This window comes from Variovorax nivicola, assembly GCF_051216475.1.
Classification (GTDB): Bacteria; Pseudomonadota; Gammaproteobacteria; order Burkholderiales; family Burkholderiaceae_C; genus Variovorax.
In genome coordinates this window covers 559,522-614,346 of the sequence record NZ_JBPJZK010000001.1, presented here as the reverse complement: position 1 = coordinate 614,346, position 54,825 = coordinate 559,522, and the positions used below count along the sequence as shown (strand labels likewise).

The 54,825-nt window shown below is 65.7% G+C and carries 54 protein-coding genes (2 of these 54 cut by a window edge); 16 read left to right on the top strand and 38 right to left on the bottom strand.

What is annotated here, in order from left to right; genetic code table 11:
- Positions 1-387, top strand: partial view of a LysR substrate-binding domain-containing protein gene (locus ACSFBF_RS02895; protein ID WP_435465898.1) — the 3' end only. Its footprint begins 501 nt before the window's first position; 387 of the gene's 888 nt are visible here — the last part of the coding sequence; its start codon lies beyond the left edge, outside the window; it ends in the stop codon at positions 385-387.
- A 4-nt stretch (positions 388-391) separates the two neighbouring features.
- On the opposite strand, the gene ACSFBF_RS02890 is transcribed toward ACSFBF_RS02895, so the two are convergent.
- A complete protein-coding gene (locus ACSFBF_RS02890) occupies positions 392-1,249 on the bottom strand; it encodes an NmrA family NAD(P)-binding protein (RefSeq protein WP_435464827.1) in 858 nt (285 codons plus the stop codon).
- 123 nt (positions 1,250-1,372) lie between these two features.
- Between ACSFBF_RS02890 and ACSFBF_RS02885 the strand changes: the two genes are divergently transcribed.
- Together ACSFBF_RS02885 and ACSFBF_RS02880 are read left to right on the top strand one after the other, a co-directional pair.
- A complete protein-coding gene (locus ACSFBF_RS02885) occupies positions 1,373-2,311 on the top strand; it encodes a LysR family transcriptional regulator (RefSeq protein ID WP_435464826.1) in 939 nt (312 codons plus the stop codon).
- Positions 2,312-2,368: 57 nt separating this feature from the next.
- Positions 2,369-3,595 carry an MFS transporter gene (locus tag ACSFBF_RS02880; RefSeq protein ID WP_435464825.1) on the top strand — a complete coding sequence of 409 codons (1,227 nt, stop codon included), beginning with the start codon at positions 2,369-2,371 and terminating at the stop codon, positions 3,593-3,595.
- A gap of 19 nt (positions 3,596-3,614) precedes the next feature.
- Here the strand turns inward: ACSFBF_RS02880 and ACSFBF_RS02875 are convergent, their stop codons facing one another.
- From ACSFBF_RS02875 to ACSFBF_RS02855, 5 genes are all read right to left on the bottom strand, one after another.
- Entirely contained in the window at positions 3,615-5,837 is a 2,223-nt protein-coding gene (locus tag ACSFBF_RS02875; protein WP_435464824.1) for a DNA/RNA non-specific endonuclease, read from the bottom strand.
- An 86-nt stretch (positions 5,838-5,923) separates the two neighbouring features.
- Positions 5,924-6,460, bottom strand: a complete 537-nt coding sequence (locus ACSFBF_RS02870; protein WP_435464823.1) for a methylated-DNA--[protein]-cysteine S-methyltransferase — start codon at positions 6,458-6,460, stop codon at positions 5,924-5,926.
- Positions 6,457-7,683: a YbfB/YjiJ family MFS transporter gene (locus ACSFBF_RS02865; protein ID WP_435464822.1), complete on the bottom strand. Its 1,227-nt coding sequence runs from the start codon at positions 7,681-7,683 to the stop codon at positions 6,457-6,459. Before ACSFBF_RS02865 ends, ACSFBF_RS02870 begins: the two co-directional genes overlap by 4 nt.
- 59 nt (positions 7,684-7,742) lie before the next feature.
- Positions 7,743-10,820, bottom strand: coding sequence for an FAD-binding and (Fe-S)-binding domain-containing protein (locus ACSFBF_RS02860; protein ID WP_435464821.1), 3,078 nt, complete (start codon positions 10,818-10,820; stop codon positions 7,743-7,745).
- 34 nt (positions 10,821-10,854) lie between these two features.
- A complete protein-coding gene (locus ACSFBF_RS02855) occupies positions 10,855-11,547 on the bottom strand; it encodes a GntR family transcriptional regulator (RefSeq protein ID WP_435464820.1) in 693 nt (230 codons plus the stop codon).
- A 121-nt stretch (positions 11,548-11,668) separates the two neighbouring features.
- Here ACSFBF_RS02855 and ACSFBF_RS02850 point away from each other — a divergent pair, with 121 nt between their 5' ends.
- The 3 genes from ACSFBF_RS02850 to ACSFBF_RS02840 all read left to right on the top strand — a co-directional run bounded on the left by ACSFBF_RS02850 (position 11,669) and on the right by ACSFBF_RS02840 (position 15,017).
- A complete protein-coding gene (locus ACSFBF_RS02850) occupies positions 11,669-12,910 on the top strand; it encodes a pyridoxal-phosphate-dependent aminotransferase family protein (RefSeq protein ID WP_435464819.1) in 1,242 nt (413 codons plus the stop codon).
- A 59-nt stretch (positions 12,911-12,969) separates the two neighbouring features.
- On the top strand, positions 12,970-13,947 hold the full coding sequence (locus ACSFBF_RS02845; RefSeq protein WP_093056860.1) for a Bug family tripartite tricarboxylate transporter substrate binding protein: 978 nt from the start codon (positions 12,970-12,972) through the stop codon (positions 13,945-13,947).
- Between the two features lie 299 nt (positions 13,948-14,246).
- Entirely contained in the window at positions 14,247-15,017 is a 771-nt protein-coding gene (locus tag ACSFBF_RS02840; protein WP_435464818.1) for a fumarylacetoacetate hydrolase family protein, read from the top strand.
- Here the strand turns inward: ACSFBF_RS02840 and ACSFBF_RS02835 are convergent.
- Positions 14,966-15,928: a LysR family transcriptional regulator gene (locus ACSFBF_RS02835; protein WP_435464817.1), complete on the bottom strand. Its 963-nt coding sequence runs from the start codon at positions 15,926-15,928 to the stop codon at positions 14,966-14,968. The two genes, ACSFBF_RS02840 and ACSFBF_RS02835, sit on opposite strands and share 52 nt — an antisense overlap.
- A 94-nt stretch (positions 15,929-16,022) precedes the next feature.
- Here ACSFBF_RS02835 and ACSFBF_RS02830 point away from each other — a divergent pair, with 94 nt between their 5' ends.
- Positions 16,023-17,213 carry an MFS transporter gene (locus ACSFBF_RS02830; protein ID WP_435464816.1) on the top strand — a complete coding sequence of 397 codons (1,191 nt, stop codon included), beginning with the start codon at positions 16,023-16,025 and terminating at the stop codon, positions 17,211-17,213.
- A gap of 37 nt (positions 17,214-17,250) precedes the next feature.
- Positions 17,251-17,772 (top strand): GNAT family N-acetyltransferase, encoded by a 522-nt coding sequence (locus ACSFBF_RS02825; RefSeq protein ID WP_435464815.1) that lies wholly within the window; start codon positions 17,251-17,253, stop codon positions 17,770-17,772.
- A 16-nt stretch (positions 17,773-17,788) separates the two neighbouring features.
- Here ACSFBF_RS02825 and ACSFBF_RS02820 read toward each other — a convergent pair whose 3' ends face one another.
- Both ACSFBF_RS02820 and ACSFBF_RS02815 read right to left on the bottom strand, forming a co-directional pair.
- On the bottom strand, positions 17,789-20,563 hold the full coding sequence (locus ACSFBF_RS02820) for a sensor domain-containing diguanylate cyclase (protein ID WP_435464814.1): 2,775 nt from the start codon (positions 20,561-20,563) through the stop codon (positions 17,789-17,791).
- 187 nt (positions 20,564-20,750) lie between these two features.
- On the bottom strand, positions 20,751-21,077 hold the full coding sequence (locus ACSFBF_RS02815) for a metalloregulator ArsR/SmtB family transcription factor (RefSeq protein ID WP_435464813.1): 327 nt from the start codon (positions 21,075-21,077) through the stop codon (positions 20,751-20,753).
- Positions 21,078-21,173: 96 nt separating this feature from the next.
- Between ACSFBF_RS02815 and ACSFBF_RS02810 the strand changes: the two genes are divergently transcribed.
- Positions 21,174-21,557, top strand: a complete 384-nt coding sequence (locus ACSFBF_RS02810) for a thiol-disulfide oxidoreductase DCC family protein (RefSeq protein ID WP_435464812.1) — start codon at positions 21,174-21,176, stop codon at positions 21,555-21,557.
- A 17-nt stretch (positions 21,558-21,574) separates the two neighbouring features.
- Positions 21,575-22,282 (top strand): bifunctional 2-polyprenyl-6-hydroxyphenol methylase/3-demethylubiquinol 3-O-methyltransferase UbiG, encoded by a 708-nt coding sequence (gene ubiG, locus ACSFBF_RS02805; protein ID WP_435464811.1) that lies wholly within the window; start codon positions 21,575-21,577, stop codon positions 22,280-22,282.
- 4 nt (positions 22,283-22,286) lie between these two features.
- On the opposite strand, the gene ACSFBF_RS02800 is transcribed toward ubiG, so the two are convergent.
- The gene (locus ACSFBF_RS02800) at positions 22,287-22,694 is read right to left on the bottom strand and encodes a PaaI family thioesterase (protein WP_435464810.1); all 408 of its coding nucleotides are present in this window, start codon (positions 22,692-22,694) and stop codon (positions 22,287-22,289) included.
- A 29-nt stretch (positions 22,695-22,723) separates the two neighbouring features.
- Positions 22,724-23,419 (bottom strand): FMN-dependent NADH-azoreductase, encoded by a 696-nt coding sequence (locus ACSFBF_RS02795; protein ID WP_435464809.1) that lies wholly within the window; start codon positions 23,417-23,419, stop codon positions 22,724-22,726.
- 114 nt (positions 23,420-23,533) lie between these two features.
- Here ACSFBF_RS02795 and ACSFBF_RS02790 point away from each other — a divergent pair, with 114 nt between their 5' ends.
- Entirely contained in the window at positions 23,534-24,460 is a 927-nt protein-coding gene (locus tag ACSFBF_RS02790) for a LysR substrate-binding domain-containing protein (protein ID WP_435464808.1), read from the top strand.
- Between the two features lie 128 nt (positions 24,461-24,588).
- Here ACSFBF_RS02790 and ACSFBF_RS02785 read toward each other — a convergent pair whose 3' ends face one another.
- Together ACSFBF_RS02785 and ACSFBF_RS02780 are read right to left on the bottom strand one after the other, a co-directional pair.
- Positions 24,589-24,792, bottom strand: a complete 204-nt coding sequence (locus ACSFBF_RS02785) for a hypothetical protein (RefSeq protein ID WP_435464807.1) — start codon at positions 24,790-24,792, stop codon at positions 24,589-24,591.
- Between the two features lie 28 nt (positions 24,793-24,820).
- A complete protein-coding gene (locus tag ACSFBF_RS02780) occupies positions 24,821-25,069 on the bottom strand; it encodes an alpha/beta fold hydrolase (protein WP_435464806.1) in 249 nt (82 codons plus the stop codon).
- 62 nt (positions 25,070-25,131) lie between these two features.
- Here ACSFBF_RS02780 and ACSFBF_RS02775 point away from each other — a divergent pair, with 62 nt between their 5' ends.
- Positions 25,132-25,872, top strand: a complete 741-nt coding sequence (locus tag ACSFBF_RS02775) for a hypothetical protein (RefSeq protein WP_435464805.1) — start codon at positions 25,132-25,134, stop codon at positions 25,870-25,872.
- Between the two features lie 7 nt (positions 25,873-25,879).
- Here the strand turns inward: ACSFBF_RS02775 and ACSFBF_RS02770 are convergent, their stop codons facing one another.
- From ACSFBF_RS02770 to ACSFBF_RS02755, 4 genes are all read right to left on the bottom strand, one after another.
- Positions 25,880-26,164, bottom strand: a complete 285-nt coding sequence (locus tag ACSFBF_RS02770; protein ID WP_435464804.1) for a hypothetical protein — start codon at positions 26,162-26,164, stop codon at positions 25,880-25,882.
- Positions 26,165-26,410 carry a hypothetical protein gene (locus tag ACSFBF_RS02765; protein ID WP_435464803.1) on the bottom strand — a complete coding sequence of 82 codons (246 nt, stop codon included), beginning with the start codon at positions 26,408-26,410 and terminating at the stop codon, positions 26,165-26,167. It lies immediately after the preceding gene.
- 251 nt (positions 26,411-26,661) lie between these two features.
- On the bottom strand, positions 26,662-26,829 hold the full coding sequence (locus ACSFBF_RS02760) for a hypothetical protein (protein WP_435464802.1): 168 nt from the start codon (positions 26,827-26,829) through the stop codon (positions 26,662-26,664).
- Positions 26,830-26,962: 133 nt separating this feature from the next.
- A complete protein-coding gene (locus ACSFBF_RS02755) occupies positions 26,963-27,859 on the bottom strand; it encodes a LysR substrate-binding domain-containing protein (protein WP_435464801.1) in 897 nt (298 codons plus the stop codon).
- A 135-nt stretch (positions 27,860-27,994) separates the two neighbouring features.
- On the opposite strand from ACSFBF_RS02755, the gene ACSFBF_RS02750 reads away from it, so the two are divergent.
- Positions 27,995-28,663 carry an FMN-dependent NADH-azoreductase gene (locus ACSFBF_RS02750; protein WP_435464800.1) on the top strand — a complete coding sequence of 223 codons (669 nt, stop codon included), beginning with the start codon at positions 27,995-27,997 and terminating at the stop codon, positions 28,661-28,663.
- 18 nt (positions 28,664-28,681) lie between these two features.
- Here the strand turns inward: ACSFBF_RS02750 and ACSFBF_RS02745 are convergent, their stop codons facing one another.
- Complete coding sequence (locus tag ACSFBF_RS02745; RefSeq protein WP_435464799.1) at positions 28,682-29,587, bottom strand: SDR family oxidoreductase; 906 nt, start codon at positions 29,585-29,587, stop codon at positions 28,682-28,684.
- Between the two features lie 234 nt (positions 29,588-29,821).
- On the opposite strand from ACSFBF_RS02745, the gene ACSFBF_RS02740 reads away from it, so the two are divergent.
- The gene (locus tag ACSFBF_RS02740) at positions 29,822-30,289 is read left to right on the top strand and encodes a hypothetical protein (protein ID WP_435464798.1); all 468 of its coding nucleotides are present in this window, start codon (positions 29,822-29,824) and stop codon (positions 30,287-30,289) included.
- A gap of 30 nt (positions 30,290-30,319) precedes the next feature.
- Here ACSFBF_RS02740 and ACSFBF_RS02735 read toward each other — a convergent pair whose 3' ends face one another.
- The 20 genes from ACSFBF_RS02735 to ACSFBF_RS02640 all read right to left on the bottom strand — a co-directional run bounded on the left by ACSFBF_RS02735 (position 30,320) and on the right by ACSFBF_RS02640 (position 53,366).
- A complete protein-coding gene (locus ACSFBF_RS02735; protein ID WP_435464797.1) occupies positions 30,320-31,258 on the bottom strand; it encodes a glutathione S-transferase family protein in 939 nt (312 codons plus the stop codon).
- A 37-nt stretch (positions 31,259-31,295) separates the two neighbouring features.
- A complete protein-coding gene (locus tag ACSFBF_RS02730; protein WP_435464796.1) occupies positions 31,296-32,936 on the bottom strand; it encodes an isovaleryl-CoA dehydrogenase in 1,641 nt (546 codons plus the stop codon).
- A gap of 39 nt (positions 32,937-32,975) precedes the next feature.
- Positions 32,976-33,992 carry an NADP-dependent oxidoreductase gene (locus tag ACSFBF_RS02725; RefSeq protein ID WP_435464795.1) on the bottom strand — a complete coding sequence of 339 codons (1,017 nt, stop codon included), beginning with the start codon at positions 33,990-33,992 and terminating at the stop codon, positions 32,976-32,978.
- Between the two features lie 27 nt (positions 33,993-34,019).
- The gene (locus tag ACSFBF_RS02720) at positions 34,020-34,487 is read right to left on the bottom strand and encodes a PaaI family thioesterase (protein WP_435464794.1); all 468 of its coding nucleotides are present in this window, start codon (positions 34,485-34,487) and stop codon (positions 34,020-34,022) included.
- A gap of 1 nt (position 34,488) precedes the next feature.
- A complete protein-coding gene (locus tag ACSFBF_RS02715) occupies positions 34,489-35,286 on the bottom strand; it encodes an SDR family oxidoreductase (RefSeq protein ID WP_093056885.1) in 798 nt (265 codons plus the stop codon).
- 28 nt (positions 35,287-35,314) lie between these two features.
- On the bottom strand, positions 35,315-35,617 hold the full coding sequence (locus ACSFBF_RS02710) for a Dabb family protein (protein WP_435464793.1): 303 nt from the start codon (positions 35,615-35,617) through the stop codon (positions 35,315-35,317).
- Between the two features lie 11 nt (positions 35,618-35,628).
- Positions 35,629-35,886, bottom strand: coding sequence for a hypothetical protein (locus ACSFBF_RS02705; RefSeq protein ID WP_435464792.1), 258 nt, complete (start codon positions 35,884-35,886; stop codon positions 35,629-35,631).
- Entirely contained in the window at positions 35,886-37,739 is a 1,854-nt protein-coding gene (locus ACSFBF_RS02700) for an acyl-CoA dehydrogenase (protein ID WP_435464791.1), read from the bottom strand. The genes ACSFBF_RS02705 and ACSFBF_RS02700 overlap by 1 nt, the downstream gene beginning before the upstream one ends.
- Positions 37,740-37,756: 17 nt before the next feature.
- A complete protein-coding gene (locus tag ACSFBF_RS02695; protein WP_435464790.1) occupies positions 37,757-38,212 on the bottom strand; it encodes a PaaI family thioesterase in 456 nt (151 codons plus the stop codon).
- 2 nt (positions 38,213-38,214) lie between these two features.
- Positions 38,215-39,390 (bottom strand): acetyl-CoA C-acyltransferase, encoded by a 1,176-nt coding sequence (locus ACSFBF_RS02690; protein ID WP_435464789.1) that lies wholly within the window; start codon positions 39,388-39,390, stop codon positions 38,215-38,217.
- A gap of 43 nt (positions 39,391-39,433) precedes the next feature.
- On the bottom strand, positions 39,434-40,909 hold the full coding sequence (locus tag ACSFBF_RS02685) for a M20 family peptidase (RefSeq protein ID WP_435464788.1): 1,476 nt from the start codon (positions 40,907-40,909) through the stop codon (positions 39,434-39,436).
- 28 nt (positions 40,910-40,937) lie between these two features.
- The gene (locus tag ACSFBF_RS02680) at positions 40,938-43,043 is read right to left on the bottom strand and encodes a 3-hydroxyacyl-CoA dehydrogenase NAD-binding domain-containing protein (RefSeq protein ID WP_435464787.1); all 2,106 of its coding nucleotides are present in this window, start codon (positions 43,041-43,043) and stop codon (positions 40,938-40,940) included.
- Between the two features lie 147 nt (positions 43,044-43,190).
- A complete protein-coding gene (locus ACSFBF_RS02675; RefSeq protein WP_435464786.1) occupies positions 43,191-43,886 on the bottom strand; it encodes an ABC transporter ATP-binding protein in 696 nt (231 codons plus the stop codon).
- A 1-nt stretch (position 43,887) separates the two neighbouring features.
- Positions 43,888-44,658: an ABC transporter ATP-binding protein gene (locus ACSFBF_RS02670; protein ID WP_093074023.1), complete on the bottom strand. Its 771-nt coding sequence runs from the start codon at positions 44,656-44,658 to the stop codon at positions 43,888-43,890.
- On the bottom strand, positions 44,655-45,992 hold the full coding sequence (locus ACSFBF_RS02665; RefSeq protein ID WP_435464785.1) for a branched-chain amino acid ABC transporter permease: 1,338 nt from the start codon (positions 45,990-45,992) through the stop codon (positions 44,655-44,657). The genes ACSFBF_RS02670 and ACSFBF_RS02665 overlap by 4 nt, the downstream gene beginning before the upstream one ends.
- Before the next feature lie 4 nt (positions 45,993-45,996).
- Entirely contained in the window at positions 45,997-46,950 is a 954-nt protein-coding gene (locus ACSFBF_RS02660; protein WP_093056896.1) for a branched-chain amino acid ABC transporter permease, read from the bottom strand.
- Between the two features lie 79 nt (positions 46,951-47,029).
- Positions 47,030-48,271: a branched-chain amino acid ABC transporter substrate-binding protein gene (locus ACSFBF_RS02655; protein ID WP_435464784.1), complete on the bottom strand. Its 1,242-nt coding sequence runs from the start codon at positions 48,269-48,271 to the stop codon at positions 47,030-47,032.
- A gap of 199 nt (positions 48,272-48,470) precedes the next feature.
- Positions 48,471-49,700 carry a branched-chain amino acid ABC transporter substrate-binding protein gene (locus ACSFBF_RS02650; protein WP_435464783.1) on the bottom strand — a complete coding sequence of 410 codons (1,230 nt, stop codon included), beginning with the start codon at positions 49,698-49,700 and terminating at the stop codon, positions 48,471-48,473.
- Between the two features lie 147 nt (positions 49,701-49,847).
- A complete protein-coding gene (locus ACSFBF_RS02645; RefSeq protein ID WP_435464782.1) occupies positions 49,848-51,491 on the bottom strand; it encodes a 3-(methylthio)propionyl-CoA ligase in 1,644 nt (547 codons plus the stop codon).
- 114 nt (positions 51,492-51,605) lie between these two features.
- Entirely contained in the window at positions 51,606-53,366 is a 1,761-nt protein-coding gene (locus ACSFBF_RS02640; protein WP_435465896.1) for a carboxylesterase/lipase family protein, read from the bottom strand.
- Between the two features lie 222 nt (positions 53,367-53,588).
- On the opposite strand from ACSFBF_RS02640, the gene ACSFBF_RS02635 reads away from it, so the two are divergent.
- Both ACSFBF_RS02635 and ACSFBF_RS02630 read left to right on the top strand, forming a co-directional pair.
- A complete protein-coding gene (locus ACSFBF_RS02635) occupies positions 53,589-54,668 on the top strand; it encodes an AraC family transcriptional regulator (protein ID WP_435465894.1) in 1,080 nt (359 codons plus the stop codon).
- Positions 54,669-54,743: 75 nt separating this feature from the next.
- A protein-coding gene (locus ACSFBF_RS02630; RefSeq protein WP_435464781.1) for a protein adenylyltransferase SelO crosses the window boundary here: on the top strand, positions 54,744-54,825 show its beginning. The gene runs 1,400 nt beyond the window's last position; 82 of the gene's 1,482 nt are visible here — the first part of the coding sequence; it begins with the start codon at positions 54,744-54,746; the stop codon falls past the right edge of the window.

Below are 54,825 nucleotides of genomic sequence, written 5' to 3'. Positions count from 1 at the left end.
GTGGTCGGTGCGCCCGCGCTGTTCAAGACGCATCCGCTACCCGACCTGCGCGCACTCGCCTCGCACGTGCTGCTGTCGGCCAAGACGCGCAAGGACGACTGGGACGCATGGAAGAAGCAGGTCGGCGCGCCGCGCACCCGGCCGGCGGGTCGGCTGCAGTTCGACCACCTGCACTTCGTGCTCCAGGCCGCGGTCGACGGACTGGGCATTGCGCTGGCGCCGACCTCGCTGGTGTCGCACGACCTGGCTTCGGGCCGCCTGCAATCGCCGCTGCCCGCGTTGCGCATGACGCTGGAGCGCTACTACTACGGCCTGGCGCCCGACGCCGCACCGGAGGCGGCGTACGTGGCCGAGTGGTTCGAGGAAATGCATGCTGGGGGCACCTAGCCAGTCAGCCGACGAGCGAGCGGATCACCTCCGCCACGCCCACCTTGCCCTTGCGCACGCTCGCATCGCTGCCCTCGAAGCGGATCCATCCTTCGTTGAAGCCGTCGAGCATCTGGATGCGCGGCACCGGGTCGCGCATGCCCTGCGCGCGGAAGATGGCGCCCCAGGTCTCGCGCGGCACTACCTCCGCGCGCACCGGGCGGCCCAGCACCTGCGAAAGGGCTGCGGCAATTGCGTGCTGCGTCAGCCGCTCGGGGCCTTCGAGTTCGACGATGCGCGGCACCTCGCCTTCCTGCAGCAAGAGCTCAGCGGCAACGCTGCCCACATCGGCCGTGGCCACCATCGGCACGGCCCGCTCCAGCGGCTGCAGGTAGCTCGACAGCACACCCTGCTCGCGGGCCTGAGTAATGTCCCAGCGCAGGTTTTCCAGGAACCATGCGGGCCGCAGGAACGTGACCGGAAACGGAAGCGTGCGCAGCGCTTCTTCCATCAACGTGCGCTGGCTCAGCAGGTTGGGCTGCGCGGCCTGCGCGCCGACGGTCGACAGGCACACCACGCGCGGCGGCCGGGCGGTGTCGAGCGCCTGGCGCACCGCGGCGTTCTCGGCCCTGGCCTCGGGAAAGCCCGGCTCGGGATCGAAGTTCGGCGGCGGCAGCACGAAGACGCCAGCCGTGCCCGCGAAGGCACGTGCGAGTGCCGCGGCATCGTCCATCGCCGCGACTGCGACCTCGCAGCCGAGCCCGGCCCAGACACGGCCCTTGGCTTCGTCGCGGACGATTGCGCGAACGGGCTTGCCCTGGGCCAGCAAGGCGCGCGCGACAGCGCCGCCGACCTGACCCGTGATTCCGGTGATTGCGTACATGAGACTTTCTTTCTTCACTTGATTGCGATGGGGCGAATCGTAGAAACGCTTCATCTTTGAGTAAAGCGATCTCAAGGCATATCATTCATGACACCTGATCACGAATAAAAAACCGACTCTCACATGACCCTCGACGGACGCCTTCTCTCCAACGTCAGCGTGTTGGCCGCCGTGGTCGAAGGTGGCAGCTTCGCCAGCGCCGCCAACGCGCTCGGCCTCACGCCCTCCGGCGTGAGCCGCGCCATCGCCCGGCTCGAGGGCCGCATCGGCGTGCGGCTGTTCGACCGCACGACCCGTTCGCTGAACCTCACCGACGAGGGCCGGCTGCTCTACGCCAACATCAATCCGCTGGTGCTCGGCATCGAGGACGCAGTGACCATCGCCTCGGGCGCATCCGGCGCGGTGCGCGGGCGCCTGCGCGTGAACACCGACGCATTCACCTCGCGCCTGCTGCTGGCGCGGCACCTGCCGCGCTTTCTTGCGCTGTACCCCGAGCTCACGTTGGAGCTGATCGCGCGCGACCAGCTCGGCGACCTGGTGGCCGAGGGCTTCGACATTGCCGTGCGCTTTGGCGAGCCGCCGTCGTCGTCGCTGGTGGCCCGCAAGCTGATGGACTCGCGCGTGGTCACCGTGGCCACGCCGGCCTACCTGGCGCGGCATGGCCACCCCGCGAAGCCGGCGGATCTCGCCGGCCATGCCTGCCTGCAGGTGCGCAACCCGGCCACGGGGCAGCCCTATTCGTGGGAGTTCCAGCGCGGACGCAAGCTCGTGAAGGTGCCAGCCACGGGACGGCTGCTGCTCACCGACCCGGGCACCGTGCTGGAGACGGTGCTCGCCGGCATCTGCGTGGCGCAGATCAAGGCCGTGGGCATCCAGCCGCAACTCGACGGCGGCGAGCTGGTCGATCTGTTTCCCGACTGGCCCGACGAGCGGCTTCCGCTCTATGCGCTCTATCCGTCGCGCCACCTGCCGGCCGCGAAGGTGCGCGCGTTCATCGATTTCGTGATGGAGGTCGTCTCGCCCGCGCCTTCGCCTGCATCGAAGCCGAAGCCGCGGCGCTGATGCTCGCGCGTCCGGAAACGGCCAGCGACATAGGCCCTCCGATCGCACGATGAGGACATGACCCATACAACACCGCTTCCTCGCTCCTTCCTGAACCTCGCGTGGTCCAACCTCGCCGCGCAGTCCGCCGAACAGCTGAGCCTTGCGGCCGTGCCGCTGGTCGCCGTGCTGGCGCTCGGTGCCGGCCCCGGCGAAATCGGCTTTCTCGCGGCGGTGCAGACGCTGCCCTTCCTGCTGGTCTCGATGCCCATGGGTTTGCTCGCGGACCGCATGTCGCGGCGGCGGTTGATGGTGTGGGCCGAGGGGCTGCGAGCGGTGTCGCTGCTGATGCTGCTGGCGATGGTGTTCGCGTCGAAGCTCAGCATCGGCTGGCTGGCCGTGCTCGGTTTTCTGGGTGCTGTTGGCACCGTGGGCTTCAGCGTTGCGGCGCCCGCACTGGTGCCGGCGCTCGTGCCGCGCGAGGCACTGGCAATGGCCAACGGGCGGCTCGAACTGGCGCGCAGTGCAGCGTTCACCGCCGGCCCTGCGCTTGCGGGCGCACTGGTGGCGTGGGCTGGCGCACCGGCCGCGTTCGTGCTGGCGGCCGTGCTGTCGGTGGCGGCCGTGGGCCTGCTGCTGCGATTGACCGAAGCGCCGCGCGCACCCGCCTCCGGACGGCATCCACTGCTCGAAGTGCGCGACGGCGCGCGCTTCGTCTGGCAACACGACATGCTGCGGCCGATGCTGATGACCGGTGCCGTCTTCAACATCTCGTGGTTCGTGCTGCAGGCCGGGTATGTGCCCTATGCGGTGCGGGTGCTCGGCCTGGGCGCGCAGGCGGTGGGCTTCACGCTGGCGATGTACGGTGCGGGCATGGTCGTCGGCGCACTGCTCACGCCGCGCGTTGTGGCACGTCTGCCGTTCGGCCGTGCGATCCAGGTCGGTCCCGCGGTCGCGGTTGTTGCAGCAGCGACGATGGCAGCCACGCTCCTGGTGCCGACCGCCGCGCTGGCCGCGCTCTCGTTCTTCCTGTTCGGCGCAGGGCCGATGGTCTGGGTCATTACCTCAACCACGCTGCGCCAGAGCGTGACGGCTTCGACGATGCTGGGCCGCGTGTCAGCCGTGTTCCTTACGATCAACGCAGGAGCACGGCCCATCGGCGCAGCGCTCGGCGGCCTGGTCGGTGCGGCCTGGGGCGAGCCGGCGTGCCTGCTGCTGGCGCTGGCCGGGTTCGCTCTGCAGGCCGCGATCATCTTCGCGTCGCGCATCGCGGGGCTGCACCGGTTGCCGGTGCCGGCCATCTGAGCCGCGGCTGAAGCTCCGTCTACTCCTGCAGGTCGGGAAGAACCATCGACTCCAGCGAGTCGAGCGGGAGCCAGCCATCCGGTGCGTCAACCAGGGCGGACTCCTGCGCACGAACTCTGGTGGGCTTTCTTACAGGCTTCTTGGCGAGCGGATCGACCGTGGAAAGGGAAAACACTCTCCTGGCCGGACCACCCGTGAAGCTGAGTCCGGTGAGCCGCTCGACTTCATTGATCTGGACCTGGAAGGTCTTGTACGCGTCGAACGGAATCTCGCGTGCAGCCTCGATGCCAAATTCCTCGATCACGCCGGACTGATCGAGGATGTAGGCCGTGGCAAACAGCTTGCCGCTTGCCGTGATCGCCGCGACGACTTTCCAGAAGCGAACCGGGTACTGGATCTTCGGATACTTGTCCCAGACCGGGTCGCTTTCTTCGAGGATGGGGCCCGTGATGACCTGCGCCCTGAACTTGTCGAGCTTGATCGCGTCCTCGAAGATGTGGCGTTCGATGCCCTGCCAAAGCTCCTTGTTCTGATTGAATTTGGAATGCTGGGGCGTGCAGTTGCTCCAATGGCAGGTATCCGCCGCAGTGGTGAGCGCGGCCAGGCGGGTGGCTCCGTATTCCATGTCTTCGCGGCGCGTCAGATGGCCCCGGTCGAACTGGTTGTTCTCGTAGTAGAAGTTGGTCAGCTGTGCGCTTGCGGGAATCCGTGGGTCCTGCCTCCACACGTCCGCCGGCCGGGCCAGTTCGAACCGGCCGCTGAAGTCGACGTTGGCAGCCGAGTAGAGAGCCAGCCGCCTTGCCTTGTGCATCACCAGGCTGTAGCCGTGATAGTTCAGCACGTTCTCGCCCGGGGCCCCGTCCACCAGCTCTACGGTCTCCTTCGCAAGAGCCTTGCCGAGCAGCGGCAGATGGACTGACATATCGGGCTTGCCCGGTGCGAGGAACCCGGTGTCGAAGCCTTTGCGATCGTCGTACTTCGCGTTGAAGGGCACGTCGATGGCGGGGGCAGTTTTCTTCGCCTTGGCGCGTGCAGCTTCTTCGAAAACGCTTTGCGACTCTCGGGCAGCGGGACCGGATCGAAGGACGGAGACGCTTCCATCCGATTCGATGCCGAGCGTGACCGTGAGGGTCCTTCTTCCACCAGATTGCATGTCGTTCATGGTCGTCTTCCGGGTTGGGGTTTGAGGGGGCGCAGCGGGAGGCGGCAGGCCTCCGGGAGCATGGGTCGCCGTCGACTGCAGCAGGTCAACGGAAGGAAGCATCAGCCGCGAGTTCTCCGGCGTGGCGCCGAAGACTGGCTGGAGCAACGGATGCGCGGAAAGGGCTGCCTGGAGCGTTTCGACGATGCGAGAAACGCGGATGCCTTCGTTGGCAATCCACTTGATGTCTTGCTCGCCGTCTTTTGCGGGGTCGTAGTCTCGGCCGGAGATGGTTTGCGTTCGCCCATCTCTTTCATCCGGTACGCCACTGTGGTGGAGCGCGACGACGTACCAGTCGTTGCTGAAGACCGGAGACCCGGAAGATCCTCCGAGGGTATCAGTCGAATACCAGAGCACGTCGTCCGTGCGCTTCAGAAGCTTGTTCTCGCGCACGCACACCTGTTTGCGGTCGCCGTTGGGGTGCTGGATGATGGTGAGCCACTCACCGTCCGATGCCTTGCCGGTGGCGCCTACGAGTGGCAGGAATCCGTAGTGTTCGAGCTGGCCATCTCCCACTGTCGAGCTGGAGGTGACTGCCACGACGGTGAAGTCGAGGTCTTTCGAAGTGAAGAAGAGTTCCTGCGCCTGAAGGCTGTAGGTGGTGGGGTTGAGTACGGCGCCGTCGATGTCGAGTTCGAATTCGAACTGGGCTTCCGAGCGGCGACAGGACTCGATGGACGGCAGAACATGGTTGTTCGTGATGAGCACGTTCGGCGCTATCAGGAACCCGGTGCCATAGGCGACAAGCCGCCCTGCCGTGTCCCTGATCAGGATGCGGCTGACCGCCTTTGCGGCCCGCGCGCCACGAGCCAGGTAGTTGACGTCCTGTATCTCGCTGCCGGAGATGATTCGCTCGTACGCGACGGCAGACTTCTCATCGTCGCCAAGGCTCTCACGCAAGAAGCTCCTGCGGTCATCGAGCTGCTTTGGCGTGCTCAGTTCGCGCGGAGTCTTGTCTCTCGCATAGTCGGCAAGAGAGCGCAGGTCAATGCCTTCGCTTCGCTCTCGCGCCTTCTCGATTTGCTCAAGCCAGAGTTGCACGCCACGCCTCCCTCGTCCCGTGAGGGTTGCAACTGTGCGTGTTTGCTGGCGCTTCTACATCCCCCATTCGAGGGATGCCGTACGTACTAGAACAGCGACGCCATCCCGTTCGGCCGCGCGTCCTCTATGTCGAGCATGCGCAGCTTTGTCAGCGCACCACCGCCTGCGGAGAAACCGCCAGGCTTGTTGCCCGCGGCCAGCACGCGGTGGCACGGCACCACGGGCGCGAACGGGTTGTGGCCCATGGCCTGGCCCACGGCACGCGACAGGCCCTTGTCGCCCAGTTCTTCGGCGATCTCGCCGTAGGTGCGCGTCTGCCCTGGCGGAATGCGCCGCGCAATCGCGTAGATGCGCTGGTGAAACTCCGACACGCCGCGCATGTCGAGTTCGATGTGGCTCAGGTCGTCGTGCACGCCCTGCAGCAGGCCCTGGATGGCAGTGATGGCGCGTTGCGCCGCCTCGCTCGGCGGGCTTTCATTCAGGTCCGGAAAGCGTTGCTTCATGCGCGAGCGCGTGGCTGCCTCGCCATTGTCGGCAGGCAGTTGCACGCCGACCAATCCGCACGGTCCCCATGCCAGGGCGCACATGCCAATGGAAGTTTCGAACAACGCAAAGCCCGTCATGACGATGTCTCCTGTAGCGAATGCTGGCGCGACGCCAGCACAGCACCGAGCCAAAGGGCCATCGCCGAAGCCACCAGCCCCCGCGCCAGCCCACCCGGGCCGTCGGAAATCCAGCCGGTGACAGTGGGCCCGACGATCTGCCCGAACGCAAAAACGATGGTGAACATGCTGATGCCCTGCGCCCAGCGCGACGACGGCAGGTTGTGGCGCACCAGCGCGGTGGTCGAAGCCACCACCGACAGGAACACCGCGCCGAACAACACACCAGAAGCCAATGCAACCGGCGCCGACACGCTAAGCACCGGCAGCAGCGTCGCCACGCCGAGCAGCCCGTTCAGCAGCGCCTGTGGTTGCCCGCCGCGGTAGCGGTCGAGCAGCCCGGCCCACAGCCGCGACGATGCCACGCAGGCAATGCCCAGCAAGGAATAGAACAGCGTGACAAAAGAAGCGCTCGCGCCCTGCTCGCGCAGCAGCGCGATCACGAAAGTCATGTAGCCGATGTAGCCCATGCCGAACAAAGCATAGCCGGCGAGCGCCCAGCCGAAGCGATGCAATGCGACTGGCGGCGCAGTGTCCGCCGAAGCGGCCGCTGCCGTTGGCGCCGGCCTGTCAGGCATCGCGCGGCCGGCCCAGGCCAGCAGGCAGGTGGCCGCTACGCTCGCCAACGCCAGCGCCCACCACGCCCAGGCCCATCCGTGCGGCACGCCCGATGCCGCCCGCAGCACCTGCGGCACGAGCAGCGCGGACAGCAGGATGCCGAAGCCGGTGCCACCGTAGTAGATGCCAAGCAGCAGCCCACCGCGCGAAGACCCTGCCTCGCCGAGTCGCGCCGCAAGCAACCCGCCCGCCACGAACACCCATGCGCTCGCCACCCCGGCCAGCAGGCGCTGAAGCAGCAAGGCCGGCGCATCGGTCACGAAGCCGCTGCCCGCCATGAACACACTGGCCAGCACCGCGCCGACCACCAGCAGCCGCGTCGTGCCGAAGCGCCGCATCAGCATCGGCGTGATCAACGCACCAGCCAGGTAGCCGACCGCGTTCGCTGTGTTCATGCCGCCAGCCAGCGCATAGCTCCAGCCAAGGTCTGCACGCATGGGCGGCAGCAGCAATGCGTATGCGAAGCGGGTGATGCCGAGCGAAACCGCCGCGCCCATCGACAGCGCGAATGCAAGGCGCAGCGTGGGCTGCGTGGGGATGGCAGAAGAAGTGAGCGTCGTCGACATCTGGGCGGGCGGCTGGCCTATTCTGCGGCAGGTGGCGCCGCCCTGCCCTCGCGCGCCGGTCAACCCGCGTCAGGCACCGGGTCGGTGTGCAGCAAATGCCGCTCCAGCAGCACCGCCACGTGCACCGCTTCGCGCTGCGCGCCGTCCTCGATCTGGTGGCGGCAGCTGGTGCCGTCGGCCACCACGATGGCGCCGGGCTTCGCGCGAATGGCCGGCAGCAGGCTGGCCTCGGCCATCTGCATCGACACCTCGAAATGGCTGGCCTCGTAGCCGAAGCTGCCGGCCATGCCGCAGCAAGAGCTTTCGATGAGCTCGGGCTGTGCGCCGGGAATGAGCTTCAGCACCTCCATCACCGGGCTCACAGCGCCGAAGGCCTTCTGGTGGCAATGGCCGTGCAGCAGGATCGGCACCTCTGCGGGCTTCAGCGCCAGCTCGAAGCGGCCCAGCTTGATCTCGCGCGCGATGAACTCTTCGAACAGCAGCGCGTGCTTCGCCACCATCTCGGCCTTTTCGCCGAAACCCATCACCAGCGCTTCGTCGCGCAGCGTGAGCAGGCACGATGGCTCCAGCCCGACGATGGGCACACCGGCCCGCGCCAGCGGCACCAGCGCATCGATCAGCGCTTCTGCCTTTTCCTTGGCCTGCGCGACCATGCCGCTCGCCAGGAAGGTACGACCGCAGCAATGGTGCCCGCCGCTCTTCTCGACCGTGTGCAGCACATAGCCCGCCGCCTGCAGCACGCGCGCTGCCGCAAAGGCGTTCTCGCTCTCGAAGGTGCCGTTGAAGGTATCAACGAACAGCACCGCCGCCTTGCCGCCGCGCCGCGCGATAGACAGCGCCACGTCGCGTTCGACGAACAGGCCGGGCTCGTTGGCCTTGCCGCGCCAGAAGGTGTCGCTGCGCCATTCGGGCAGCGAGCGTTTGGCCGAGAAGCCCAGCAGCTTCTCGCCGAGCCATGCGGCGCCGGGCACGCTGTTGCGCAGGTTCAGCAGCCATGGCATGCGGCTGGCCTTGTGCGCGTAGTCGGGCAGGTTGGCCACGAGCCTGTCTTTCAGCGTGTGGCCGTGGCGCTTCTTGTAATGGTCGAGAAACTCGACCTTCATCTTCGCCATGTCCACGCCCGTGGGGCAGTCGCGCTTGCAGCCCTTGCAGCCGACGCACAGGTCCATGGTGTCGTGCATGGCCTCGCTGGTGAAGGCATCGGGGCCGAGCTGCCCTGACAGCGCCAGTCGCAACGTGTTGGCACGGCCGCGTGTCAGGTGCTGCTCGTCACGAGTCACGCGGTAGCTGGGGCACATGGTGCCGGCATCGAACTTTCTGCAGTGGCCGTTGTTGTTGCACATCTCCACGGCCTTGGCGAGGCCGCCGGTGCTGTCGCCGCCGGTGCCGGGCGCGGTCGTTACCTCGGTCACCGGGTCGGCGTTGACGTTCCAGCCCGACCAGTCGAGCACGGGCTTGAGCTCGATGCGGCGGTAGGGCTTGGGCGCGGTCGGCGGCGCAAAGCGGAACAGCGCGCCGTCGTCCATGCGCGGCGGGTCGATGATCTTGCCGGGGTTGAACAGGCCGATCGGGTCGAGCTTGCGCTTGATGGCACGGAAGGCCTCGTTGATGGCCGGGCCGAACTGCCATTCGATCCACTCGCCGCGGCACAGGCCGTCGCCGTGCTCGCCGCTGAAAGCGCCCTTGTACTTGCGCACCAGCGCGCTCGCCTCTTCGGCAATGGAGCGCATCTTGGCGGCGCCGTCCGCGCGCATATCGAGAATCGGCCGCACATGCAGCGTGCCGACCGAGGCGTGCGCGTACCAGGTGCCGCGGCTGCCATGCCGGGCGAACACTTCGGTCAGCGCGTCGGTGTATTCGGCCAGGTGCTCCAGCGGCACGGCGCAGTCTTCGATGAAGCTCACGGGTTTGCCGTCGCCCTTCAGGCTCATCATGATGTTGAGGCCGGCCTTGCGCACCTCCCACAGGTTCTTCTGCCGCGCGTCGTCGGGCATCTCGACCACGCTGCCGGGCAGACCGAGGTCGCCCATCAGTTCGACGAGCTGCTTGAGCTGCGGCAGCAGCGCGGCCTTGTCCGAACCAGAAAACTCCACCAGCAGGATGGCCGCCGGCTTGCCGATCAACGCAGTCTCCACCGTCGGCTTGAAGGCCGGGTTGGCAAGGCTCAGCTCGATCATCGTGCGGTCGACCAGCTCCACCGCCGTCGGCCCCAGCTTCACGATGTGCTGCGCCGCGTCCATCGCGGCATGGAAGGTCGGGAAGTTGACGATGCCCAGCACCTTGGCGCGCGGCAGCGGCGCGAGCTTGAGCTTCAGGCTCTTGGTGTAGGCCAGCGTGCCTTCGGAGCCGATCAGCAGGTGCGCAAGGTTCACGCTGCCGTCCGCCGTGTACGGCCGTTCGCTCTGGTTGTCGAAGATGTCGAGGTTGTAGCCCGCCACGCGGCGCATTACCTTGGGCCAGTGCTCGGTGATCTGCTCGCGGTGCTGGCGCGCCAGCCCGCGCAAGAACTGCGCGATGCCGGCCGCGCGCACGCCCATCGTGCCGACCGTTCCGAACTCCACCAGCTCGCCGCTCGACAACCATGCACTCGCGCCCAGCACGTTGTGCACCATGTTGCCGTAGGCGATGGAACGCGAACCGCAGGAGTTGTTGCCTGCCATGCCGCCCAACGTGGCCTGCGCGCTGGTCGACACATCCACCGGATACCAGAGGCCGTGCGGCTTGAGCTGCGCGTTCAGGTGGTCGAGCACGAGGCCGGGCTCGACCGTGGCCGTGCCCTCTTCCACATTCACGTCGAGCACGCGGCGAAAGTGCTTGCTGTTGTCGATCACCAGCGCCGCGCCGGTGGTTTGCCCGCACTGGCTGGTGCCGCCTCCGCGCGCGAGTACCGGCACCTTCAGGTCGCGGGCGATGTCGATGGCGGTGGCAATGTCGCTCTCGTTCGTCGGCACGAAGGCGCCGACGGGCGTGATCTGGTAGATCGACGCGTCGGTGGCGTAGCGCCCGCGCGAGCCGTCGTCGAACAGCACCTCGCCCTGCGTGTCGGAGCGCAGGCGGCGCGCGAGCAGCTCGCAGGTGTCGTTGGGCGGAAGAACGGTTCCGGCTGGCTGCATGTGGCTGGCGGGATCGATGCGCATGGTGGGGTGTTTTTCTTTTGGCAGGTCGGGAAGCTCAGCTCGACTTGGCCGAGGGATAGATTTCGCCGGCGCGCAGCAGCTCCAGCACGGTGTCGCGCTTGCGCAGCACGTGCGCCACGAGCACCTTGCGCATGGCCGCGGCATCGCGTTTGGCCAGCGCATCGATCATCTGTTCGTGCTCTTCGACGGCGTGCTTCCACTTCGTCTCGTTCTGGTTGGTGCGAAAGCGCAGCGACTGCACGCGGGCGTTGATGGAGCGGTAGGTGTTCGACAGCACCGGGTTCGCTGCAGCCTCGTTGATGGCAGTGTGGATGCGCGCATTCAGGCGGTAGTAGCCCGAGAGATCGCGCCGCGAGAAGCAGGCCAGCATTTCGTAGTGCAGCGCGCGCACCTCGGCCAGCTCTTCGTCGGTGATGCGCTTGGCGGCCAGCTCGCCCGACATGCCCTCGAGCATCGCGAGCACTTCGAAGGTGTCGAGCACATCGGCCTCGGTGAGCTTCACCGCCACCGCGCCTCGGTTGGGCAACAGGTCGACCAGCCCTTCGGCCGCGAGCAACTTGATGGCCTCGCGCAGCGGCGTGCGCGACACGCGCAACTGCAGGCACAGCTCGCGCTCGTTGAGCTTGGCGCCGGGTGCGATGAGCCCTTCGACCAGCATGGTGCGCAAGCGCGCGGCCACCTGGTCGTGCAGGGAGAGTCTGGAAATTTCGATGATGTCGGCTGTCATGGCTTTGTCTCTTGATTGCATTTTGAATGCAAAAAAGAAGGCTCACAACCCAAGTGAATCAGGGTAAACCATCAAACAAAAAAGCATTTTGAATGCAAAACTGAATGCGAAAGGACAGTCCATGCTGCAACTCGACATCCATCCCACCGGCCGCCATTTCCTCCAGATTCCCGGCCCCAGCCCGGTGCCCGACCGCATCCTGCGGGCCATGAGCCTGCCCACCATCGACCATCGCGGGCCCGAGTTCGGCACGCTGGGTTTGAAGGTGCTCGGCGGCATCAAGCAGGTGTTCAAGACGAAGCACCCCGTCGCTATCTACCCCGCCTCGGGCACCGGCGCCTGGGAGGCCGCGCTCGCCAACACGCTGAGCCCCGGCGACCACGTGCTCATGTACGAAACCGGCCACTTCGCCTCGCTGTGGCAGAAGATGGCCACGCGCCTGGGCCTCTCGACCGAGTTCCTCTCGTGGGCGGGCACCGACGCGCAGCTGCCCAACGCGCCCAGCTGGCGCCGCGGCGTGCAGGCCGAGCTCATCGAAGCCCGCCTGCGCAAGGACACCGAAAAGAAGATCAAGGCCGTGTGCGTGGTGCACAACGAGACCTCCACCGGCGTCACCTCCGACATCGCCTCCGTGCGCAAGGCCATCGACGCTGCGGGCCACCCCGCCCTGCTGATGGTCGACAGCATCTCGGGCCTTGCCAGCGCCGATTTCCGTCATGACGAATGGGGCGTGGACGTGACCATCAGCGGCTCGCAGAAGGGCCTGATGCTGCCGCCAGGCATCAGCTTCAACGCGCTCTCGCCGCGCGCACTCGAGGCATCGAAGAGCGCCAAGCTGCCGCGCGCCTTCTGGGCCTGGGACGAGATCGTCGAGATGAACAAGGACGGCTACTGGCCCTACACGCCCAATACCAACCTGCTCTACGGCCTCTCCGAATCGCTCGACATGATCCTCGGCGAAGGCCTCGACAACGTGTTCGCGCGCCACCAGCGTTGGGCCGCCGGCGTGCGCGCGGCCGTCAATGCGTGGGGCCTGCCGATCCAGTGCGCCGACCCGGCCGTGTACTCGCCCGTACTCACCGGCGTGATCACACCCGAAGGCATCGATGCCGACGCGCTGCGCCGCCTGATCCACCAGCGCTTCGATCTTTCGCTTGGCACCGGCCTCGGCAAGCTCAAGGGCCGCATGTTCCGCATGGGCCATCTGGGCGACAGCAACGACCTGACGCTGGTGGCCATGGTCGCGGGCGTCGAGATGGGCATGAAGCTCTCGGGCATCAAGCTGGCCGGCAGCGGTGTGCATGCTGCGATGGACCATTTCGCGAACCATACGGCACCGGCCGCGCTGCAAAAAGCCGCATAGGCACGCAGCAGCCACCGGCGCGCATCGGACCATTCCCACCCACGACGGAGACCAAGAAGATGCAGAGACGTTCGTTGATCCAGGCCGCAGGCGCCGCGGCCGCCACACTGGGCGTGCCCCGGCTCTTCGCGCAGGAGTGGCCCTCGGGGCCCGTGCGCATCGTGGTCGGCTTTCCTCCGGGCGGCGGCACCGATGCGCTGGCGCGCGTGGTCGCGCAGAAGCTCACCATCATGTGGGGCCAGCAGGTCATCGTGGAGAACAAGGGCGGCGTGGCCGGCGTGCTCGCGGCCGACTACGTGGCGCAGCAGCCGAGCGACGGCAGCACGCTGCTGATGGCCCACATCAACAGCCATGCGCTCGCGCCCAGCCTGCAGCCCAAGCTGCGCTACAACGTGGAGCGCGACTTCGTGCCGATCGTGCTGGTGGGCGTCACGCCCAACCTGCTGATCGCCAACCCGGGGCAGAAGGCACTGACGGTGAAAGACATCGTGTCCGCCTGCAAGGCCGCTCCCGGCACCATCAGCTTCGGCTCGGCCGGCGCGGGCTCGGCACAACATCTGGCGCTGGAGATGTTCAAGCTGCAGGGCGGTGTCGATGCGCTGCACGTGCCCTACAAGGGCAGCGGCCCGCTGCTGGCAGACCTGATGGGCGGGCAGATCCAGTACAGCTTCGAGACCATGACGGCCGCTACGCCGCACGTGAAGAACGGTCGCGTGATCGCCGTGGCGCAAACACGCACCAAGCGCGCCAAGGGCCATCCGAACGTGCCGACGATGCAGGAGCAAGGCTTTGCTGGCTTCGAGGCAACCACTTGGTACGGGCTCGCCGGACCGGGCAAGCTGCCGGCTTCCATTGCTCAGAAGGTCAATCGCGACGTGAACACTGTGCTGGCAATGCCCGATGTGCAGGAGCGAATGGACACCTACGGCGCGGAGGACGGCGGTGGTTCGCAGGACAAGTTCAGGCAGTTCATCAGTACGGAGATCGCCAAGTGGGCGAAGGTTGTCAAGGACGGCAACGTTCACGTCGAAAGCTGAACGTACGTTGTTTGGGGTGCGATCACGCCGACGGCGTGCTCTGCTCCGCGAATGTCCCCCGGCCTTCGGCCTCCTCCTTTATTTCGCTGCGCAGAGCACACCATCGACGTGATCGTTCAGAGCACTGATTGATCGGCCAGCACCACAGCCGCGTCCATGTGCGAATGGCACCGGGTACTCCCCGCAGCGAAATAAAGGAGGAGCCGCAGGCGGGGGACATTCGCGGAGGGGAGTACCCGGTGTCATTCGCACGCACCCCGAACAAAAAGCCCCGAACGGAAACTGAGAAGATAGAAAACATGACCCCATCCCAGACCGCCCTCACCGATGCACTCGTAGCCGCACGCCGCGGCAATCGCACCCTCGACGCCACGCCCTGGCTCGGCACGCTCGAAACCGACACGCAAGCCTATGAGATGCAAGACGCCGTCGCGGCCGCACTCGGCTGGTTCGACGGTCGCCCAGTACCGGGCACCTGGAAATCCGGTGGCGGCTCCCGCAGCGCGACGCTCACGCATGCGCCGCTGCCGCCTTCCGGTGTGCGGCAAAGCCCCGCAAACTTCAGCGACCTCGTGTTCAACACGCCCGGCATCGAGGCCGAAATCGCCTTGCGTCTCGGCCAGGACGTGACACCCGCGCAGGCTGCGAAGCTCGATCACGCGAACTCCGTATCACTCGTCGATGCCATGACCGTCTCCGTCGAGATCGTCGACACGCGCTGGCAAGACCTCGCCTCGACGCCCGCCCTGCTCCGCCTCGCCGATTCGCAAGTGCACGGCGCTCTTGTTCTCGGCGAGTGGAAGCCCTACGCCGCCGTCGACTGGGCCTCGCAGCACTGCGAAGCGAAGATCGGCGACGCCGAGACGGTGGTGCGCGAAGGCACGCATCCGCTGGCCGACCCCACCTGGCTGCTGCCGATCTGGCTGCGCCACCTCACGCGCCACGGGCAAACCGTGCCCGCCGGCACGGTAGTCACCACCGGTTCGTGGGTCGGCATCCTGCCCTGCCGACGCGGCGATCAGGTGACGGCGGAATTCCCCGGCATCGGCGCCGTCCGCTTGACCGTGTAGCGCCCGCCGCCTACTCCCGAGCAAGCCACCAGAAAGTCGAGCACTGCCCGCACCCGCGCGGGCAGCGTGCCGGCCTTGCCGATGTACACCGCGTGGATCGGCTCGATCTCGCCGGCGTTGAATTCATCGAGCAGAGGTATCAGCCGGCCTGCGTCGATGTCGTGCTGGATGTGATACAGCGACAGCCGCGCCACCCCTGCCCCCGCGATGGCCAGCTGCCGCAGCGTTTCACCGTCCCCCGCGCGTACCGGGCCGGCCACCGGCAGCCACACCATGCGGCCATCGACACGCAGCGGCCAGTCGGGCGAGTTGCGCCGGTAGCTCCAGCCAAGGCGGTTGTGTGCCTCCAGCTCCTGCGGCGTGCGTGGCGTACCGTACTTCGCCAGGTAGTCCGGCGCGGCAACGATGGCCTGGCTGGTCTCGCCCAGCCGCCGCGCCACGAGGTCGGACGACGGCAACTGGCCCCAGCGGATCGCGATGTCGGCGCGCTCGTCCATCAGGTCGACGATGCGATCGGTCAGTGCGATGTCGAGCGTGATCTGCGGATGCTGCTCGAGCAGGCGCGGCACCAGAGGCACCAGCTTGTGGTGGCCGAACGAGACGCTGGCATTGATGCTCACCCGCCCACGTGGCGCCGCGCCGGCCGCCGCACAGCGCTCGGCCTCGTCCATGTCGGCCAGCACGCGCAGGCTGCGTTCGTAGAACTCCGTGCCTTCGGGCGTGAGCTGCAGCTTGCGCGTGGAGCGGTGCACCAGCTGGATGCCCAGGCGCAGTTCGAGCCGCGCCACCAGCTTGCTCACGGCCGAGGGCGTCATGCCCAGCAGGCGCGCCGCCGCCGAAAAGCCGCCGGACTCGACCACCTGCACGAAAGCTTCCATCTCGCCGGAGCGGTTGACGTCGATGCGCGGCATGGCTCTTCTTCCAATCTGTGAGTTCAACTCACAAGTATGTGTACTAGCGGCATTCTAGTCATAGACGCATTTCGTCCGCACAGTACAGGGCATCATGCCAATCGCTCTACTCGCCCTCACCGCCGGTGCCTTCGGTATAGGCACCACCGAGTTCGTCATCATGGGCCTGCTGCTGCAGGTCTCGACGGATCTTCATGTCTCCATCACGGCCGCAGGCCTGCTGATTTCGGGCTATGCGCTCGGGGTCGCGGTCGGCGCGCCGGTGCTCACCATTGCCACCCGCAAGCTGCCGCGCAAGACCGTGCTGCTGGCGCTCATGGCGATCTTCACGCTCGGCAATCTCGCCTGTGCCGTGGCGCCCAACTACGAAATGCTGATGGCCGCGCGCGTCATCACCTCGCTGGCACACGGCACTTTCTTCGGTGTCGGCTCGGTGGTGGCCACCGGCTTAGTGGCGCCCGAACGCCGCGCCTCGGCCATCGCGATCATGTTCACCGGCCTGACCGCCGCCACGCTGCTCGGCGTGCCGGCCGGCGCCTGGCTGGGCCTGCAGTTCGGTTGGCGCTCGGCCTTCTGGGCCGTGACGCTGATCGGCGTGCTGGCCTTCACGGTGCTCGCGGTGTTCGTGCCGCGCGTCAAGGGCGAAACCAAGCCAGCGCCGTTGCGCGAAGAGCTGGCCGTGCTGGCACGCCCGCAGGTGCTGCTCGGCCTGGCGATGACGGTGCTCGGCTTTGCCGGCGTGTTCGTGGTGTTCACCTACATCCAGCCGCTGCTCACGCAGGTCACCGGGCTTTCGGAGTCGGCCGTGTCGCCGATCTTGCTGGTGTTCGGCGGCGGCCTTGCGGTCGGCAACATCCTCGGCGGCAAGCTGGCCGACCGCGCGCCGATGGCCGCCGTGCTTGGCACGCTGGTGGCGTTGGCTGTGGTGCTCGGCGCGATGCAGTTCACCATCGGCACGCCGTTCACCGCGGTGGTGTTCGTCGGCCTGCTCGGCGTGGCCTCGTTTGCCACTGTGGCGCCGATGCAGTTGCGGGTGCTGGAGAAGGCCTCGGGCGCGGGCCAGAACCTCGCCTCGAGCTTGAACATTGCGGCCTTCAATCTCGGCAACGCACTCGGCGCCTGGGTTGGCGGTGTGGTGATCGACCATGGCCCGGGGCTGCGCGCGCTGGGTTGGGTGGCGGCGCTGCTCACGCTGGTGGGGCTGGCCATCGCGCTGTGGAGCCGATCGCTCGACCGGCGCGAACCGCGCAATGCACTGGGGGATTGCGCTTCGGCGCGGGTCTGATCCTCTTCCAGGGAGTGAAGGGATTGCAGAATCCCGCATGCGCAACGCTCCTCTCACCACCCGCCCCGCCATCGCCGCCGACGCTCCAGCGTTGGCGGCGTTGTCAATTCAGGTCTGGCTCGCCACCTACGCGACCGAAGGCGTGAACGATCTGCTCGCGCGTTATGTGCTCGATGAGTTCACGCCGGCCGCGTTCATCGCGTGGATGAACGACGCAGACACTGCCTTGATCGTCGCCGAGGCCGACACACATCTCGTCGGCTATGCGCGCCTGCGCTTCGGCGCGCGGCAGGCCCTCGTTCCCTCCGCCAGCACCGAGCTCTGCACGCTCTACGTGCAGGAGCCGTTCACCCGCTTGGGCGTGGGCTCCGCGCTGCTCGACAAGGCCCGCGCCACGGTGCGCGACCGGACGGGCAGCGATGCCCTGTGGCTGACGGTCAACGTCCAGAACCAAAGAGCGTGCGGCTTCTACGAGAAGCACGGGTTCGCCAGAAAGGGCACGACCTGGTTCGCACTGGGCGAAGACCGCCACGAGAACCACGTGCTGGGCCGGCCATGAGTGGCCGCCAGAATCATCAGTGCTGCCGCGTAGGCGAATCGCTGCGCGCCTCTTCCATCGGCATGAAGAACTCGAACCGGTTCCGCCCCGCCGCCTTGGCGTTGTAGAGCGCGACGTCGGCCCGCGCCAGCAGTTCTTCGGCGGTGACGGAAGAATCGGCCGCGCGGTGATACGCGATGCCGATGCTGGTCGTTACCTCGATGCGCTGGCCGTCCACCACGAAGGACGGCGTGCGGATGCTTTCCACCATCTTGGCCGCCACGGTGGCCGCGGTGCCCGGTGCATTCAGGCCTTCGAGCACCAGCACGAACTCGTCGCCGGCCAGCCGGGCCACCATGTCGGTGCCGCGCACGCAGCCCAGCAGCCGCCGTGCGTACTCGGCCAGCACCGCATCGCCTACTGCGTGGCCCATCGTGTCGTTGATGGCTTTGAAGTGGTCGATGTCGAGGAACATCAGCGCCATTGCATGGCCCGTGAGTTGCCCGCGCAGCACCGCCTCGGGCAAGTATTCGTTGAACGCCAGCCGGTTGGGCAGGCCAGTGAGCGTGTCGAGCCGTGCCAGCTCGATGAGCTTGTGCTCCACCACCTTCAGCGCCGTGATGTCGAGCGCCAGCGAGAAGATACCGTGCGTCGCCCCATCGGCGCGCACGTCGGGCACGTAGATCACCTGAGTGATGCGGTCGAACCCCGCGCGATGAGTGCTGGTCTCGAACTCCACCCGCTCGCCGGACAGCGCCCGGGCGAGCATCGGCTGGCGCGACAGGTACACATCGCGGCCCGACACCTCCTGCACGTGGCGCCCCAGCACCTGGACCGGATCGAGCCCGAGCCATTCGCGGCTGGTGGCGTTGGCGAAGGTGATCCTCTCCTCGCGGTCGATGTAGGTGATCAGCGCCGGCATGTTGTCGGTGATGGCGCGCAGGCGCAGTTCGCTCTCGGCCTGGCGCAGCTCCGCCTCTTTCAGTGCCGTGATGTTGAAAGACATCAGGTAGAAGCCCACGACCTCGCCGCGCAGGTTCTTGTCCGGTATCAGGTTGACCTGGAAGTACCCCTCCCTGCCGTGGATGGGTGCACGCACCGGAAAGCGCACTTTCTTGCCGGAGAACAGCACGGGAAGGTAGGGCTTGTGCTGCGCGTACACCGCCCTGCCGAGGGCCGAACGCATGGTCGTGCCCTGCAGCGGTGCGCCTTCGCTGAGGCCCGCCATCTGCCGCGCCCGGATGTTGGCGAACAGGCAGTTCTGCTCGCGGTCGAAATAGCCGACCAGCGCCGGAATGCTGTCGGTTACGTCGCGCAGCAGCTTTTCCTGCTCGGTCAGGGCCCGGCGGATGTTCACTTCTTCGGTGATGTCGAAGGTCATCGAGAACACGCCGCACACCACGCCGTCGGCATCGACGTCGGGAATGTAGTGGGCCTTGAAGGTGCGGTTGCCGATGCCCAGTGCCGGATCGCCCGACTTCTCGAGGATCACCGTCTCACCCGCCAGCGCGCGCATGAAGTGCGGCTCCACGACCGCAAAGTCTGCGGCGCCGCGCACCTCGGGCATCAGGCGCCCTACCAGCGCTGCGTTGTTGTGCAGGGCTCGCACGTGCGCGTTGACGAAGGTGTAGCGCAGCGATGCGTCTACATGCGAAACCATCGCCGGGATGTTGTCGGCAATGGTGCGCACCTGTGCCTCGCTGCGCGCAAGGCTGAGCTCGATGGCGCGCCGCTGCGCCATCAGCTCGTCGAAAGTGCGCGCGAGATCGCCGATTTCGTCGGGGGCGTACGTGCGCGCCGCTGCGGTCTCGGTGGGAGCCTCCTGGGTGTATTGCATGTGCCTGTGCAGCGCCGACAGCGGCTTCAGCTGCCGGCGTGCCACGCCCAGGGCCAGCGCGCCCGCGAACAGCGCGAGCGCCATCGCCCCGAACAATGCACCGCGCTCGATGGCATCGATGCTCGCGAAGGCCTCGCTGCGCGGGTACATGGCGCCGACGATCCAGTTCGTCTGCTCGGTGCGGTCGAAGGCATAGAGGGCGGGCATGCCGGCATCGTTGATGCCCTCGCTCGAGCCCTGGAAACCGGCCATCGCGCGCAGGATCTCGGCATTGCCGCCGCCATCCGCCTGGACCTGGTTCAGGATGCGCGAAGTCTGCGGATGGTCGACGACGATGCCGTCCACGGTCGTCACGAACAGGTAGCCGGTCTTGCCGAACCTGATGTCGCCGAGCGTGCCCAGGATGTTCCGGTCCTTCAGGTTGATGGCGCCGGAGATCACGAACCTCACCTGCCCCGTGTTGTCGAGCACCGGCTCGGTGATGGCCACCTGTGCCAGCCCGTTGAGGCGGTTGCGGTAGGGCTCGGACACGAGGCCGGCCTTGGAGGCGACCGTCTGCTGGAAGTAAGCCCGGTCCTTCACGTTCACCTTGCCGATCGCCTGCACGCCGTTCAGGTTGGCCACCAGGTTGCCGTCCATGTCGACGAACGCAACGTTGTCGAAAGCCTTGCGCAGCGAGCCATGCTTCTCGAGAAAGGCCTGCAGCGCGGCGCCCTGGAGGTCCTGCGCTTCCACGCTGCCGCCGAAGGTTTGCAGCAAGATCCGGCGGCTGCCGAATTTCTGGTCGATCGCATCCGCGATGGCACCCACGCGGGCGACCTCCTCGGTCGCGATCGAGGCGCGCATGTTGCTCTTGACCAGATGCAGGGCGAAGGTGGCGATTGCGAAGGTGGCCAGCAGAACCACTGCCGCCACGCCGAGGCTCAGGCGCGTGTGCAAACCGAAGCGGATTTTCGAGAAGCCTGTTGGAGTCATTGAACTTGTTCGGAGCCGGTACGTTGCCGGCGGAGAGTTTCCGGGCAGAGTATCGGTGTGTTCCGCGCGCGGAGAGAAAGACTCCGGGACACAGGCTCCGGCCAACCGCGTGGCACGGCGGAAAAATGAATTCCTTTGCTGTACTTTTCTTTGCCTCCCGGGGAAAGAGACAGCGAGGGGCGCCGTGTCAGGTGCCCGAGGAATCCGCCGAGCGTTTGCTGGCCAGGGCGCGGCTTTCTTTCTTCAGCGCCTTCGACACCGGACAGACCGCCTGCACGAAGCCGGTCAGTGTGCTGGCCAGGCTCTCGCGCTGCAGGCTGTAGAACACGAACTGGCCGCGCTTCTCGGCTTTTACCAGCCCCGCGCCTTCGAGGATCTTCAGATGCTTGGAGAGCGAAGGCTTGGTCATATCGAAGCGCGAGGCAATGTCGCCGGCCGAGAGTTCGGTCTCCGACAGGTACGCCAGGATCTTGCGCCGCGGCGTGGAGGCAAGCGCTTCGAAAACTTTTTCCATCGGTTCAGTTTAGCTCGCGAGTAGGCAATTCTCTAATTAGTTATTTAGCCATTTAGCTAAATGAATGGCAGAATGACCCGAACTGGAGCCGACGACATGCAAGCACCCACCGCCCCTCCCCCGCGTACGGTTGTCTACTACAACAGCGCCTGTCCTGTCTGCGATGCCGGCGTCTGCGCCATGCGCGAGAAAACGCCGGACGCAAGCGTCGAGTGGATCGACGTGCACACCCGCCCGGAAGTGCTCGAACCGCTGGGCCTGCGGCTTGAAGACGTGCGCGAACGCCTGCACCTCGTCGACACCTCGGGCGCCACGCGCATCGGCGCCGACGCCATCGCCGGCGTGCTGGCCCTTGCTCCGCGATGGCGCTGGCTGGCAAGGCCGCTTCAGTGGCCCGGGCTGCGAACGCTCGGCGCCTGGCTCTACAACCTCTTCGCGCACCAGCTCTACCGCTGGAACCGGTCGCGGGGTCATTGGTAAACCAAGGAGAAGAATCCATGAGCGCAGCATCCAACTTCGACCCCGCCGAACTGGCCAGATTCCAGGCCCTGGCCGACCGGTGGTGGGACCCGCAGTCTGAATTCCGCCCCCTGCACGAGATCAATCCGCTGCGGCTGGACTGGATCGACAAGCTCAGCCCGCTGAGTGACCGCAAGGTGCTCGACGTCGGTTGTGGCGGCGGCATCCTGGCCGAGTCGATGGCGCACCGCGGCGCGGACGTGCTCGGCATCGACCTAGCCGACAAGCCGCTGAAGGTCGCAACGCTTCATGCACGCAGCAGCGCGGCAAGCGTGACCTATCAGGCAATTTTCGCCGAAGACCTGGCCATTGGCAACGAGGCAAAGTTCGATGTCATCACGTGCATGGAGATGCTCGAACACGTGCCGTCGCCAGTAGCCGTGATCGACGCCTGTGCTCGCATGGCGAAGCCGGGAGGCTGGGTCTTTTTCTCCACCATCAACCGCACGCCGTGGGCATGGCTGATTGCAATCTTCGGCGCGGAGCAGGTGCTGCGCATCCTGCCGCGCGGCACGCACGATTACCGCAAGCTCATCCGCCCGGACGAACTCAAGAGCGCGGCCGCCAGCGCCGGCCTCGTGCTGCGGGACCAGCGCGGCCTGGGCTACAACCCGCTCACCCGCAACTTCAGGCTCCACCGTTCGCTGCGCGTGGGCTATCTGCTTGCGATGCAGAAGAAGGATTGAGCCGTCAGGCCTTCACGACACGCGCGCTGGCCGTGGAGCGCGCCACGATGTGCCCAGTCGGATCGCTCAGTTGCGCCTCGAGAAAAGCGATGGTCTTGCCGCGCTGCACGACCCTGCCTTCGCCATACAGCAGGCCAGGCTTCGCGGCGGCCAGAAAGGACACGCTGAGGTCGATGGTGACGGAGTAAGTCTCTTCGCCATTCATGACCCACAACGCCGGCCCCATCGTGTCGTCGAGCATCGCTACGAGGATGCCGCCCTGCACCGCGCCCGCGGGGTTGAGGAACGCATCGGTGGCCACGAAGCTCAGGCGGATCGTTCCCTTTTCCTTGTCGAATCCGAGCACGCGCTGGCTGAAAAGCTCGGCGGTGGGCGGGCGGGGGAAGCGCTCAAGCAAAGGGCCGGGGATCATTTTTCGTTCCGGAAGTGGAGCGAAAAATCCTATGCGGTGGCTGCTGACAGCGTGGTGTCAGTAGCAGCCAACGTGTCGACGAGCTCATCCACGTGCTGCTCCGCGCGCCGCATCGACTGCGCGAGCTGCTCGCCGCCGAACTCATCAGACTCCACCGCCGCCTCGAACACATCCGTGATGCCGATGTAACCGAGCACCGAACGCACGCTGCCCTCCGTATGGTTGAGGTGCGCGATGCGCCCGCCCGCGTCATAGCCGTGGTCGCCGCGCGCGCCGAGCAACACCACGCGCTTGCCCGCGTCCGCCAGCAGCGGCCAGTACGGCACTGCGCCGCGCGAACGGTCGAAGCCGAAGGTGCGGCCCACGCGCACGATGTTGTCGATCCAGGCCTTGAACTGCGCGGGCACGCTGAAGTTGTACATGGGCAAGCCGACCACGACGACGTCGGCTGCAATGAGCTGATCGACCAGGCGGTCGCTCTCGGCGAGCACGTCGGCCATCCACGGCTCGCGCGCGGCCGGCGGCGTGAAGGCCGCATGGATCCATCGGCCGTCAACGTGCGCGGGCGGACGCTGTCCCACGTCGAGGTAGTCGATGCGGTCGTCGGGACGCGCCTTGCGCCAGCGCTCGACAAAACGCGCGGAAAGGCGCCGCGTGTGCGAGCCGTGGAGGTCGGTGTCGGAGCGGCCCGGACGGGCGCTGGCATCGATGTGAAGGAGGTTCATGGTGATGGTCTTGATGGATGAATGGATGTCTTTCATTCCGCGCTGCCAGAATGGCGCGCAGGCCTTGAATCTATGGATGCAGGCCTGCCATCACAAACGACGATTTCTCTGCCTATGAACGAGATAAGCTCATCCATCCGCCCTCCCCGCCGACTACCTCCGCTGCTGTCGCTGCGCGCCTTCGAGGCCGCGGCCGCGCACCTGAGCTTTCAGCGCGCGGCGCTCGAACTCTCGGTCACGCCGTCGGCCATCAGCCACCAGGTGCGCGCGCTCGAAGACACGCTGGGCCAGCCGCTGTTCCGCCGGCTCACGCGGCAGCTCGCGCTGACGCCCGCGGGCCAGCGGCTGTTCGACGACCTGCGCATGGGCTTCGACGTGCTCGAAGCCGGTGTAGACAAGCTGCGCCGGCCCGCCGCATCGCAGGCCGTCACCCTCACCACCAACACCGCCTTCGCCGCGCGCTGGGTGCTCCCGCGCATGGAGGCGTTCCGCAAGGCCAGCCCCGGGGTCGAGCTGCGGCTGCATGCGAGCGACACCGTGGTCGACCTGGCGCGCGGCGATGCCGATATCGCGGTGCGCTCAGGCCGCGGCAACTGGCCGGGGCTGGTGTCGCGCGAGTTGATGCCCGAGCGCTACGCGCCGTTGTGCAGCCCGATGCTGGGCCTGAAGCGTGCGGCAGATCTACCGAAGCACCAGCTGATCCATTGCGACTGGCAGCCGCAGGCGCTCGCACCCGCCGTGTGGCCGCGCTGGTTTCGCGAAGCTGGCATCGCGCCACCGAGGGGGCGTGCGATGAAGGCCTCGGGCCCGTCGTTTTCCGACGAGACGCATGCGATGCTGGCCGCACTCGCCGGCCATGGCGTGGCGTTGCTGAGCCTCACGCTGTCGGCCGAGGAGCTTCGCAGCGGCGCGCTGGTGCAGCCTTTCGGACCCGCGCTCGAAACCGGCAGCTACTTTCTTGCGGTTGCGAACGGGAGGGAGAACGAACCGGCTATCCGAGCCGTGTGGGAGTGGATTGCGTCGCAAGCCGCCACAGGCTGAGGTCACGAGCTTGCGAAAGGCGCTGACGCTGCTGATGCAGGCCGTGCCCAGCTCGTCTTAGGAGTGAAAAGGCCTCCCGAAGGAGGCCTGTCCCGGCCCGGCTCCGGGCGAAGTGCCAAGCGTTCTTTTCATTCGACGCGCTTGCTCAGGAGGGTCGGCACGACATAACCGTCTCGGTACACGGCCTCGATGCTTCCCTGCACGCGGTCGGCGGCATGCGCGGTCACGAATTTGTCCTCTGTCACGCGATAGACCACCATGGTGCACGACGAGTGCTTGCTGAGGGTGCGGGCCACGCCTGTGGCCTGTCTTAGGGTTGGGTACGTTTCCATGGGGGCTCCTCCTTGTCTACTTGGCAACTCAAATGTTAACTCTTTGGTATTCAATATGCGTCAGGGTATGTTCCAAGCAGCAACGGCCGCCATTCTTGTCCGCCCCTCCCTTTTGCAGGAATCGGATGATCTGGCCATTGACATCGTCTGGCTGCGACATCGCAGCGATATGGTCGGCGCCCAGCACGATGGCAGCCTCGAGGCCGGGCATCCGACGCTGCGCCAGCTTCAGCATCGCCTGGGGTTCGTAAAGCTTCTCCGCGTCGCCGATCAACAACAGTGTGGGCGCGCAATGGCACGCAGACCGACGCCGCCGTGACGCTCACTACACTGCCCCCGATGAACAATCCTCCTCGACCGCAGCACGCGGGAGACATCCTGACTTCCTACTTCTGGAGCGGCGACGCCATCCGCAGCCGAAGCGTGAGCAGTGTCGTGCTGTCGGGCACGGTCGACGTGCCTGCGCCGCCTGCACGTCTGCTCGCCGATTGGGAAAGCGAGATCTCTTCGCGCCTGTTCCTGGAGCCCGGAGACGTCGAGCCATTGCCCCTGGCCCGGGCGCGTACGCGTTGGCCCGACTACAAACACTGCGTGCAGGCCGTATCCGACTGGATGCACACGCTGGGACTGTCAGAGGTGCTTGCCTCCAGCGACGTGGCCCTCATGGCCTGCCGCGGCGCGAAGTACCACCACGACGGTGCGCAGTACGGCAGCATGGCCTTCTGCAATCTCTTCATGAGCGAGGACAAGGGGCTGGACCTGCACTTTTCCTCTGCGGGTCATCGGATTCCACTGACCCGGGGCACGGTGGTGATCTTCGACACCGGCCAGCCTCATGCCGTCATCCAACGTGGCAGCGGCGGCTTCGATGCGGCCGATTTCACGCCCGAGCGGGATTGCAGCCTGGTGTTCCTGACCTGGGAGCTTCCCATCGAGGATGCCCATGTCGGGCACGCACTGGGAGTCGCCTTCGACATCGATCTTTCGACCTCGCCGCAGCTGGATGAAGAGCAAGTCTGGCTGAACGGTGCACGGGCCATCGTGTGCCCGGACTCCGGACGATGGCGCAGTGCCAACTGACTGATCGTCAGCGATTGGAGTGAAGAGCCCTGGCAGCAGCCAGTTCGCCCAGGCAGGCGTTGACCGCCTGAAGCGGTGCCTTCTCGTGGCAACGCGCCACCGCCTCGCGCGCAACGGCTTCGCTCAAGCGCCGCTCCCGTGCCGCCTCGACCTGGAATTCGACGATCCACTTCATGAGCCCAGCCAGCACGATCAGCAAGCCGATCAAGGCTGCGACCAGAGTCACCCGCCAGCCCTGAACTCGAAAAATAGACGTCGCGGATTTACCCGCCATGGGTTCTTGCGAGGCCATCTAGCGGGGAAGGTCCGGAAAGACCCACATGCTCAAGCCGAGGATCAGGCCGGCGCCCAGGAACATGATGGCTGCCGTCGTGAACATCGATGCCGCAATGATGTTCGGAACGAGGATGGCCACGACCACAAAGGCCACGGCCGCCACGATGCACAGGAGCACGGACAACCATGCCATGTACGCTGGCCCATACCTGGCCGCCAAAGGCTCGTCCGGGCTGGTTTCGGGTTGGAACGGTGTGCGCATGAATAGCCTCCCTCTTCGCAAGATGTCGCGTGTAATTCGTTAGCCGGCGCAGGCGGTTGCGAGGCAGCGTGGACTGCTCGCGACCTTTCCTGACCTTCGTCAAAAAAAGTACAGGAAGGTTAAGAAGAACAGCCGATCGGGCTAAGGGATTAATTCGCGCACACCGCACATGAGAGCGGGTTCGGTGCAAAAAGCCAGCGAACCTGCGCAATATTTGACTAATGTCAAACATTGCGCAGCGCAGGCACCTCTCAGCCGCAGAGGTCGAAGATCGCTTCCATGATCAGCTGATAGCCACTCCAGAACAGCCAGTGGTCGCCGCACTGGGTGAACGGTCCTGCGACAGCCGGGGCAGCCAGAGCCAGCGACGACAAGATCGCAGCCACAGCGCCTGCCTTGATTGCGGTTGCACGTTTCATGATTTCTTCCCTCCATTGGTACTTTTGAACGCAGGGCATCTCGCTCCTGCAACCCGAGATGAGCCGCGCAAGCGACTCACTGCCGGACTCTAGGACTGCGAACGAGCGGCCACCAGTGTCGAAAGTCACGCGTTCAGGCACCCAGCGGCTGCAGGCCCCTCACCCACTCGAACACCGCGGCCACGGCCGGCTCCGAACGCCGCGCCTCGAGGCACACAAGATAGAACGGCAGCCCCGGCAACTCCGGACCGAACGGCTGCACCAGATTGCCCGCACGCAGTTCGTCGGCAATCAGCGCAAGACCCATCAACGCCACGCCCTGCCCCTGCAGCGCGGCCGACACGGTGTGCGTTTCGTCCGAGAACACCGGCCCGGCCGATACGTCGAGGCCGGGCACCTGCGCCTGCTGCTGCCACTCGGCCCAGGTGCCGGGCTGGCTCTTGTTGCCGGGCACCGCGAAGTGCAGCAGCGTGTGCCGCGTCAGGTCACTGCGGCGGCGCAGCTTGAGCGCAGGGCTGCAGGCCGGCGCGAAGACGTTGTCGAACAGCTTCTCGGCCACCATGCCCGGCCACTGACCCTTGCCGTAGCGGATCGCTATGTCGGCCGTGACACCGTCGAGCGCAACCGCTTCGTGCGATGCATGAATGCGCAGGTCGAGCCTCGGGTGCAGCGCGCGCAAAGTGCTCACGCGCGGCAGCAGCCAGCGCGCCGCGACGGCCGGCGTGGCCGACAAGGTGATGGCGCTGCGCTCGGGCGGCGCACGCAGCCGCGCCACCGCATTCGCCATGGCATTGAACGACTCGCTCAGCACTGCCTGCAGCTCCCTGCCCTGCGGCGTGAGCACCAGTTGCCGCGGCTGGCGGATGAACAGCGGCACGCCGAGCGAGTCTTCGAGCTGCCGCACCTGGTGGCTGATGGCGGTGGGTGTTACCGAGAGTTCGTTGGCCGCGAGCTTGGCGCTGCAGTGCCGCGCGGCCGCCTCGAAAGCGCGCAGCGCCGCCAGCGGAGGGAGTTGGCGAAGGTTGGCCATGGATGAATTAATTTTTCAGCAGCGCAAAGAAATCGTCGTTTGTCGCACTGGGTATGCCTGGATAAATTGAGAACCACGTCAAGCAGACAGCTGAATTCTCTTCATCCCACCCTTCACGTCAACGAGGACCGCACCATGACCACACTGCTCCACATCGACGCCAGCGCCCGCCCCGGCCGTTCAGGCACCCACGTTCACGGCTCGCATTCGCGCCGGCTGAGCCACCACTTCGTGTCGAGCTGGCTTGCGACACAGCCGGGCACCGAAGTGATCTACCGCGACATCGGCGCCGCGCCGCCGAGCAACGTCACCGGCGAATGGATCGCGTCGGGCTACACGCCCGCCGCCGAGCGCGAGCCGTGGATGCACGCCGTGCTCGCCGAGAGCGACGCGCTCATCGCCGAGATCCGCCGTGCCGACGTGCTGGTGATCGGCGTGCCGATGTACAACTTCAGCATGCCTGCGCCGCTGAAGTCATGGATCGACAACATCGTGCGCGTCGGGGCTACCTTCGACTTCGACCGCAGCCGCGAGAACCCGTATGTGCCGCTTCTGGCCGAGCGCAACCGCCGCACGGTGCTACTGACCTCGTGCGGCAGCAGCGGCTACGGGCCGGGCGGGTTCCAGGCGCATCTGGACCTGCTCACGCCCGGCATCGCGACCCCGCTGGGCCTGCTCGGGCTCAACGAAGTGCACAGCGTGGCCATCGAGCACGCTGAAGACCATGGCGACTTGCTGGACCGCTCCATCGCCAGCGCGCTTGCCCGCGTCGAGGCGCTGGTGAGCGAGCTGCAGGCCTCCTGATGACGAGGAAGAAGCTTCTCAGGCCGAGCGCAGTTGCTCGCGCAGCTTCTGCCCGATCTCGGGCCGCTCCAGGAAGGGGTCGGCCGGATTGGTGATGGAAACGATGTTCTCCATGCGGCTGCGCACATTGCCCAGCGCCTTCGGATGGCTGAACACGTAGAACTGGTTGGCGGTGATGGCGTCGAACACCTTGGCCGCGACTTCTGCGGCCGTGATCTTGCCGCTGCTCACCGCCTTGTTGCTCATGGCCTGGCCGATGAGCTGGCTCTTGGTGAGCTCGGTTTCCTTCGGCGCGTTCGGGCGATTGCGCTCGCTGCTGGTGATGCCGGTGGGCACGAAGTACGGGCACAGCAGGCTCGCACCGATCTGGTCGGTGACGAGGTTCAGGTCCTGGTACATCGTCTCGGTGAGACTCACGACAGCAGCCTTGGCTGCGTTGTAGATGCCCATGTTGGGGGGAGTGAGCAGGCCGGCCATGCTGGCGGTGTTGGTGATGTGGCCGCGATAGTCCGGGTCTTTCGCGGCGGCCTCCAGCATCATCGGCGTGAACAGGCGCACGCCGTGGATCACACCCCACAGGTCCACGCCCAGCACCCATTCCCAGTCGGCCACAGTGTTCTCCCACACCAGGCCGCCGGCGCCCACGCCTGCGTTGTTGAACACGAAGTGCGGCGCGCCGAAGCGTTCCTTCACGGCCGTGGCCAGCGCTTCCATCTGCGCCGCGTTCGACACGTCGACCTTGCGCGCCAGCACCTGCGCGCCGGCGGCTTCCATTTCTGCCTGGGCCTTGTCGAGCGCGTCCTGCTGCACGTCGACCAGCACGAGGTTCATGCCGCGGGCGGCGCCGATGCGCGCGCACTCCAGGCCGAAGCCCGAGCCTGCGCCGGTGAGTACGGCGGTCTTGCCCTTGAAGTCTTGAATCATTGAATGCTTTCCTGTGGTTGGCTCTGCGCCGTCTATTTGAACGCTTTGCAGCATGGTTGACTGTCGTTCGTGTGACGCGTGTCTGCGGCCGCTTCAGGCTGGCTCTGACCACACCCAACACACCTCGGACCGAAAACCCACTCCTTCGTGACAAAGAGCCGGCCGGTTGACGATGGGCAACAGTGGTAGTCGCCACGGTCACGTACAACGCTCCGTCATCAACTGGGCATGCACATGAAACCCACCATCAAGGCTCTGCTCATCATCCCCACCGTATTGATAGGCTGTGCCGCCATGGCTTGCAAACCTGTCGTGGTGACAAGGCTGACCTTCGCCGATGGTTCTGCCGACCTTGAGCCTGCGCAGATAGCAAAGCTGGCGGAGTTTGTTGGCCGGGCGAATTCGGCGTTTCCGAAGTACCTTGAGGTTTCAATCGACGGAGGCGCCGCCGTCAAGGTGCAAGGCAGAACACCTGCTGAAGCCAGACAGTTGGCAAGACGACGCGCCGAAAACGTGACCCGAGCGTACAAGCAACTCCAGCCGACCGAGATCAAGCTGGAAACGACGTCAAACATCTATGAAGACAACAAGATGTCGAGGGAGGCGAGCAACGATTTTGTCGTGGTGCAGTTTCACCCTGACTACGAGGCGCTGAAGTTACCCGACTGCAACCCGGTCCCAATACCTGGCCTCAAGCGTTGAGGCGCGGCGGTGATCGACCGCCGCGGCAACTCAACCCTCAGCCTTCTTCAGCACATACCCGATCCGCGGAAAGTGCACATGCACCGTGCCCGTACGCTCGCTGCTGCGCTCCAGCGTGTAGTGCGTGCGCGTAGCCGCGATCAGCGTGCCGGGTGTCTCCTCGAGGCCGAAGCTCTCGGCGCGCACGGTGACGGCGTTGCCGAGCGGAATACCGTGATCGTCCTGGAAGGTGCTGTCGGTCAGCAGCGTGTGCGGCGTCGCGGCCTTGGCTGCTGCAATGGCCTCGTCGCTCGTGAACTTCTCGGGAACGCCGTGGCCGATGGCGGCCATGCGGTCCAGCCAGTCGATCACCGCGGGCGTCAGGTCGAGGATGGTGCGAACCGACTCGATGCGCCGCGTGTACCAGAGCGGGTGGTAGGCCGAGAAGTCCGCGATGCTGGGCACTTCGCCAAGCAGAAAGGGCTTTTCGTCGAGCATGTCCGACAGGCGGCGCAGGTACGACTTGTAGGCGCTGGTGGCGTCGGCCGGGCGCAGGCGGGTCATGTTGCCCGCGCTCATCTTGCCGCGGTCTTCGCCGAAGGCCTTCGCGGCTTCGGGCGGGGCTTTGGCGAACATCTCGGCTGCGCCCTTGGGCTGCAGGCTCCAGGCCATGGCGGCCCAGAACAGCGTGGTGTCGGCCCACTGCGCGAGGATGCGCGACATGCCTTTTTCGGGCTCCGGGTAGAGCGTGGGCTCGGGCTGCAGGTGTTCGAGCACGTCGGCGATGAGCGCGCTGTCGCAGTACATGTCGGCGCCGATCTGCAGGAACGGCGTCTTGCGGTAGCCACCAGTGAGCACCTCCACGTCGGGCTTGGGCATGATCGGCGGGATGAAGACCGACTTCCACGGCAGCTTCTTGGCGCCGAGGATCAGGCGCACCTTCTCCGAGAACGGCGAGGTCAGGTAGTGATGAAGGATCAGGTCGGCCATGGTGGGAGTCTTTCTTCTGTGGTGGGGTCAGCGCGCGTCAACGGGGTTGCGCGCGCTGGATGATCGAATCGAAATCGGTGCCCGCGGCCAGCGTGCCGAAGGCATTGCCCCAGTCGCCGCCCAGGCGCGAGGCGCAGAACGCGCCAGCGACGGCGGATGGCGCGGTTTGCACGAGCAGTGCGGCCTGCACGGCGAGTGCCACGTCCTGCGCGAGGCGGCGGGCCTCGGCTTCGGAGGCCATCGCCTCGATGCGTGCCGGCAGCGCGTCAGCCAGCCGGTCGAGCGCGGCGTGCTGGCCACGCGCTGGTGCCAGTTCCTTCGTCAGCGCGGCCACCGCGTCGCCCTTGCGCAAGCCACGCAGCAAGTCGAGCGCCATGATGTTGCCCGCGCCTTCCCAGATGGAGTTGAGCGGCATCTCGCGGTAGATGCGGGCCATGACGCCCTCGCCGCCCTCTTCCACATAGCCGTTGCCGCCGAGGCACTCCATCGCCTCCTGCGCAAAGGCGCTGCCGCGCTTGCAGATCCAGAACTTGGCGACCGGCGTGAGCAGGCGGGCCATCAGGCGTTCGTGTTCGTCGGCCTGGTTGTCGAAGGCGCGCGCCAGGCGAATGGCGAGCGCGGTGGCGGCTTCGCTTTCGAGCGCCAGGTCGGCCAGCACGTTCTTCATCAAAGGTTGATCGATCAGCGGCTTGCCGAAGGCCTTGCGCTGCGTCGCATGGTTGAGCGCGATGCCCAGCGACTGGCGCATCAGCCCGCTGGTGCCCAGCGCGCAGTCGAGCCGCGTCATCGTGCCCATCTCGAGGATCTGCGGAATGCCGCGACCCTCCTCGCCCACGAGCCAGGCGCTCGCGCCATGGAACTCGACCTCGGAGCTTGCGTTGGCCTTGTTGCCGAGCTTGTCCTTCAGCCGCTGGATCTGGATGCCGTTGCGCGAACCGTCGGGCAGCACGCGCGGCAGGAAGAAGCACGAGAGCCCGGCGGGCGCCTGCGCCAGCACCAGGAAGGCATCGCACATCGGCGCAGAGAAGAACCACTTGTGGCCGGTGATGGCATAGCGCTCGCCCCAGGCATCGCTGCCGTCGCGCACGGCCTGGGTGGTGTTGGCCCGCACGTCGGAGCCGCCCTGCTTCTCGGTCATGCCCATGCCCATGGTCACGCCGGGCTTGTCGCTGAAGAGCTTTAGTGCCGGGTCGTACCAGAGGCTGCCGAGCTTCGGGCCCCAGTCGGCGTACACGGCCGAATTGCCACGCAGCGCGGGCGTGACCGCGTAGGTCATGGAGATGGGGCAAAGAATCGACGGTTCCAGCTCGGTGAAGAGCATGAAGCCCGCCGCGCGCAGCACATGCGGCGAGGCCGAAGTGCCGGTCCAGGGCGTGCCGTGAAGCCCGGCGCCCACGGCGGCAGTCATCAACGCGTGGTAGCTCGGATGGAACTCCACCTCGTCGATGCGCCGGCCGAAGCGATCGTGCGTGTGCAGCTCGGGCGTGTGCACGTTGGCCAGCCGCGCATGCGCCTGCATGCCGGCCGTACCGAGGGTGGCGCCCAATTCGTGCAACTGCGTGGTCTGCAGCGCGGGCGCGTTGAACATCAGCGCATCGCGCAGGGGCCGATTGGTGTCGAAGAGGTTGTAGTCGACCAGCGGCGTGGGCTGATTGAACACCTCGTGCGTCGTTTGCATAACCGGCCTCCTTGCCGTGCGTTCAGTCCATCCAGTGCATCAGATCAGCTTGACGAGTTGCTTGCCGAAGTTCCTGCCCTTGAGCAGGCCCAGGAAGGCTTCAGGAGCGGATTCGATGCCTTGCGCAATCGACTCACGCGGCTTCAGTTTGCCCGTGGCCACCAGCGTGCCCAATTCGGTCAGCGCCTCGGGCCACACTTCCATGTGCTCGCTGACGATGAAGCCTTCGATCTTCATGCGGTTGATGAGGATCAGCGCGGGGTTGGCCAGCGGCAGTGGCTGGCCGTCGTAGCCCGCGATCATTCCGCACAGCGCCACGCGGGCGAAGGCGTTGGCGCGCAACAGCACCGCGTCGAAGATGTAGCCGCCGACGTTCTCGAAGTAGCCGTCGATGCCGTTCGGGCAGGCTTCCTTCAGCGCCGCGCTCATCGACTTGACGTCGGCGTGCACGCGGTAGTCGATGCAGGCGTCGAAGCCCAGCTCGTCGGTCACGTACTTGCACTTGTCGGGGCCGCCGGCAATGCCGACCACGCGGCAGCCGCGCGCCTTGGCCAGCGCACCGAAGGCGCTGCCCACCGCGCCGCTGGCGGCGGTGATGACCACCGTTTCACCGGCCTTGGGCGCAATGATCTTCACCAGCCCGTACCAGGCCGTGACGCCGGGCATGCCGACCGCGCCCAGGTAGTGCGACAGCGGCACGTGCGTGGTGTCGACCTTCTTCAGCGCACCTGGCTGCGAGGCATCGACCACGCTGTATTCCTGCCAGCCGCCGAAGCCGACCACCTTGTCGCCTACGGCGTACCTGGGGTGCTTGCTCTCGACCACTTCGCCCACCGTGCCGCCCTGCATCGTCTGGCCCAGCGGTTGTGGTTGCGCGTAGCTCTTGGCGTCGTTCATGCGGCCGCGCATGTACGGGTCGAGGCTCATGTAGTGGTGGCGCACGAGCACCTGGTTGTCCTTGAGCGCGGGGGTCTCCGCGGACACGAGCTTGAAGTTGCTGGCCACGGCCTCGCCGTCGGGGCGGTTGTCGAGGTGGATCTGCTTGTTGATCGGCATGAATGTCTCCGGAAAAGTGTCAGTCAATCAGTCGGTCGACGGCGGCCGCATCTCGTTGGCGCTGGCGGGGCCGGTCGGCAGCCTGCGCTTCACGTACTTGAAGGTGCCGGTGGCGTGGGCGCACACGCGTTCCTGTTCGTCGTAGATTTTGGCCTCTGTGAAAGCCAGCGTCGCCGTCCTGTGAATGAGCGTGCCGCGCGCGTGCAGCGGGCCGACCGAGGGCTGCATGAAGCTGGTCTTCATCTCGATGGTGACCACGCCCATCTCGGGCGCGATGCTGCGCGCGGCCACCGCCATGGTGATGTCCAGCAGCGTCATGCAGGCGCCGCCGTGCGTCACGTCGAAGGTGTTCAGGTGCTCGGGCTTGGCGGTGTAGATGATCTCCGACTCGCCGCCCTCGAACTTCGTCAGCTCGAAGCCGAGGTGACGCGCGAACGGAATCTGGCTCGTGTACGAGCGGATGTTGATGTCGCTGGAATCTGAAGAAGAAGACATGTCAGGCAGCACCCAGCACTACGCTCACGCCGCCGTCCACCGCCAGCCACTGGCCGGTGATGTGCTTGCCGGCATCGCTCGCGAACAGCAGCGTCAGGCCCTTCAGGTCTTCCTCGTCGCCCAGGCGGCCGAGCGGGGCCTGCGCGGCCATCTTTTCCTCGCCCAGCGACTTGATGAGGCCGGCGGCCATCTTCGTCATGAAGAAACCGGGGCAGATCGCGTTCACATTGATACCGTAGCGGCCCCATTCGGCAGCCAGCGTGCGAGTGAAGCCGATGACCGCGGTCTTGGAGGTGTTGTAGGCCAGCGTCTGCATTTCGGGCGGGTTACCGTTCAGACCGGCGATCGAGGCGATGTTGATGATGCGCCCGGTCTTCTTCGGGATCATGTAGCCGTTGGCGATCTGCTGCGACAGGATGAAATAGCCGCGCACGTTGAGGTTCATCACCTTGTCCCAGGCCTCGACCGGGTGGCTCTCGGCCGGCGAACCCCAGCTGGCGCCCGCGTTGTTGATGAGGATGTCGACTGCGCCCATACGCTGCAGCGTTTCGTCGGCCAGGCGGCGGGTGTCTTCTTCCTTCGAGCAGTCGGCGGCGATCCAGCGTGCGTCGATGCCGGCGGCCTGCAGCTCGGCAGCGGCCTGCTCCAGGTCGTCGGCCTTGCGCGAGCTCAGCATGATCTTCGCGCCGGCTTCGCCGAGCGCATGGGCCATCTGCAGGCCCAGGCCGCGCGAGCCACCGGTGATGAGGGCGGTCTTGCCGGTGAGGTCGAACAGCTGCTTGATGTTGCGGGGCGTCATGAGGTGTCTCCGGTTTTGAATGTCAGGCTCAGATTTCGTAGTCCATGCACTGGCGGGCTTCGCGCACAGCGCCGATGAAGGGCTTCAGGGCCACGTGCTGCGGATGGTCCGAATAGGCCGCGAGCGCGGCGGCATCGGTGAATTCCGAATACAGGACCAGGTCGTAGGTCGCTTCCAGCCCGGGCTGGGCAATGGCCACCTCGAAGCGCAGCGTGCCGGGCGACAGCTTCGCGCAGGCGTCGAGCAGCGCCTTGGCTTTGAGCAGGTTGGTCGCCTTGTCGGCGCCCTCGGCGTGCTCCTTGAACTTCCACATCACGATGTGCTTGAGCATGGCTGGCCTCGTTACTTGGTGGGCGTATTGGACAGGCGCGAGCGCACGTAGATCAGCACGAAGCCGACCACCGCCACGATGCCGCCGGGCACGGCGATGGACCAGCCCAGCGCCGCGTTGGTGCGGCCGGTGGCAAGGCCCAGGATCACGACGAACAGGCCGCCGTAGATCAGGATCCAGATCCACTTCTCGAGCCGCGCGTGCGGCTTGGGCGGTTTGGCGGCGGGGGTGTTGTTGGGGTTGGCGTTCGGCGAATCGGTAGTGGCCATCAGAAGGCGTCCTCGGGCAAAGCGGTACAGGTCGGGTCGCGGGTTTCGACCACGTTGAGCCATGCGCCGATTTTCGGCAGCTCGTAGTGGAAGAAATAGTCCGTGGCGCCGATCTTGCCAGCTGTTACCGCCCTCGCCTTTTCTCCATCGGTCTGCAGGGCCCTTTGGGCCACGTCGAGCCAGATCCACGCCAGCACCATGTGGCCGAAGGCCTGCATGTACGGCACGGCATTGGCCAGCGCGTCGGCCGGGTCACCGGTGGACCATGCGGCCTCGGTCGCACTGCCGATGCGCTGCAACGCTGCGCCCAGCGCCTTGGCATGAGCCGCCAGCGCTGGCACCTTGGCGGCGCGGCCAATGGTGGCGGTCATGCGGCCGGCCAGCAGTTGCAGGCCGCGCCCCTTCTCCATCAGCACCTTGCGGCCCAGCAGGTCGGCCGCCTGAATGCCGTGGGTGCCCTCATGGATCATGTTCAGGCGGTTGTCGCGCCAGTACTGCTCCACCGGAAAGTCGCGCGTGTAGCCGTAGCCGCCGTGCACCTGGATGGCCAGCGAATTGGCTTCCAGGCACCACTCGCTGGGCCAGCTCTTGGCAATGGGCGTGAGCACTTCGAGCAGCAGGCGCGCGTCGTCGGCGGCCTGCGCGTCGCCGGTGTTCTGCTCGTCGACCAGCCGGGCGCAATACAGCTCCAGCGCCAGCGCGCCTTCGCAATACGCCTTCTGGGCCAGCAGCATGCGGCGCACGTCGGCGTGCTCGATGATGCGCACCTGCGGCGCAGCCGAGTCCTTGGCGACCGCGGCACCGGCGGCATTGGGCTTCTTCACCAGTCGGCCCTGCGGGCGGCTCTTGGCGTATTCGAGCGAGGCGTGGTAGCCGGCCATGCCGAGCATGGTGGCAGCCGTGCCCACGCCGATGCGCGCCTCGTTCATCATGTGGAACATGCAGTGCAGGCCCTTGCCGGGCGAGCCGACCAGGTAACCCACCGCGCCGGCCTTGCCGTCGACCGGGTACTTGCCCTCGCCGAAGTTCAGCAGCGTGTTGGTGGTGCCGCGCCAGCCCAGCTTGTGGTTCAGGCCCGCGAGCGCCACGTCGTTGCGCTGGCCGGTGAGCTCGCCCTTGGTATCCACCATGCGCTTGGGCACGATGAAGAGCGAAATGCCGCGCGTGCCGGGCACCAGCTTGCCGTTCTCGTCGGGGATCTTGGCGAGCACGATGTGCACGATATTCTCGGTCAGCTCGTGGTCGCCCGACGAGATCCACATCTTGTTGCCCGTGAGGCGGTAGCGCGGGCCAAGCGGGTCATCTTGAAAATCACCGCCATCGGGCACCGCACGCGTGGCCACATCGCTCAGCGAAGAACCGGCCTGCGGCTCCGACAGGCACATGGTGCCGGCCCAGCGGCCCGAGAACTCGTTCCTTGCGAACACCTCTTTCTGCATCTCGGTGCCGTGCACCATCAGCAGGTTGGCGTTGCCGCTGGTTAGCATGTTGGAGCCGATGCTCACCGAGGCCATCGCGAAGAAGCTGTTGGCCGCAGCCGAGAGCGTGTACGGCAGCTGCATGCCGCCGATGTCGTAGTCTTGCGCCGCGCTCATCATTCCCGATTCGACGAAAGCCTTGTGCGCGTCGTGCGTGGCCTGCGGCAGGATGACTTTCTCGCCATCGAAGTGCGGCTCCTGCGTGTCGACCGTGCGGTTGAATGGGGCGTACTTCTCGCGAGCGATGCGCTCGCAGGTGTCGAGCACCGCGTCGAAGGTTTCGCGCGAGTGGTCGGCAAAGCGTTCGCGCTGGTTAAGCGACTCGGCGTCGAGCCAGTCGTAGAGCAGGAAGTCGAGGGTGGAACGCAGGCTCATGAGAATGTCTCTTCTTGCTACTTTTTCGGAGAGTCAGGTAGTTTGGCGATGGTGCCCTGCGCCAGCGCGCAGAGCTTCTCAACGTTGTCGTTCACCACGAACACTTCGCAGGTGCAAACGGCCTGCGAACTGCCGCAATGGGCTGTGGTGGCGCGTGCAATCAAACGGTCGCCAAGTGCAGGCCGTACATAGTTGATCTTGAATTCGGAAGTCACCACCGGCACGCGCAACGCGCTGCCACCGGCAAAGGTGAGCGCGTTGTCGGCCATGTAGCTCACGATGCCGCCGTGGGCAAAGCCGTTCTGCTGCTTCAGCTGCGCCGTGAGCGGCAGCTGAAGCTCGGCAAGGCCTGGCGCAAGCGCGTGCAACTGCGTGCCGATCAGCGCACTGAACGGCTGCGATGCGAGCACACGGCGCCCGTAGGCCAGAACGGCTTCGGGCGAGACCTCCTGGTCATGGCCCAAGCCGGACATGATTACAAGACCTCGAACACGCCTGCGGCGCCCATGCCGCCGCCGATGCACATCGTGACCACGACCTTCTTCGCACCGCGGCGCTTGCCTTCGATGAGCGCGTGGCCGGTAAGGCGCTGGCCGCTCACGCCGTAGGGGTGGCCCACGGCAATGGCGCCGCCGTCCACGTTCAGGCGGTCGGCCGGAATGCCGAGCTTGTCGCGGCAGTAGATCACCTGCACGGCGAAGGCTTCGTTCAGCTCCCACAGATCGATGTCGTTGACCGTGAGGCCCAGGCGCTTGAGCACCTTGGGAATCGCGAAGACCGGGCCGATGCCCATTTCGTCGGGCTCGCAGCCGGCAACGGCAAAGCCGAGGAAGCGGCCGATGGGCTTCAGGCCCTTTTGTTGGGCGTACTTCTCGTCGACCAGCACGCAGGCACCGCCGCCGTCGGAGAACTGGCTGGCATTGCCGGCCGAGATCAGGCCGCCGGGAATGGCCGAGCGGATGCCGCTGATGCCTTCCTTGGTGGTGCCGGCGCGAATGCCTTCGTCGTTCTCGATCGTGACTTCCTTGGTGCGCAGGCCCAGCACGGGGTCGGCCACGCCGGCCAGCACGGTGATGGGGGCGATCTCGTCCTTGAAGCGGCCGGCTTCCAGCGCGGCGGTGGCCTTCTGCTGGCTGGCGGCGCCGTATTCGTCCATGGCGTCGCGGCCGATGTTGTAGCGCTTGGCGACCTGCTCGGCCGTCTGCAGCATGTTCCAGTAGATCTCGGGCTTGTGCTTCACGAGCCACGGGTCGGCCAGCATGTGCTTGTTGGCTTCGTTCTGCACGCACGAGATGCTCTCGACGCCGCCGGCCACGTACACCTCGCCTTCGCCCGCGATGATGCGCTGGGCGGCGGTGGCGATGGTCTGCAGGCCCGACGAGCAGAAGCGGTTGATGGTCATGCCCGAAGTGGTGATCGGCAGGCCGGCGCGCAGCGCGATCTGGCGCGCGATGTTCGAGCCGGTCGCGCCTTCGGGCGTGGCGCAACCCATGATGACGTCATCGACCGAAGCAGGGTCGATGCCGGCGCGCTGCACCGCGTGCTGCACGGCGTGGCCGCCGAGCGTGGCGCCGTGCGTCATGTTGAAGGCACCCTTCCAGCTCTTCGCGAGCGGCGTGCGGGCGGTGGAAACAATGACGGCGCTGGTCATGGTGAGGTCCTTTGAAGCAGATGGAAGGGAAAAGAGGTTGTCGTCATTGCGCCGGAGCAGCGTTGGTGTTGCTCAGGAGCTGGTGATAGAAGCCGATCATCTCGCCGTAGTTCGAGATGGCCAGGCGTTCGTTGTTGCCGTGAAAGCGCGCCAGGTCTTCGCCCTTCACGCGGAACGGCGAGAAGCGGAAGACGGCGTCGCTCACGAGGCTGAAGTGGCGCGAATCGGTCGCGGCAGTCATGAGGCCGGGGGCCACCACCGCATCAGGGAAGGTCTGGCGCACGGCCTGCTGGATCGCACGGTAGCCGGTGCTGTCGGTCGACGACACGGGCGACGGCTCGGCATTGCCGGGGTACTGCTTGATCTTGATGTCGTCATTGCCCAGTGTCTTGCGCAGATGGGCCTCGACGCTCGCAAGCGTGTCGCCCGGCAGGATGCGGAAGTTGACTGCAGCCTCGGCGCGACCGGGCAGCACGTTGTCCTTGTTGCCGGCGCGAACGATGGTCAGCGCGGTGGTCGTGCGCAGCATGGCATTGCTGCTCGGGCTCTTCTCGAGCTGACCGCGCACCAGCGGCTCGGTGAGCCACAGGTTGGACAGCATCACGCGGTTGACACCACTCATCTCGGGCGCGAGCGCGCCGAACATCTGGCCCGCCACGCCCTTGATGCCACCGGGCATCGGGTTGGCTTCGAGCCGCGCCAGCGCCGCGCTCATGCTGCCGATGGCGCTGTGCTGCGGCGGCATCGACGAGTGGCCGGGGGCAGTGTCGAGCGAGAGGAAGAAGGTGCCGTAGCCCTTTTCAGCCAGACCGATCAGTGCAGCGGGCTTGCTGAGGCCCGGCAGCACGCCGTCGAGCACCAGCAGGCCTTCGTCGAGCACCCAGTCGAGGCGCACGTTGCGCGACTTGAGCAGTTCGGCAATGGGCAGCGCACCGCGCAGGCCGCTCACCTCTTCGTCGTCGCCCATCACGAGGTAGACGGTCTGCCTCGGCTTGAAGCCGGCGCCGATGAGCAGCTCGATGGCTTCCATCTGCGCGAACAGGTTGCTCTTGTTGTCGAGCGTGCCACGGCCCCAGATGAAGCCGTCCTTGATCTCACCCGAGAAGGGATCGACCGTCCATGCCTTCTCGGTGCCCGGGGCGATGGGCACCATGTCCTGGTGCGCCATCAGCGCGATGGGCTTGGCCGAGGGGTCAGTACCGGTCCATGTGTACAGCAGCGCCTTGTTGCCGACCACTTCCTTCTTGAGGGCGGCATGCACCTTCGGGAACTGCTGTGCGAGGAATGCGTGCAGCTTGTCGAACTCGGCCGCGTTGGCGGCCGGATCGTCCATGCCCGACACCGTGCGGAACGTGATCGCTGTAGAGAGCCGCTTGGCGGCTGCCTGCAGGTCGACGTTCAGCTTCGGCGCGGGCGCCACCGCCAGTTGCTGCGACGGTGTGGTCCAGGTCTTGACCGCCACGGCGGCCACCAGCAAGACGATTGCCAGCAGCAGCCCGAGGAAGATGCGTTTCAACATTGGCGGTCGGTCCCTTTGCCTTCGTGGATCAGCTGAACTGCTTGCCTTCGGCCACGAGCTTCTGGATCAGCGGTGCGGGCTGCCAGAACGCGCCGTCGTCGCGCGGGTTCTTGGCAAAGCGCTTCATCGTCTCGGCCACGTTGTACAGGCCGACCTGCGATGCGTAGTGCATCGGGCCGCCGCGCCAGATCGGGAAGCCGTAGCCGGTGAGGTACACCATGTCGATGTCGCCAGACTTCGAGGCAATGCCGTCTTCCAGGATGTGCGCGCCTTCGTTGACCAGCGCGTACACCAGGCGTTGCACGATCTCTTCATCGGAAATCTTGCGCGGCGTGATGCCCAGCTCCTTGCGGTGGTCCTCGATCATCTTGTTGACGAGCTCCGACGGAATCGCGTCGCGCTTGCCGGCCTGGTAGTCGTACCACCCTGCCCCGGTCTTCTGGCCGAAGCGGCCCAGTTCGCAGAGCTTGTCTGCCGTGCGGCTGTACTTCATGTCGGCGCGCTCGGTGGCGCGGCGCTTGCGAATGGCCCAGCCGATGTCGTTGCCGGCCAGGTCGCCCATGCGGAACGGGCCCATGGCAAAGCCGAACTTCTCGACGGCCTTGTCGACCTGCTGCGGCGTGGCGCCTTCGTCCAGCAGGAAGCCTGCCTGACGCGAGTACTGCTCGATCATGCGGTTGCCGATGAAGCCGTCGCACACGCCCGAGACAACAGCCGTCTTCTTGATCTTCTTGCCGATGTCCATGACCGTGGCGAGCACGTCCTTGGCGGTGGCCTTGCCGCGCACCACTTCGAGCAGCTTCATCACGTTGGCGGGGCTGAAGAAGTGCATGCCGACCACGTCCTGCGGACGGTCGGTGAACGAGGCGATCTTGTCGACGTCGAGCGTCGAGGTGTTCGAGGCCAGGATCGCGCCCTTCTTGGCGACGCGGTCGAGCTCCTTGAAGACCTTTTCCTTAACGCCGATTTCTTCGAACACGGCTTCGATGATGAGGTCGGCGTCCTTCAGGTCGTCGTAGCTCAGCGTGGTGCTCAACAGCGCCATGCGCTGCTCGTACTTGTCCTGCTTGAGCTTGCCCTTCTTGACCTGGGCTTCGTAGTTCTTCTTGATGGTGGCAACGCCGCGGTCGAGCGCTTCCTGCTTCATCTCGAGGATCTTGACGGGGATGCCCGCGTTCAGGAAGTTCATCGAGATGCCGCCGCCCATGGTGCCGGCACCGATCACGCCAACGGCCTTGATCTCGCGCTTGGGCGTGTCTTCGGGCACGTCAGGAATCTTGCTGGCGGCGCGCTCGGCCATGAACAGGTGGCGCAGCGACAGCGATTCGGGCGTGAACATCAACGCCGTGAACAGGCGGCGCTCTTCGGCCATGCCTTCGTCGAACTTCAGCTTCGTCGCGGCCTGCACGGCGTCGACGCACTTCAGCGGCGCGGGGTAGTTCTTCGACATGCCGCCGACCATGTTCTTGGCGAACTGGAAGTAGGCGTCGCCCTGCGGGTGCTTGCACGGCAGGTTGCGCACCAGCGGCAACGCGTCACCGGTCTTGCCGGCCACGCTCTTGGCGAAGGCCACGGCTTCTTCGAACACCGATTCGGGCGAAGCGGCCAGCTTGTCGAACAGCTTCTGGCCGGGCAGGCTCGCGAGCAGTTCGCTCTTCACGGGCTCGCCGCTGACGATCATGTTCAGGGCAGTTTCCACGCCGAGCACGCGCGGCAGGCGCTGCGTGCCGCCGGCGCCGGGCAGCAGGCCCAGCTTGACTTCAGGCAGTGCCACGCTGGTGCCGGGAGCGGCCACGCGGTAGTGGCAGCCCAGGGCCAGTTCGAGGCCACCGCCCATGCACACCGAGTGGATGGCCGCGACGATGGGCTTGGGAGAGGCTTCGAGCGCGAGGATCACGCTCAGCAGGTTGGGCTCCTGCAGTGCCTTGGGCGTGCCGAACTCCTTGATGTCCGCGCCGCCCGAGAACGCCTTGCCGGCGCCGGTGATGACGATGGCCTTGACGGCGTCGTCGGCATTGGCCTTCGACAGGCCATCGGTGATGCCGATGCGCGTCGAGAAACCGAGACCGTTGACCGGAGGGTTGGTCAGTGTGATCACGGCGATATCGCCGAGCACTTTGTATTCAGCCGTCATGCTGCGTTCCTTGGTGTGTGAAGAAAAAGAAGAAAAAGCACGAGTGTTCTTTTTCGGGGGATTCTAGGCGTTTCGCGTGGCCCAACAATGGCACGCAGTCGCTGGAGAGACAAGAGGAATCCGGGGCGTGGCCCGGATTCGTGTGTATCAAACTTCCAACCACTCTTTGCGAGTGGTGGCATCGGCGCGGAGGCTGTCCGGCGTGCCGTCGAACACGATGCTGCCGTGGCCCATGACGAGCGCGCGGTCTGAAATCTGCATGGCGATGGTGAGCTTCTGCTCGATCAGGAGCACCGAGATGCCCTTGTCCTTCAGCGTGCGCAGGTACTGCCCCACCAGCTCGACGATCTTGGGCGCAAGGCCTTCGGTGGGCTCGTCGATGATGATGAGGTCGGGGTCGCCCATCAGCGTGCGGCACAGCGTGAGCATCTGCTGCTCGCCGCCCGAAAGCACGCCGGCCTCGGTGTGCTGGCGCTCCTTCAGGCGCGGGAACATGCCGTACATGTCGTCGAACGACCAGCGGCTGCCCTTGCCCGAGCCCTTCTGCCCCAGCAGCAGGTTCTGGTGCACCGTGAGCTTGGGGAAGATGTCGCGGTTCTCGGGCACGTAGCCGATGCCGAAATGCGCGATCTCGTAGGCCTTGCGGCGCAGGATGTCTTCCCCCTTCCAGTGCAGGCCGCCCTCGGCATGCACCAGGCCCATGATGGCCTTGGCCGTGGTCGAGCGGCCCGAGCCATTGCGGCCCAGCAGCGCGACGATTTCGCCGGGGTTCACGTCGAAGGAAACGCCATGCAGCACATGGCTCTTGCCGTAGTAGGCGTGGATGTCTTTGAGCTTCAGCATGTCAGTGTCCCGCCCCTTGTGCATCCGCGACCGACGAACCAAGGTAGGCCTCCTGCACGCGCGCATTCGCACGAACGGCAGCAGGCGTGTCGAAGGCAATGACTTCGCCGTACACCACCACCGCGATCTTGTCGGCCAGCCCGAAGACCACGCCCATGTCGTGCTCCACCGTCAGCAGTGTCTTGCCGACGGTGACGTGCTTGATGAGCGAAATGAAGTGCGAGGTTTCGGTCTTGCTCATGCCCGCCGTGGGCTCGTCCAGCAAGATGACGCTGGCGCCGCCCGCGATGGTCACGCCGATTTCCAGCGCGCGCTGCTCGGCGTAGGTGAGGTTCACCGCATGCACGTCGCGCTTCTTCTCCAGGCCAATCTGGCGGATGAGCTCTTCGGTGCGCTCATTGGCGTCATCGAGGTTCGAGAGAAAGCGCAGGAAGGTGTACTTGTAGCCCAGGCTCCACAGCACGCCGCAGCGCAGGTTCTCGAAGACCGTGAGCTTCGGAAAGATGTTGGTGATCTGGAAGCTGCGCGACAGCCCCATGCGGTTGATTTCGTACGGCTTCATGCCGTCGATGCGCTGGCCGTTGAGCAGCACCTCGCCGCTGGTGGGCGTGAGCCGCCCGCTGATCAGGTTGAACAGCGTGGACTTGCCCGCGCCGTTCGGCCCGATGATGGCAATGCGCTCGCCGGCCGTCACGGCCAGGTCGACGCCGCGGATGATGTCGGTCTTGCCGAAGCTCTTGCGCAGGTTCTTGAGTTCCAGTGAATAGGTCATGCCGTCTCCCGCCGCTTGATCTCGGCTTCGATTTCTTCCTGTGCATGGCCCCAGACCTTCGCGAAGCGACGGCGCACCACCTCGAACACGCCCAGGCCTACCGCGAGCAGAGCAACCGCAACGATCCAGCTCGTGGCCGATGAGGTGTCGAGCTGCAGGCCTGCGAGCGGCACTACTGGGCCCAGCGCCGCATTCAGCTGCATGTGATAGATCATCTCGACGATGGCCGCAGCGCCCGCGAGCATGATGGCCGCACCGATGAACAGGCCCACGTAGAGTGCGTAGAAGCGCTTGATCTTGCCGAACAGCGCCACGCGCACGTTCATCATGATCAGGCTGGCCACGCCACCAGGCGCGAACATCACCATCAGCAGGAATACCAGGCCCACGTACAGCAGCCAGGCCTTGCTGAGTTCCGACAACAGCACCAGCGCGAACACCAGCAGCGCCGCGCCGATGATCGGCCCGAAGAAGAAGGTCGCGCCACCGAGGAAGGTGAACAGCAGGTAGCTGCCCGAGCGCAGCCCGTTCAGGCTGTCGGCCGCATTCACGATCTCGAAGTTGATGGCCGCCAGCCCGCCGCCGATGCCCGCGAAGAAGCCCGCGATGATGAAGGCGTAGTAGCGCACGCGCTGCGTGTTGTAGCCGATGAACTCCACGCGCTCGGGGTTGTCGCGCACCGCGTTCAGCATGCGCCCGAGCGGCGTGCCGGTGAAGGCGAACATCAGCCCGGTGCAGATGAAGCAGTACACGGCGATCAGGTAATACACCTGGTTCTGCGGCCCGAAGCTGACGCCGAAGAACGAAGTGCCATACACGCGGTTGGTGGTAATGCCGCCCTCGCCGCCGAAGAAGCTCGGGAACATCAGCGCCATTGCGGCAACAAGCTCGCCGAGGCCAAGCGTGATCATCGCGAAGGTGGTGCCCGACTTCTTGGTCGACACGTAGCCGAACACCACGGCGAAGAACATGCCGCCGAGGCCACCTACGAGCGGAATGAGCACCAGCGGAATCGGCAGCTTGCCGGCGCTGGCCAGGTTCATCGCGTGAATGGCGATGAACGAGCCCAGCCCCACATACACCGCATGCCCGAAGCTGAGCATGCCGCCCTGCCCCAGCAGCATGTTGTAGCTCAGGCAGATGATGATGAGGTAGCCGATCTGCGACAGCATGGTGAGCGCCAGGCTGCTGGTGAAGATCATCGGCGCCACGATCAGCAGCAGCGCGAAGAAAGACCAGATCAGGATGCGGCCGATGTTCAGCGGCTTGAAGCGGTAGTACTGCTTCGTGCCGGTGCTGGCCGTGATGGGAGTGGTTGTCGTTGCAGTGTTCATGGCGTCAGTCCTCCCGCGTTCCGAGAAGACCCTTGGGCCTGAAGATGAGGATCAGCACCAGGAACAGGTACGGCAGGATCGGCGCCACCTGCGAGATGGTGAGCTTCAGCAGTTCGTAGCCGAAGGTCTGGTCGCTCACCGCCACGCCGAGGGCCTGCAGGCCGGTGGCGAGCGACTGGTCCATGGCCACGGCGAAGGTCTGCACCACGCCGATGATCAGCGAGGCCAGGAAGGCGCCCGCCAGCGAGCCCATGCCGCCGACCACCACCACCACGAAGATGATGGAGCCGACCGAGCCTGCCATGGCCGGCTCGGTGACGTAGGTGTTGCCGCCGACCACGCCCGCAAGGCCCGCGAGCGCTGCGCCGCCGCCGAACACCAGCATGAACACTCGTGGCACGTTGTGGCCCAGCGCCTCGACCATGTCGGGATGCTTCAGCGCCGCCTGGATGACCAGGCCGATGCGCGTGCGCGTGAGCAGCAGCCACACCGACACCAGCATCAGCACCGCCACCAGCATGATGAACGAGCGCGACTTGGGAAACTGCGTGCCGTAGAGCGAGAAGAGCGGCCCCTGCAGCGCCGACGGCAGGCCGTACGGCACCGTGGAGCGGCCCCACACCAGTTGCACGAGTTCGAGGATCAGGTACGAAAGACCGAAGGTCACCAGCAGTTCGGGCACATGGCCGAACTTGTGGACCCGGCGCAGGCAGTAGCGCTCGAAGGCCGCGCCGAGCGCGAACACCAGCAGCGGCGCGATGAAGAGCGCCGGCCAGAAACCGACGACGCCCGACAGCGTGTAGGCGAAATAGGCGCCCAGCATGTAGAAGCTGGCGTGCGCGAAATTGAGCACGCCCATCATGCTGAAGATCAGCGTGAGGCCAGAGCTCAGCATGAACAACAGCAAGCCGTAGCTCACGCCGTTGAGCAGCGAGATGACGAAGAATTCGACGTTCATCGGTCTTTCGTGTCAGGTGAGAAAAGAAAAAGGCCCGAGTGTTGAAGTCGGGCCTCGACCTGTCAGGCGCAGGCGGCGATCAGGAGGCGCCGCCGGGCCGCTTCATCTGGCACGAAGTGGGCGTGCTGGCCACGTAGGCGTCGTAGTACTTCACCGGGGCCAGCGTGTAGCCGGTGTTCTCCGGGCTGTACGGGTACTTGGCGCTGGCCTTCTCCCACTTGGCGATGTACAGGCCCTGCTGTGCCTGGTGGTCGGTCTTGCGCAGTTCGATCTCGCCGTTGAAGCTCTTGAACTTCATGCCTTCCATGGCGGCGGCCACCTTGACGGGGTCGGTCGACTTGGTCTTCACGAAGGCTTCGGTCAGCGCCTGGAACACGGTGTAGACGTCGGTGGTGTAGAGGTCGTCGTTGAACTTCTTCTTGAACTCTTCGGCGTACTTCTGCATGTCGCCGCCCATGTTGTAGTGGGCATAGCCGACCTGGTACACCTTGCCGTCGGACGCTGCGCCCATGGCGGTCGGCGTGCCGCTGGTCACGGCGTAGTAGGTGTAGAACTTGACGTTGAGGCCCGAATCGTTCGCCGACTTGATCAGCAGCGCGAGGTCGGAGCCCCAGTTGCCGGTAATGACGGTGTCGGCACCCGAGGCCTTGATCTTGGCGATGTACGGCGCGAAGTCACGCACCTGGGCCAGCGGATGCAGGTCGTCGCCGACGATCTGCACGTCGGGGCGCTTGGTCTTGAGGTTTTCCTTGGCGAACTTGGAAACCTGCTGGCCGTGCGCGTAGTTCTGGTTGAGCAGGTAGACCTTCTTGATCTCCGGCTGGTCCTTCATGTAGGTGGTCAGCGCTTCCATCTTCATCGACGTGTCGGCGTCGAAGCGGTACTGCCAGTAGCTGCACTTGCTGTTGGTCAGGTCGGGGTCGACGGCGGCGTAGTTCAGGTACAGCGCTTCCTTGCCGGGATTGCGCGCGTTGTTCTTCTCGAGCGCGTCGATGATGGCCAGCGCGGGGCCGGAGCCGTTGCCCTGCACGATGTAGCGCGCGCCCTGGTCGAGGGCCGAGCGCAGTGCGCTGGTGGTCTCTTGCGGGCTGAGCTTGTTGTCGATGCCGATGATCTCGAACTTCACGCCTGCCGCATTCTTCTTGTTGAACTCTTCGGCAAAGAACTGGAAGGTCTTGAGCTGGTTCGTCCCGACCGCGGCCATGAGGCCCGACAGCGGGTCGAGCCATGCGATCTTGACGGTTTCACCCTTCTGGGCGAGGGCGCCGGTGGCGGTTGCCGCGATGACGGCTGCGGTAGCGATTTTCAGAGCGAACTTCAATCTATATCTCCTGGTCAAACCGATTCAAAACGCCGCACGAGAGTACAAGCGTTTGCAGCCCCTCCCCTCAGGGAATGCCCGTAAGAGGGGTGCTGCAAAGGCCCGTTTCTATCGCGCATGCGACACCGCGTTTCTCCAATTTGCTACCCGTTGGTAGACAGCTGCTACCAATGGGTAGGAAACGCGTTCACAAAGACGCCTAGGGGCGCTTCATCTGGCACGACGTGGGCGTGCTCGCCACGTACGATTCGTAGTACTTCACGGGAACGTTCGTGTAGCCGGTGTTCTCCGCGTCGTAGGGGTACTTGGCGCTGGCCTTTTCCCAGCGCGAGATGTACAGGCCCTGCTGCAACTGGTGGTCGGCCTTGCGCACCTCGACCTCGCCGTTGAAGCTCTTGATCTTCATGCCTTCCAGCGCCGCGGCCACCTTGACCGGGTCGGTCGACTTGGTCTTGGCGAAGGCGGCGTCGAGCAGCGCAAACACGTGATAGATCGACGACTGCGTGAGGTCGTCATTCATGCGCTTCTTGTAGCCGGCGAGCAGCTGCTGGATCTCGCCGCCCATGTTGTAGTGGGCATAGGCGACGGTGTAGACCTTGCCGTCGGACGTGGCACCCATGGCCGTGGGCGTGCCCGCGCCCGGCGCGTAGTAGGTCAGGAACTTGACGTTCAGGCCCGAGTCGTTGGCCGCCTTGATGAGCAGCGACAGGTCGGAGCCCCAGTTGCCGGTGATGACGGTGTCTGCGCCCGAAGCCTTGATCTTGGCGATGTACGGAGAGAAGTCGCGCACCTGCGCGAGCGGATGCAGGTCGTCGCCCACGATCTGGATGTCGGGGCGCTTGACCTTCAGGTCTTCCTTGGCGAACTTCGACACCTGCACGCCATGAGCGTAGTTCTGGCCGAGGATGTAGACCTTCTTGATGTCGGACTGGTCCTTCATCCAGGTGGTCAGCGCCTCCATCTTCATGGAGGTGTCGGCATCGACCCGGAAGTGCCAGTAGCTGCACTTGCTGTTGGTCAGGTCGGGGTCGACGGCCGCGTAGTTCATGTACAGAAGCTCCTTGCCCGGGTTGCGCGCGTTGTTCTTCTCGACGGCGTCGATGATCGCGAGCGCGGGGCCGGAGCCGTTGCCCTGCATGATGTAGCGCGCGCCCTGGTCTTGTGCGGAACGCAGCGCGGCGGTGGTCTCCTGCGGGCTGAGCTTGTTGTCGAGCGCGATGATCTCGAACTTCACGCCCGACAGGTTCTTCTTGTTGAACTCTTCAGCAAGGAATTGCGTGGTCTTGAGCTGGTTGGTGCCGACCGCGGCCATGAGGCCCGACAGCGGGTCGAGCCAGGCGATCTTGACGGTCTCGCCCTTCTGAGCGAATGCAGCGGCAGCGCTCACCAACATTGCACAGGCAGCTACTGACTTGATAGCAAATTGCATGAAGAGTCTCCAGTGTGAAAGGCGGAATGCCAGCGTACAAGCGCCCTTTTTTTTGCCGCACAGGGAATGCCCGGAAGGAAGGCCGCCGGAGCGGCTTTCCTATCGCGTGCGCGACAGTGCGGATGGGCTTGGCTCGTGTCCTTGTCTTCAGAGGGTCGGCAGCTTGTAGTCCTTGAGCAGTTCGCGCAGCTTGGTCTTGAGGATCTTTCCTGTCGCGCCAATCGGAATCGCCTCGACGAACACCACGTCGTCCGGGATCTGCCACTTGGCGGTCTTGCCCTCGTAGAACTTCAGCAGTTCCTCGCGCGTGACTTCGGCACCGGGCTTCTTCACGACAGCAATGATCGGCCGCTCGTCCCACTTCGGATGGAACACGCCGATGCACGCGGCCATGGCCACGGCCGGGTGCGCGACGGCGATGTTCTCGATCTCGATGGAGCTGATCCACTCGCCGCCGGACTTGATCACGTCCTTGCTGCGGTCGGTGATCTGCAGGTAGCCCTCGGCGTCGATGGTGGCCACGTCGCCAGTGGGAAACCAACCGCGGTTCTGCTCGTCGGGAATCAGCGGATTGCCGCCCTCGCCCTTGAAGTATTCCTTGACGATCCACGGCCCCTTGACCAGCAGGTCGCCATAGGCCTTGCCGTCCCACGGCAGTTCCTTGCCGTCGCCGTCGATGATCTTCATGTCGACGCCGAAGATGGCGCGACCCTGCTTCATGCGGATCTGCAGCTGCGCATCGGCCGGCAGCGACAGATGCTTGTTCTTGAGCGTGCACAGCGTGCCCAGCGGGCTCATCTCGGTCATGCCCCAGGCGTGCAGCACCTCGACGTTGTAGTTCTCCTGGAACGCGCGGATCATGGCCGGCGGGCAGGCCGAGCCGCCGATGACGGTGCGGTTGAGCTTGCTGAACTTCAGCCCGTTCGCCTGCATGTGGCCGAGCATCATCTGCCACACGGTGGGCACGCCCGCCGCGAAGGTCACGCCCTCGCCTTCGATCAGCTCGAACACCGACTTGCCGTCCAGCGCCGGGCCGGGGAACACCAGCTTGCAGCCCACCAGCGCCGCAGAGTACGGAATACCCCAGGCGTTGACGTGGAACATCGGCACCACCGGCAGCACCGAGTCGCGCGCCGACAGGCGCATGACGTCGGGCAAGGCCGCTGCGTAGGCATGCAGCATGGTCGAGCGGTGGCTGTAGAGCGCGGCCTTCGGGTTGCCCGTGGTGCCGCTCGTGTAGCACATGCTCGAGGCGGAGTTCTCGTCGAAGCTGGGCCACTCGTAGTCGGTGGACTGCGTGCCCATCCAGCTCTCGTAGCTCACGAGGTTGGGCACGCCGCTATCGGCGGGGAGCTTGTCGGCATCACACAGTGCAACCCATTTCCGGATCGTGGGACAGCGCGCATGCACGGCCTGCACCAGCGGCAGGAACGTGAGGTCGAAGCACAGGATCTGGTCTTCGGCATGGTTGGCGATCCACGCGATCTGGTCGGGGTGCAGGCGCGGGTTGATGGTGTGCAGCACGCGGCCGCTGCCGCTCACGCCGTAGTACAGCTCCAGGTGGCGATAGCCGTTCCAGGCCAGGGTGGCGATGCGGTCGCTGAACAGCAGTTGCTCGCCGTCCAGCGCATTGGCCACCTGCCTGGCGCGCGATGCGATGTCGCTCCATGTGCAGCGGTGGATGTCGCCTTCGACACGGCGCGAGACGATCTCGCCGTCGCCGTTGTGGCGCTCGACGAACTCGATCAGCGACGAGATCAAAAGCGGTTGGTCTTGCATCAAACCCAGCATCTACGAACTCCTATGTGAAATGACTTCATGAAAACCTGCGGACAACGGATTCACGCAAGCTTCGGCCACTTCCACAATGACACAAACCCGCACTGCACGATTGAACGAAGCGGCTCATTGCACCGGCGTGATCTTGGCCGCCGTGGGCGTGGCGTCGAGCAGCAGTTGCGAGGGCCACGGCGCCCAGGTCGCACCAAGTTCGGGCGTGTTCGGATCGCCCTTGCGCATGAAGGTGCCGATGCTGGCCATGACGGCGCTCGACAGCGCGAGCCGCCCCTTCTCGTTGGCCTTGCCGCCGATGGAGCTCGACAGCACCGACGGGCCGAAATTGCCGAACACGAACGGCAGGTCGAAGGCGTGCGAGGCGCCGTAGACGTCATTCCACGGTGCAGCCTCCTGCGACCAGTCGAGGCGGTAGTGCCAGATGTTCGACTGGCGCGTCTTCATCGTGTTGAGCAGGTTGTCGCGGTTGGCCTCGAAGAGCCCCTTCGTGATGAGCGCGGTGGCTGCGTTGTAGCCGGTGCCGGGCTTGTCTACCGGAAGGTAGAACGGATCGATGATGTCGTTCACCGTGAGCGTGGGTGCGGCATCGGGGTCGAAGTTGAACATCAGCGAGAAGCGCTGTGCGTCGTTGACGATCCAGCCCGAGGTCGGAAAGCCGATGGTCCCCAGCAGCGAGGCAAAGAGCTTGCCCTCGTCGCGCGTGTTGCCCGCGAGCATGGGCACCTTCACGTACTGATCGGCCGCGATGGCGCCAATGGGGTCCGTCGGGATCACGGTGCCATCTGGAATGGGCCCGACCGAGCCCAGCCCTGCGGCGACCACGGTGCTCAGCATCTTGCCGCCGTCCTGTGCACGCAGGTATTCGGCGATCTGGGCCGGTGTGCGGGTGGCGATGTAGGCCTTGGCGGCGGCCGCGTCGGCGGCGGTGCCGTCTGCAACGAGCAGCTTCTCCAGGATGGCCGCGCCCTGTGCGAGCGAGGTCGAGGCCTGGAACAGCGAAGGCAGCGTGCCGGGCGGCAGATTGCCCGCAAGCGAAATGCCGCCGCTCATCTCGAAGGCCTTGTGGAACAGGCCCTTGGCCATCGGCGAAGTCATCACCGACAGCAGGTTGGTGGCGCCCGCCGACTCGCCCGACAGCGTGACGTTGCCCGGATCGCCGCCGAAGTTGGCAACGTTGCTCTGAATGAAACGCAACGCCGCCATGTTGTCGAGCAGCGCGAAGTTGCCGGAGTCGTCGCCCGCGGTGCCGCCCGGCTTCAGCTGCGGCATGTTGAGAAAGCCCAGGATGCCGAGGCGGTAGCTGGCGGTGATGACCACCGCGTTGGCGGCCTTCGCCAGCTTGGCGCCGTCGTACAGCGGGTCGGCCGTGTAGCCCGAGATGTTGCTGCCGCCATGAATGAACAACAGCACCGGCAGGTTCTTCTCGTCCGTCGCCGGGCGCCAGATGTTGACGAACAGGCAATCTTCGCTGCCGACCGGCTTGCCGAGGTTGGTGCCGATGGTGGCGTCGTATATGTTGTTGAGGCCAGGGCTGAAGATGCGGCCGATCTGCAGGCAGGCATTGCCGAATTTGGTGGCCGGACGAATGTCGCTCCAGGCTTCGGGCGCGACCGGCGCGCGCCAGCGCAGCACGCCCACCGGCGGCTGGGCGAACGGGACACCCTTCCAGTAGTAGGTGCCCGAGCTGGCGCCGTCGTCCACGCCTTCGATCTTGCCGGCCGTGGTCTGGCGGACCATCGGGCCATCGGCTGGAGGTGCGGCCGGGGGCGCCGGCGCCGGCGGGGGCGCGCTCGGCAGGAAGGTGAAGCCGGGCGAACCGGACGACCCACCTCCGCAGGCCGAGAGGGCCGCAAGAGCCGCCGCTGCCGCCATGGTGGCAATGGCCTTGCCCACCGCCGTTTTTCTTGCTGCACCCTGGTTTTGTGCCGTTGTCTCTGTCTTCATGTTTTTGTCTCCACACCGGGTTAATCGGAATTCCTGGCCTGGTGCGCGGCACCCATACTCCGGGCCGCCGAGCACGCAAAAAATTCTAGAAACCGGCGTCGTTTTCACCGCTATCGCAAGGAAGCCAAACGAATGACTTCAGGAGCCTCCCTGTCGCACCGCCAACGCGGGCCGCAGCGACGGGCCGGCGGCATGCCGCAGCCGGAGCTGCGCACCAGCTCGGCCGCGTGGCTGGAGGGCGTGCTGTCGATGTTCGAGGCCGAGGGGCTGAACGTTCCTTCGCTGTTGCGCGATGCCGGCTTCGACCCCGATTCGCTGCACCGCCAGAACACGCGCATCCCGGTCGACGAGATCTCGGTGCTTTGGCAGCTCGCGGTGGCGCGCGCCGGCAAGCCCACACTGGGCCTGCACCGCGACCTGGCCGCCACGCACAGCAAGCTGGGCACGGTCGGTCACGCCATGGCCTGCAGCCCCGACCTCGGCGCCGCGCTCACACGGCTGACGCGCTACATGGCGGTGATTTCGGACGCGACCGCCTTCTCGATGCACCCCGAGCCGCGCGGCTGCTGGATGGTGATGGAGCACACCGGCGGCAGCCTGCCGATTCCGCGCCAGCGCGTCGAATACGCCCTGCTGACCGTGCTCATGCAATGCCAGTGGCTCACGCGGCGCGACCTGCAGCCGCTGGCCATGGAGTTCGTGTACCCCGCGCCGGCCAACGACCGGCTGCACCGCGAGGCCTTCGGTTGCGAAGTGCGCTTCAACGCCGTCGCCAACCGCCTGCTGCTGTCGACGGCCGACATGACGATGCCGCTGCCCACCTTCCACCCGGTGCTCGGCGAGATGCAGGAGCACCTGCTCGACGACCAGCTGAACCTGCTGGGCCAGACCACCACCAGCAGCCTGGTGTGCGCCGAGATCGCACGCCGGCTCCAGCACGGCGAGCCGCGCCGGCAGGACGTGGCCTCGGGCCTGGGGCTGGCCGAGCGCACGCTGCAGCGCCGGCTGCAGGAAGAATCGGTGTCGTTCCAGGGCCTGCTCGACCGCACCCGCCGCGAACTCGCGCAGCAGTACCTGGCGGAAGACCGCCATACGCTGACCGACGTAGCTGACATGCTGGGCTTTGTCGACAGCAGCAACTTCTTCCGCGCCTGCAAGCGCTGGTTCGGCGTTCCGCCGGCGCAGTACCGGGCGCGTATCTGGGACAACCCCGCGCCGCTGGCTGCCTGAGCCTCCCGAGCCACGTACAGGGGCCGCGATGGCCCGCTTGGCAAGGGGTTACGCGCTGTGCCGGACAATCCGCCCATGAGCCTGCTTGCTGAAGACACCGAGGTCGCGGACCTGGGGCTGCGCTGGAAACCCGGTTTCGCCACCCTTGGCCCGGCGT

Bases quoted from the DNA above. Each gene is read 5' to 3' on its own strand.
- ACSFBF_RS02885 (WP_435464826.1), top strand. From the start codon at position 1,373: ATGACCCTCGACGGACGCCTTCTCTCCAACGTCAGCGTGTTGGCCGCC.
- ACSFBF_RS02845 (WP_093056860.1), top strand. From the start codon at position 12,970: ATGCAGAGACGTTCGTTGATCCAGGCCGCAGGCGCCGCGGCCGCCACA.
- ACSFBF_RS02695 (WP_435464790.1), bottom strand. From the start codon at position 38,212: ATGTCCGGCTTGGGCCATGACCAGGAGGTCTCGCCCGAAGCCGTTCTG.
- ACSFBF_RS02890 (WP_435464827.1), bottom strand. From the start codon at position 1,249: ATGTACGCAATCACCGGAATCACGGGTCAGGTCGGCGGCGCTGTCGCG.
- ACSFBF_RS02835 (WP_435464817.1), bottom strand. From the start codon at position 15,928: ATGCCGCGCATCGACGTCAACCGCTCCGGCGAGATGGAAGCTTTCGTG.
- ACSFBF_RS02840 (WP_435464818.1), top strand. From the start codon at position 14,247: ATGACCCCATCCCAGACCGCCCTCACCGATGCACTCGTAGCCGCACGC.
- ACSFBF_RS02665 (WP_435464785.1), bottom strand. From the start codon at position 45,992: ATGAACACTGCAACGACAACCACTCCCATCACGGCCAGCACCGGCACG.
- ACSFBF_RS02790 (WP_435464808.1), top strand. From the start codon at position 23,534: ATGAACGAGATAAGCTCATCCATCCGCCCTCCCCGCCGACTACCTCCG.
- ACSFBF_RS02785 (WP_435464807.1), bottom strand. From the start codon at position 24,792: ATGGAAACGTACCCAACCCTAAGACAGGCCACAGGCGTGGCCCGCACC.
- ACSFBF_RS02750 (WP_435464800.1), top strand. From the start codon at position 27,995: ATGACCACACTGCTCCACATCGACGCCAGCGCCCGCCCCGGCCGTTCA.
- ACSFBF_RS02795 (WP_435464809.1), bottom strand. From the start codon at position 23,419: ATGAACCTCCTTCACATCGATGCCAGCGCCCGTCCGGGCCGCTCCGAC.
- ACSFBF_RS02865 (WP_435464822.1), bottom strand. From the start codon at position 7,683: ATGTCGACGACGCTCACTTCTTCTGCCATCCCCACGCAGCCCACGCTG.
- ACSFBF_RS02775 (WP_435464805.1), top strand. From the start codon at position 25,132: ATGAACAATCCTCCTCGACCGCAGCACGCGGGAGACATCCTGACTTCC.
- ACSFBF_RS02760 (WP_435464802.1), bottom strand. From the start codon at position 26,829: ATGAAACGTGCAACCGCAATCAAGGCAGGCGCTGTGGCTGCGATCTTG.
- ACSFBF_RS02735 (WP_435464797.1), bottom strand. From the start codon at position 31,258: ATGGCCGACCTGATCCTTCATCACTACCTGACCTCGCCGTTCTCGGAG.
- ACSFBF_RS02855 (WP_435464820.1), bottom strand. From the start codon at position 11,547: ATGACAGCCGACATCATCGAAATTTCCAGACTCTCCCTGCACGACCAG.
- ACSFBF_RS02770 (WP_435464804.1), bottom strand. From the start codon at position 26,164: ATGGCCTCGCAAGAACCCATGGCGGGTAAATCCGCGACGTCTATTTTT.
- ACSFBF_RS02690 (WP_435464789.1), bottom strand. From the start codon at position 39,390: ATGACCAGCGCCGTCATTGTTTCCACCGCCCGCACGCCGCTCGCGAAG.
- ACSFBF_RS02725 (WP_435464795.1), bottom strand. From the start codon at position 33,992: ATGCCGATCAACAAGCAGATCCACCTCGACAACCGCCCCGACGGCGAG.
- ACSFBF_RS02705 (WP_435464792.1), bottom strand. From the start codon at position 35,886: ATGGCCACTACCGATTCGCCGAACGCCAACCCCAACAACACCCCCGCC.
- ACSFBF_RS02800 (WP_435464810.1), bottom strand. From the start codon at position 22,694: ATGATCCCCGGCCCTTTGCTTGAGCGCTTCCCCCGCCCGCCCACCGCC.
- ACSFBF_RS02650 (WP_435464783.1), bottom strand. From the start codon at position 49,700: ATGCAATTTGCTATCAAGTCAGTAGCTGCCTGTGCAATGTTGGTGAGC.
- ACSFBF_RS02745 (WP_435464799.1), bottom strand. From the start codon at position 29,587: ATGATTCAAGACTTCAAGGGCAAGACCGCCGTACTCACCGGCGCAGGC.
- ACSFBF_RS02680 (WP_435464787.1), bottom strand. From the start codon at position 43,043: ATGACGGCTGAATACAAAGTGCTCGGCGATATCGCCGTGATCACACTG.
- ACSFBF_RS02880 (WP_435464825.1), top strand. From the start codon at position 2,369: ATGACCCATACAACACCGCTTCCTCGCTCCTTCCTGAACCTCGCGTGG.
- ACSFBF_RS02860 (WP_435464821.1), bottom strand. From the start codon at position 10,820: ATGCGCATCGATCCCGCCAGCCACATGCAGCCAGCCGGAACCGTTCTT.
- ACSFBF_RS02700 (WP_435464791.1), bottom strand. From the start codon at position 37,739: ATGAGCCTGCGTTCCACCCTCGACTTCCTGCTCTACGACTGGCTCGAC.
- ACSFBF_RS02730 (WP_435464796.1), bottom strand. From the start codon at position 32,936: ATGCAAACGACGCACGAGGTGTTCAATCAGCCCACGCCGCTGGTCGAC.
- ACSFBF_RS02645 (WP_435464782.1), bottom strand. From the start codon at position 51,491: ATGCTGGGTTTGATGCAAGACCAACCGCTTTTGATCTCGTCGCTGATC.
- ACSFBF_RS02660 (WP_093056896.1), bottom strand. From the start codon at position 46,950: ATGAACGTCGAATTCTTCGTCATCTCGCTGCTCAACGGCGTGAGCTAC.
- ACSFBF_RS02870 (WP_435464823.1), bottom strand. From the start codon at position 6,460: ATGACGGGCTTTGCGTTGTTCGAAACTTCCATTGGCATGTGCGCCCTG.
- ACSFBF_RS02815 (WP_435464813.1), bottom strand. From the start codon at position 21,077: ATGGAAAAAGTTTTCGAAGCGCTTGCCTCCACGCCGCGGCGCAAGATC.
- ACSFBF_RS02765 (WP_435464803.1), bottom strand. From the start codon at position 26,410: ATGCGCACACCGTTCCAACCCGAAACCAGCCCGGACGAGCCTTTGGCG.
- ACSFBF_RS02710 (WP_435464793.1), bottom strand. From the start codon at position 35,617: ATGCTCAAGCACATCGTGATGTGGAAGTTCAAGGAGCACGCCGAGGGC.
- ACSFBF_RS02830 (WP_435464816.1), top strand. From the start codon at position 16,023: ATGCCAATCGCTCTACTCGCCCTCACCGCCGGTGCCTTCGGTATAGGC.
- ACSFBF_RS02670 (WP_093074023.1), bottom strand. From the start codon at position 44,658: ATGACCTATTCACTGGAACTCAAGAACCTGCGCAAGAGCTTCGGCAAG.
- ACSFBF_RS02640 (WP_435465896.1), bottom strand. From the start codon at position 53,366: ATGGCGGCAGCGGCGGCTCTTGCGGCCCTCTCGGCCTGCGGAGGTGGG.
- ACSFBF_RS02675 (WP_435464786.1), bottom strand. From the start codon at position 43,886: ATGCTGAAGCTCAAAGACATCCACGCCTACTACGGCAAGAGCCATGTG.
- ACSFBF_RS02685 (WP_435464788.1), bottom strand. From the start codon at position 40,909: ATGTTGAAACGCATCTTCCTCGGGCTGCTGCTGGCAATCGTCTTGCTG.
- ACSFBF_RS02850 (WP_435464819.1), top strand. From the start codon at position 11,669: ATGCTGCAACTCGACATCCATCCCACCGGCCGCCATTTCCTCCAGATT.
- ubiG (WP_435464811.1), top strand. From the start codon at position 21,575: ATGAGCGCAGCATCCAACTTCGACCCCGCCGAACTGGCCAGATTCCAG.
- ACSFBF_RS02820 (WP_435464814.1), bottom strand. From the start codon at position 20,563: ATGACTCCAACAGGCTTCTCGAAAATCCGCTTCGGTTTGCACACGCGC.
- ACSFBF_RS02720 (WP_435464794.1), bottom strand. From the start codon at position 34,487: ATGTCTTCTTCTTCAGATTCCAGCGACATCAACATCCGCTCGTACACG.
- ACSFBF_RS02810 (WP_435464812.1), top strand. From the start codon at position 21,174: ATGCAAGCACCCACCGCCCCTCCCCCGCGTACGGTTGTCTACTACAAC.
- ACSFBF_RS02740 (WP_435464798.1), top strand. From the start codon at position 29,822: ATGAAACCCACCATCAAGGCTCTGCTCATCATCCCCACCGTATTGATA.
- ACSFBF_RS02755 (WP_435464801.1), bottom strand. From the start codon at position 27,859: ATGGCCAACCTTCGCCAACTCCCTCCGCTGGCGGCGCTGCGCGCTTTC.
- ACSFBF_RS02715 (WP_093056885.1), bottom strand. From the start codon at position 35,286: ATGACGCCCCGCAACATCAAGCAGCTGTTCGACCTCACCGGCAAGACC.
- ACSFBF_RS02825 (WP_435464815.1), top strand. From the start codon at position 17,251: ATGCGCAACGCTCCTCTCACCACCCGCCCCGCCATCGCCGCCGACGCT.